Consider the following 56,230-nt stretch of genomic DNA (forward strand, 5'->3'; position numbering starts at 1 on the left):
ATGGTGTTCATGATGACTCGCCTCCTCGTACGAGGGATCGCGTCGTCGCACCAGGCGTCGGGGAGGGGGAATCAGCCCACGAGGGGTCGTCCCGAGCGCCGTCAGTTGACGGCGCGGTCCGTACTTTGAGCGTACGCTCGCCCCCTCCCGAGAGCAATGGACGAGGGCTGTGAACGCAGCCATACTCCCAGCAGGATCCTGCCGATCGCGGGCGGCCTACAGGTCCCCGATGGGCTCCTTCGGGAGCTTGCGCACCCGCGCCCGGCGGCGCCGGCGCTCAGGAATCATGGTGCGCATTTCCTCGAGCTTGCCGAAGCACAGCAGACGGTCCTCCGCCTCGAGGCGTTCGTGCTTGCGAGGGTTCGGGATGACCTGGGTGCCGCGGTGCAGGGTGAGGACGGTGATGTCCCGTTCCCATAGCCCGGACTCGCCGAGGGTCTTCCCGACGAGGTCCGCGCTCGCGTGCACGAGCAGCTCGGCGACGCCGTAGCCCGTCGAGATGCTCAGTCGCTGGCGCACATCGATTTCGGGGAAGGCGACCTGGTTCGCGATGAAGTCAATGATCGCCCCAGCGACGTCGAGCTTGGTCGCGGTCTCGATGCCCTGCAGTCCCGGCGAGGAGTTGACCTCCATGACGAGCGGCCCGTCGTCGCCCTCGAGCATGTCGACGCCCGCGACGCGCAGCCCCATGATCTGGGCGGAACGCACGGCGGCGGCCTCGTAGGCCGGGTCGAGCTCGACCGGTTCGACGGTCCCGCCCCGGTGCACGTTCGAGCGGAATTCGTCGCCGCTCGCGATGCGGCGCATGGCCGCCACGACGCGGTCGCCGACGACCAACGCCCGGATGTCGCGGCCGCGGCTCTCGGCGATGAAGCGCTGAATGAGGACGTTCTGCTGGGTCGAGTGCAGCGTCTCGATGATCGCCTCGGCGACCTTCACCTGCGGGGCGAGAATCACCCCGATGCCCTGCGTTCCCTCGAGCAGCTTGATGACCACGGGCGCGCCGCCGACACTCTCGATCGCGGGGCGCACGTCGGCGCGATTGCGCACAAAAGTCGTCGCGGGCATGCCGATGTTGTGGCGCGACAGAATCTGATTGGCCCGGAGCTTGTCGCGGGCGTTCGCGATGCCGTTCGAGGTATTGGGCGTGTACACGTCCATCTGTTCGAACTGGCGCACGACGGCGGTGCCGAAGTACGTGATCGAGGCGCCGATACGCGGCAGGATCGCGTCGTAGTCGCTGAGCTGTTTCCCGCGATATTGCAAGTCGGGCTGGTCAGCGGAGAGGTCGATACCGAACCGCAGAGTATTCAGCACCTTTACGTTGTGCCCTCGCTGGAGGGCAGCAGAACGGAGCCGCTGAGTGGAGTACGCGTGCGGGGCGCGCGAGAGAATCGCGAGTTTCACGTGATGATCCTGCCAAGATAGAAGCGTGAACGAACACACACATTCAAGCACTATCACGGGGTGGCGCGAGTGGGTAAGCCTGCCAAATGTCGGAGTGCCCTGGCTCAAAGCCAAGATCGACACGGGCGCGCGGTCCTCCGCGCTGCACGCATTCGACGTCGCGGAGTTTGCGCGTGACGGCGCGTCGTGGGTTCGCTTCGGCATTCACCCCTGGCAGCAGTCGGAATTGGATGCGGTGACGGTCGAGCTTCCGATCCATGACCGCCGCACGATTCGCAGCTCGAATGGGCAGTCTGAGCAGCGACTCGTGGTGCTGCTCGACATCGAGCTGTCGGGGCGGACGGTCACCGCCGAGGTCACGCTGACGAACCGCGACGTCATGGACTTTCGTATGTTGATCGGGCGCGAGGCGCTCGCGCAGGGCTTCGTTGTGAACCCCGCGGCCTCCTATCTCGGCGGCAAGCCCAAGAAGGCGACGCGACGGCGCAATCGCGGCAAGCCGACGACTTCGGCGTAGCTTCCGCAGGATCCCACTGGCCGCGACACGTACCCAGCTGAGCGGAGCCTTGTTCACAGCTGGCTGACGGACGAGTCTCTCCACAGATCGCCTCGCAGGGCCCACAGCGCCCCTTCACCGGCGCACGCTGGAGCCATGACTCCTCCGCACACCCCGACACCGTCCCGCCCCGCCGTCATCAAGGCGGAATCCTCCGCCGATTTCCTGGCCTTGTTGCCGGCATTCACCGGCTACTCCGTTACGAACAGCCTCTTGGTGGTCCTCTTCCAAGGAAACCAGTCCTTCGGCTCCCTGCGGTTCGACCTTCCCGAGGACACCGGACCAGACCAGTGCGTCAGCCTGTCGCATGCGGTGGCTCAGGTCGTCGGCGGAATTGCCCAGGTCGATGGTGTGGCGTTCGCGATGCTGACCGACGCCCGCTCGACACCGGGACGCGGGGCCCCGTGGCAGGACCTCGCCCGCCTGCTGCAACGGGGCGCCGCGCGCGCCGGCCTCGTACTGCGCGATTCCTGTTGTATCGCGGCAGACGGTTGGGCGTCCTACCTCTCCCCCGAGCCCGGCGGAGCGATGCGCCCGCTGAGCGAGATCGAGCACAGCATGGCCGGGCTCGAGGCTTCCGTCATCATCGATGAGCCGGTGCCCGATATCGAGCAACTCGGGAGCCTGCCCGAGCGAAATGCGGCGCGTGCCGCCGACGTTCGGCACCGCATTGACGAGCTCACGGCCCGGCCCGCGCGGACGAAGCGGGGTGTCGTGTTTGCGGCTCCCCGGCTCGCTGCGCTGGTTGCCCGCCCGGGTGCCATCCCAACGGCAAACGACATCGCCCGGCTCGCCTGCACTGCGAGTGGGCAGTCGGGTTGGCTGCGACTCGTCTGCGCGGCGGTCGCCGCCGCTCTTCCGCCGTACTTCCCGAGCGGAGAGATGGGGGCCGAGGACGTCGGCCCCGTCAGCGAGATGACCTACATCGCGGACTGCCTCGACCGCGGCGGCGCGTTTGACGACCCGCAGGAGCTCACGCGGGCCTTCGGGCCCCTCGAACACGCGCTCATTCTCTTCGCGGCGGTACCGCCGGATCGGGACCTCTGCCGACGCGCGATTGCGCTCGTCTCCGAGGCCACCGCGCACGCGCCTCGCGACTTGCGACCCGGACTGCACTGCCTCGCCGCGTGGCTGTGGTGGTGGACGGGGCTCACCTCGGTGGCCGCGAAGCATATCGATGATGCGCTCCGCCTCGAGCCTGGACATCAACTCGGAGAGATGCTGCGCCACCTCATCGATAGCGGGCAGTTCCCGCTCTGGACGCTCGATTTCCCCATCGGAGCGCGACCGGAGCCCTAGGGCACCTCATACCCGGCAGCGCGGAAGAGCCCGTACCAGTCGCTCCGCGACAGCTCGAGCGTCGTCCCCCGCACAGCGGCACGAACACGCTCTGGCCGCGTCGACCCGAGCACCACCGCCGGACGCGACGGGTGTCGCGCAATCCAGGACACGGCGACTTCCAGCTCGCCGACGCCGTGTGCCGCTGCGACCCGTGAGATCTCCGTGTTCAGTGCCGCGTGCTCGGGAGCGCCCAAAAAGCTCCCGGCAGCGATCGGCGATTGCAGCGGACCCCAAGCCTGCACCGCGATTCCGGTCGCACGGCAATAGTCGAGCACCCCGTCGTCGCGCATGACCGACTGCTCCTCGCCGGCGATGTTCGCGGCGACGCCCTGTGCAATCGCAGGGGCATGCGCGAGCGAGAGCTGCACCTGGTTCACGACCAGGGGCTGGCGCACGCTTCCCCGCAACCGTTCGATCTGCCGCGCGGTATGGTTCGAGACGCCGAACGCGCGCACCTTCCCCGACGCCTCGAGCTCATCGAACGCGCGGGCAACCTCGTCCGGCTCGCACAGGGCATCGGGGCGGTGCAGGAGCAACGAGTCGATGGTGTCGATGCGCAACGCCCGCAGCGACCCTTCCACCTGACGAACGATATGCGCGTAGGACAGGTCGTAGGAAGACTCGCCGCGCACGATGCCGCACTTCGTCTGAATCTTGAGGGCGGCGCGTGCGCCCGCGTCTGGCTGCAGGGCCGCACCGAAGTGCGCCTCGCAGCCGTGCCAACCGCTGCCGTAAATATCTGCGTGATCGACCCACTGCACGCCGGCGTCCAGCGCGGCGGAGACGAGGGCGCGAAGCGCTGCCGCGTCCAGCTCCTCGGCGCGCATCATGCCCAGCATCAACGCCGGTTGGCGGGCGGCAGACTCGAGCTGGCCGTCGGTCATATCTCGCGGCATCGCGCACCCCTCTTTTTCCACAGCTCAATGCGCTGCGTGTCTCTGGGGCCCGAGCATACAGTTTTCCGCCCCACCGAATTCGATCGATGGAGCGGAAAATGTGTCGGCGCTAGTGACCGGAGATATCCTCGGCAGCGGTCTCGATCGCGGTCTCGTCCGCCGCAGGATTAGCCTCGGCGGCCTTACGCCGCTTCAGGTGCACCCGCACGAGTGGCCAGAACGCGACGAGCACGGCGGTGGCGATCAAGCTCGCCCACACCTGGGTGCGGCCCGACTCGGTGGTCAGCATGATGATGAGCACGCCGATAATCGCGACAACGAGGAAGATGTTGAGCCACGGGTGCAGCCACATCTTGAGGGTCAATTTCGATTGCTCCTCAGCGGTCATCTTCTGCCGCAGGCGCATCTGCGTGATCGCGATGAACGCATACACAAAGAGCGCGACGAGGCCAGCGGAGTTCATGATGAACTCGAACACGCCCGAGCCGGGGGCCGCGAAGTTGACGATGGCCGCCACCACGCCGCCAATGGTCGAGGCGAGCAGCGCGACGTAGGGCACGCCGGTGCGCGACTTCTTCGTGACGATCTTCGGCGCGTAGCCCCGGCCCGCCAGCGCGGCGAACATGCGCGAGGCGGAGTAGAGGCCCGAGTTCAGCACGGACAGCACCGCGCTGAAGATGATCAGCTGCATGACCAGGGCCGCGCCCGGCAGGCCGAACAGGGAGAAAACGTAGGTGAACGGCGCGGTGGCGACGTCGGTCGGCTCCGGGAGCTGGTTCCACGGCACGATCGTGACGATCAAGAGGACCGAGCCCACGAAGAAGAGCAGGATCCGCCAGATGACCGTGCTTGTGGCCTGCTTGATGCCCTTCGCCGGGTTCTCCGACTCGGCGGCTGCCATGACGGCGATCTCCGTGCCGAAGTACGAGAAGATCACGAGCGCCACACCGGTCACCGCAACGCCCAGACCGTTCGGCGCGAAGCCGCCGTGCTCCCAGAGGTTCGGAACCGAGAAGGACGCCTCGGGCCAGAGGCCGAGCGCGAAGAGGAGGCCAGCACCCAAGAAGACCACGATGGCGATCACCTTGATGCTTGCCAACCAGAACTCGACCTCACCAAAGGTGCGCACCGAGATAAGGTTCGTGCCGACGAAGATGCCGAGCAGGATAAGCGACCAGGCCCACGACGGGACGGCGGGGAACCAGGCGAACATGGTCTCGCCGCCGAGTACCGCCTCGTAGGCGAGCACGCCGACCCAGAAGTACCAGTAGAGCCAGCCCACGAGATAGGCGGCCCAGTCGCCGAGCCCGACCCGCGCGTACTCCATGAACGAGCCGATCGACGGGCGGGCCGCAGCCATCTCCCCGAGCATACGCATCGCCAGGAAGACGAGCAGTCCGCCGATCAGGTACGAGATCACGGCGGCGGGGCCGACGGCGCGGATCACGTTTCCGGATCCGACGAAGAGGCTCGCGCCGATGATGCCGCCGAGCGTGATCATGGTGACGTGGCGCGAGCGCAGCTTCTTCGGCTGCTTCAGGCTCAGGCCCGCAGAAGTCTCCGGTGAGACCGGGCGGTCATACGGGGAATCGATCGATGTGGACATTCGGGGATACGCCTCGCTCAAGGTGGGTAACTTCCCCGAGAAATACCGCGAATTTCGAGCATTTCGATGGGAAAAGCTCGTCATTGGGATTTTCACGTGCCCGCTCGCGGGGTGTATTACCGCGGCGGAAGACTGAGCAATCGTAGGCATAGGTCACCCAAAACGCCAACTGTGAGAGTTTTCTATGCGTTCTCGCAGGATCCGCCCAGCCGAAGGACACCGAGCGTGTCAGTCCCGATGCAGGTCATTCCGTGGCACGAGCGGCACCGCGATGAGCGGCGCGATCGCTACCGCGGCAAAGGCCAGTGGGTACCCGACGAGCGCAATGAGGGCGCCGATCCCGGGGCCAACCGCGGACGCCACGATGAACTGGCCCGTGTTCTGGATCCCCAGCGCTCGGCCCACCCATGCGCTTCCCGCCGCCTCGGCGACCGACGTGTAGGCGAGGCCGTTGTCTGCGACGGTGACCGTCGAGGCGATCACCAGAATCGCGGCGCCCACGAGCGTCCAGTCCAGCGCCCCAGTGACTGCGACGGCGATCATCGCGAGAATTGCCCCCATCGCCACCCAGCGCAGCACGCGAACCCGGCTTCCCAAGCGATCGCTGAGCGAGCCGATCGCGATGCGGCCGAGCGCGCCAATGAACTGTGAGGCCCCGATGATGAGCCCGGCGGCGGTCGCGGACCACCCCAGCGTGGCGATCATGTACACCATGCCAAACGTCGCCAGGGTGAATTGCGGGAGGACGAGCAGCATGGACACCGTGTGGATCCGCGCCAGGAACCCACCGCTGAGGTACGGGTTCACATCGGCACGGGTGGCTCCCGCTGGCTGCAGAGCACGGGGCGGGTTTTCGATCCACAGCGCGCAGCCGAGGGCCAGCACCGCGAGCACCGCGCCGGTGACGAGCAGCGGGGCGTGGATGCCAAACCGATCTGCCAGCGGGGGAACGATGAGCGCGGCCGCCGCCACACCGAGCGGCTGTGACATCTGCCGGATGCCCATGGCAAAGCCGCGACGCTCCTTGGGGAACCAGCCCACCACAACACGCCCGCTCGCGGCATTCGTGCTCGCCGAGGCGGCGCCCGCGAGCGCGAGCACGACCCCGAGCCACACGAGGTTTCCGGTCGCGGCCGCCGCGAAGGAGAACACGGCAGTGAGCACCAGCCCGCCGGAGATGACCCACCGCTCCCCGAACCGGTCGGCGACATAGCCCCACATGACCAGGGTCAACACCATCCCGATCGTCGGCGCCGCGGCCAACGCACCCGCCTGAGCGAGCGGCATGTTGCGCTCGAGGTGCAGCATCGGGATCAGGTACACCGGCGTGCTCACCAGCATGGTTCCGGCCGCCTGGGCCGCGACCCCCAGCGCCAACATTCGCCACGCCTTGGTCGGGGTAAGCGTGGGGCTTGCGGTCTGGGCGGACATGAGCAATGGCCTCGATTCGGGAGCACAACTGGTGTAGATTTGCGGAATACCAAAATGGTATACCAATTCCCTCGGCGCGACGACGCGGGAATGGGCAGCGACCGAGTCAACGGAGCCAACCGCAATGAACACCACGAGCGAGCAGAGCGCCACTGACACCCTGCGCACCCTGATCCTGTCGCTCGAACTCATGCCCGGCATGGGTCTCTCCGAGCGTGGGCTCGAGGAGGCGCTGGGCGCTTCTCGCACACCCATTCGCGCGGCGCTCGCTCGCCTCGAGGTCGAGGGCCTGACTCGCCGGTCCGGCCGGTCCTGGCAGGTTGCCCCCATCGATTTGACGGAGATTCGTGCGGCGATGGAGTTCCGCGAGGCGCTCGAAATCGGGGCCGTCGCGCTCGCCACCGAGCGCGCGGACGCCGCGGAGGTCGTGAGTATTCAGCAGCGACTCGAGGCGGGATCCGCGGACGAAGACGAAGCGGCCGGCCTGCAGGGCGGCACCGACTTTCACCTTTCCCTCGCCGCGCTCTCCGGGAACCCTTTCTTCGTCGACGCCATGCGCGATGTGTTTGTTCGCCTGGCCCGCACCCGCTGGCTTGAGGTGCGCACCCAGGAGTCCCGGGCACAGGCGCGCCGCGAGCACCAGGCGATTGCGACGGCGATCCAGTCCGGCGACACCGAGCGTGCGACCGAGCTCGTTATTCTGCACACGCGCGGTACCCGAGATCGCCTACTCGCAACCCTTGAGGGTGAGCGACTTCGGTTGCGCGGTCGCGGTCTCGCGATCGTCGAGTCCCCTTCCTAGCGCGACCAGCGGCGCAGAATCGCCCATTAGGTCAGCTTGCCTGACAATGCGGGTGCGGTACGCAAATACGGAATTTGCAACGAAATCAGTTGTGTTATCCTCTGTTTAGTGACGTTATCCGCAGAACGAGTGAGTCGCCCAATCGGGTGCCCCTGCGGAGCCACTTGTTTCCTGGAGTGATACCCGTGAACGGCCAAGGCCAGACCGCGCCCATCTCTATCGTCGTTTCCGACCGCGAACGCACACCTCTGCGCCCGGCGGTCCGTCGCGCCGTATACGTCGGAGGGTATGAACTCTTCGGCGCCCTCTTCACCATCTTCGTGCTCGGCAGCCTCCTCGGGCACGGCGGCGGCGAATCCACCATTACCGCAATCCTGGTGTCGCTCACCGCAACCGCCTGGAACTACGCCTGGAACTCGATCTTCGAGTGGGCCGAGCGGCGATTCAGCATCAAGGGCCGCGGCCCGCTCATGCGCGTCGTGCAGGCCATCGGCTACGAGGGCGGCCTCCTCATCTTCACCGTCCCACTCGTCGCGTTCCTGCTGCGGGTCGGCCTGCTCGAGGCGCTCATGATTGAGAGTGGGCTGCTCGTCTTCTTCCTCGTCTACACCTACGTCTACTCCTGGGTGTTCGACAAGGTCTTCGGCCTGCCGGAGTCGGCGAAGTAGGTCAGATTCAACACGTAGGCAGCGGGGCAACGATCCCCGAAGGCCCGGGGTCAGCCGCAATTGCGTCTGACCCCGGGCTGTTTTTGTGGACATCCTCGCGCCCGAGCCCGCTGCAGCCATAGAATCCGAACAGCGTGGGCCGCCGCCGCATCCCGGCCCCGTTCCCCAACGACACTGGCGTCACGAGGAGAACCATGACTGCTGCATCCTTTCCCCCGCACCTCGCTGGCCTACGCTTCTCGGCCGCCTCAGCCGCCTTCCAGATCGAAGGCGCCCGCACCGCTGATGGGCGCGGTCGCTCGATCTGGGACGACTATGTCGAACGGCCCGGCGCGATCGCCGACGGGTCAATCGCCGACCCGGGGCCCGACAGCTACCGCCGCAGCGCCCAGGACGTCGCGCACGCCGCGGGCCTCGGGCTCGATCGATACCGGTTCTCCGTCTCGTGGACCCGTGTGCAGCCGGACGGTACCGGCGCCCCCAACACGGCGGGACTCGACTACTACTCGCGGCTTGTCGACGACCTCCTCGCCGCCGGCGTCACCCCCTTCCCGACGCTCTATCACTGGGACCTCCCGGTCGCGCTCGAGGCGAATGGCGGCTGGCTGACACGTGACACCGCCCAGCGCTTTGCCGACTACGCGCAGATCGTCGCGGACCGACTCGGCGACCGAGTACGCCACTGGTACACCATCAACGAGCCGGCGATGACGACCCTCGAGGGGTACGCCATCGGTACCCTCGCGCCCGGCAGGCAGCTCCTCTTCGGCGCGCTCCCGACCGCGCACCACCAGCTGCTGGCGCACGGACTCGCGATGCCGATCCTGCGCGCGGCGGGGGCCGAGGCCGTCGGCCTCACGAACAACCACACCCAGGTGCGTCCCCTCACCGACTCCCCCGCCGACCAGCAGGCGGCCGCGATCTACGACCTGGTCCATAACCACCTCTTCAGCATGCCGCTGCTCGCCGCCACCTACCCCGACATCGAGGCGCTGGGCCTGCCGCCCATGCCCGTCCAGCCGGGAGATCTCGACCTCATCTCCGCCCAGACCGACTTCTACGGCGTCAACTTCTACAACCCAACGACGGTCTCAGCCGCCCCCGAGGGCAGCCCCATCCCCTTCAAACGGGTGCCGACCCCCGGCGCGCCCGTCACCGGGTTTGGCGAAGAGTGGCCCATCGTGCCGGAGGCGCTGACCGAGCTGCTGATCGACATGAAGCGGCAGTACGGCGAGGCGCTGCCGCCGATCATCATCAGCGAGAACGGCGCCGCGTTCCCCGACGACCTCTTGGATGGCGAGGTCGACGACCCCGACCGCATCGCCTACCTCGACGGCCACATCCGCGCCGTGGGCGACGCAATCGCGGCAGGCGTCCCGGTCGAGGAATACACGGCCTGGTCACTGACCGACAACTTCGAATGGTCGGAGGGATTCGGGCAGCGCTTCGGGCTCGTCTACGTCGATTACGACACGGGAGAACGCACCCCGAAGTCTTCGTACCACTGGTACCGCGCGCTGATCTCCGAGGCCCGCGCATGAGCGCGCCTGCCACGAGTGCGGCGGGATCCGGACCCGCCAATACGACAGGCAAGGTGGGCGGCCGCTGGTTTACGCTGTTCACTCTCGCCTGGCTCGTCATCTGGACCGCGCAGCTCACGCCGCTGCAGCTACTCCTTCCCCTGCAGCTCGATGGCCTCGTCGGCGGCACCGACTGGGTGGCGGGCGTGGTCGCCTCCGGCATCGTGCTCGGCGTCGGTGGGTTCGTGGGCGTGATCGCCGGCCCCATCGCCGGGGCGCTCTCCGACCGCGGGGCGCGCAGGATCGGCCGCCGTCGCCCCTGGGCGCTGCTCGGGACCGCGATCACGGCCGTCTGCCTGCTGCTACTCGGGCTCGCGCAAGGCGTCTGGCAGGTGGCGCTCGCGTGGATCGGAGTCTCCGTGGGCATCGCCGTCATGTCGGCCGCGTTCACCGCCCTGATCGCGGATCAGCTGCCCGTCCGCCAGCGCGGCGCGGCATCGTCCGTGGTCGGCTCGGCGCAGGCCGTCGGCATCGTGCTCGGCGTGGGCACGGTCGTGCTGCTCGGCCTCGGGGTACTGGACGGGTACGTCATCCTGGCGGTGGCGGTCGCGATCGTCGGCACGCTCACCGCACTCCTGCTGCCGGATCCGCCCGCGGCGCCGGGACCGAGCGCCACCGGCGCGGATCCTGCGCAGCACGGCGCCGGCGGAATCGCCCTGAGCCCGGCACGCCTGCGCGACGGACTCGCCTCCCTCAAAGATCGCGACTTCCGCTGGATGCTCGGCGGCCGGCTCGTGGTGAACATCGGCAACTCGCTCGGGACCGCGCTGTTCCTGTTCTTCCTGCTCTACGGCCTGCACCAGCCGCACGCCATCGCCGAGGAGAACCTCCTGCTCCTCATCCTCGTCTACACGCTCTTCGTCGTGATCGCCTCGATCGCGACGGGGGTCATCTCGGACCGTACCGGGCGACGTCGGGGGCTCACGGTCGCTGCGGCCCTCGTGCAGGCGACGTGTGGCATCGCGGTCGTGATCCTGCCGACGTTTGAAGTGACCATGATCGCGGCGGCCCTGATGGGGCTCGGGTACGGCGCGTTCTCGAGCGTCGGGCTCGCGTTCGCGACAGACCTGCTGCCCAATCCCGCCGATCACGCGCGCGACCTTGGTATCGTGAACACCACCGCGCAGCTGGGGCAGCTCATCGGCCCGGTGCTGGGTGCCGGCCTCGTCGCTCTCGTCGGCGGATTCTGGCTGGTGTTCGCGCTGAGCGCGGTGCTCTCGGTCGTCGGCGCACTCATGAGTAGCATGGCCCGCGAGCCGGCACCTCAAAGCGCTCCAGAAATGCAGGCGTAGGCTGCGCCGGGAGCCCTGATCGCCAGGGCTCATCCAGTCCCACGGAGGCATTTCATGGCACGTACGGTGGTCATTACCGGATCAGCTTCAGGCATCGGAGCGGCGACGGCAGAGCTCGTTCGCGCACGCGGAGACCGCGTGATCGGCATCGACCTGCGGGGCGCCGACGTTGAGGCAGACCTGTCGACCTCGGCCGGCCGCATCGACGCCGCGGCGAAGGCCAGCGAGCTTGCGGGCGGCACCATCGACGCAGTGATTGCATGTGCGGGCATCTCGGCACCCATCGCCGCCACCATCAAGGTGAACTACTTCGGCGTCACCGAGCTACTCGAGGCGCTGCAGCCTGCCCTCGCAGCTTCGAGCGCTCCCCGTGTCGCCGTCGTCTCGTCGATGGCCTCGCTGCAGGCAAACTCCGCGGAACTCGTCGACGCCGCGCTCTTGGGCGACGAGGCGCGAGCGACCGAGATCGCCGAGGCGCTCGCCGTTCAAGGTCCCGCCGTCGGATACCTGATCTACCCCTCGTCGAAGCGAGCGATCGCGCGCTGGGTGCGCCGCGAGTCGATCACGCCGCGCTGGGCCGGCGCCCATGTCGCGCTGAATGCGGTCGCCCCCGGCACCGTGGTCACCCCGATGACGCAGGATCTGCTGTCGACGCCCGAAGGGCGCGCGATGGTCGATGCGCACGTTCCGATGCCGCTGAACTCGCACCAGCCGCCCGAGTCGATCGCGAACCTGCTGATCTGGCTCACGAGCGCCGAGAACACGCACACCACCGGGCAGGTCATCTACAACGATGGCGGCGCCGATGCGTCACTGCGCGGCGACGACATCTGGGCCGGCAACGATTCGCAGTAGGCCCCGGCGCCAAGACGGCGGCCGCCCGGCAGGATCCCCTGACCGAGCGGCCGCCGTTGACGTTCGCGGACCTAGCGTGGCAGCAGGATCCCGGCGAAGAACGCGGCGAGCTCCGCGGTCGCCGTGAGCGGCAGCACGTGTGCCACGTACTGGTCGGGACGAACCACGACGATGGCTCCCTCGCGAGAGACCCCGCGGAGCGCGAAGATGTCCTCGTCGGGGATGGCGGCATAGACAAGCTCGTAGTCGATCAAGCCGAACGGGCCCGTCCGAGGGAGGAACGTCTCGGGGACGACACCCAAATCGACCTCGGTGTACGGCTGCTGCGCGATGACCTTGACGTCGAACAGCTGATCGATGTCGGCGCCCTCCGGCGTGTATACGCGAAGCGGCGACTCGTCCGAATGAGAGAGCCAGGTGGCCCAGTCGCTGAGCGCGGACGGCGCCCCGAGCGGCGCTTCGCCGGCGAAGGCGTAGATGCGCCAGCGCCCGTCGGCTCGGTGGTGGTGGCCGAGCTGCACGTCGTTCGCGTCGCCGACGCGGATGACCGGCGCCGACTTGAACCGCTTCCCGATGGGGTACCCGGTCGCGAGGTCCTGGTGGGTGCGCTCGCCGATGAGCATTGACGGCTGGTATTCCGTCATGAAGCCCGCTGGGAACTCCGCGGTCTGCACGTAGAAGTCCTCGAGCTCGGTGGGGCTCGCGAAGTCCTCCGGCTTTTTGGCCATGAGGGTCGACCACTCCTTGTCGAAGTCGATCAGGTTCTTCGCGATCACCTGACGCTCGGCCGAGTAGGTCGACAGCAGCGACTCGGGGCTGCGCCCTTCCAACACGTGCCCCAGCTTCCAGGCAATGTTCCACCCGTCCTGCATCGAGACGTTCATGCCTTGACCGGCCTTCGCGCTGTGCGTGTGGCAGGCGTCGCCCGTAATGAAGACGCGGGGCGAGCGGGTGCCCACGAGCTCGAGCGGCACGTCGTCGAAGCGGTCGGTCAGGCGGTGCGCAACCTCGTACACGCTGTGCCACGCGACGTTTCGCACATCGAGCGTGTACGGGCTCAGGATCTGGTTCGCGCGAGCAATGATTTCATCGAGCGAGGTCTGACGCACGGCCCCGTTGTCATTGGGGTCCACCTCTCCGAGGTCGACGTACATGCGGAAGAGCGTGCCGCCCTCGCGCGGGATGAGCAGGATGTTGCCGCCGTCCTCCGACTGAATTGCGCACTTCGTGCGGATGTCCGGGAAGTCGGTGACGGCGAGCGCGTCCATGACGCCCCACGCGTGGAAGGCCTGGTCGCCCGCGAGCTGGCAGCCGATCGATGAGCGCACGGCGCTGCGCGCGCCGTCGCAGCCGATGACGTACTTCGCGCGCACCACGCGTTGCGTGCCGGCGTGCTCGCCGGTGGTGTGCGCCAGCGTGACGGAGACGGGGTACTCCCCCGACTCGGCGACCTCGAGGTCGACGAACTCGTAGCCGTAGTCCGCCCGCATGCGGGTGGGGGCCTGTTCCATGACCTCGGAGAAGTAGTCGAGCACCCGGGCCTGATTCACGATGAGGTGCGGGAACTCGCTGATGCCGTGGGCGTCGTCCTCGGCCCGGGCCGAGCGGACGATCTTCGCGGGATCCTGCGCGTCCGGCCGCCAGAAGCACATCTCGGTGATCCGGTAGGCCTCCTGGATGATCTGCTCAGCAAACCCGAAGGCTTGGAACGTCTCGACGCTGCGCGCCTGAATGCCATCAGCCTGGCCGATCTCGAGTCGACCACCGCGGCGCTCGACGAGGCGAGTCGTGATGCCGGGGAACTGCGCGAGCTGGGCCGCGGCGACCACTCCGGCGGGGCCGGATCCGACGATCAGCACGTCGATCTCTTCGGGCAACTCCTCGGGTCGGTCGATACCGACGCCTGCGGCCGGCTGGATCCTGGGATTTCCGGACACGTATCCCTGGTCGTGGAACTGCACGGGGATCTCCTCACATCGTTGTGGGCAGCAGGGCCGCCAGTCGCATTGTTCACTATTCGAACAGATGGTTCGAATACCGCACACTCAGAATAGGCACTTCTCCCGAATCACGCAAACAAGCGCGCGAATCGGCTCCGACCAGGCTCGCCCGTCGCGCCTACGTCAGCTGCAACGTGGTGAGGCAGGTCGGATCGCCCAACCCCGTCGAGGTCACGACCGTGCCGGTCTTCCCGGCGATCGTCATCGTGACGGCCACGCGCACGTCTCGCGGCAGCCACAGGCCGGTGAACCCGTTGTCGGCAGTCGTGCGCGATTCCTCGACATACACGGTGCCCGTATCTGCGTCGACGACTCGCACCGCCACGGGCTGATTGCGCTGCTCGCCGATGCAGGTCGTGAGGCTGTGGAAGGTGCAGGGATGGGTCTGGGTCAGGTACGGCGCGACCGACAAGTAGAACGGCTGGTCGGCGAATGGGATGCGGCGTTCGCCCGGCTCTTCGGGCTGCACGATGAGCTCGGTGGGTGTGACCGAGACAATGAGGTTCGCGGGCCGATCACTCAGCCGAAGCGCGTCGAGCGACTCGACCAGCGCCCGAGGCTCACTTCCGTCGAATCCGGCCTCTGCAAGCGCATCGCCCAGAACGACCCCGGTGACATCGTCGGCGGCCGTCTCTGGCTGCGCGACCGCGCACCCGGTCAGCAGTGCGCCTGCAGTAAGCAGGGACAGGGCAATGGGGAGCACACGTCTGGTCATGCCCTCATTCTGGCAACAGATCCTGGACAATCCACCGTGCGCCTAGAACGGCCAGATGAGCGGCACGTAGAACACCGCGATCGCAAAGAAGATGAGCGCGAGCGGCAGCCCGAGCTTCCAGTAGTCGCCGAAGCGATACCCGCCCGGTTCCATCACCATCAGGTTTGCGGGAGTCGCGATGGGGGTCAGGAACGACGCCGCCCCGGCAACCGTGAGTGCCATCAGGAACGGCTGCACCGAGGCCCCCATGGCTTCTGCGAGCGCGATCGCAACGGGCAAGACGATCAGCACGGTCGCGGTGTTGCTGATCAACTGGCCCAGCACGATCGTCAGGGCACAGATTGCGGCGAGCGCTACATACGGGCTCGCCTCGCCGATACCCGACATCAGCCATCCGGCAATAAGGTCGGCGGCCCCCGTGGATTGAAACGCTGTTGAGAGCGGAATCATGCCGGCGATCAGTACAACCGTCGTCCAAGAGATTGAGCGATATGCCTGGGTCACCGACACCGCGCCACTCACGACAAGCGCGGAAGCGGCGAGCATGGCGGCGGCGGCGGCCGGCATCATCCCGGTGGCGAGCAAGACCACCATCAGCAGCAGGATCCCCACTGCCCGCTTCGCCCCGCGACCCAGGGGTACTGAGCGCCGCAGGCGCTGGGGCGCATCGACGACCAACACATCAGCCCCGGCGGTATGCCGCTGCAGATCATCCCAATCCCCTTGAAGGAGAAGGGCGTCGCCAGCTTGGAGCCGAACCTCGGCACCCTCCAGCCGCTCGGGGCCCCGGCGCGCGCCCAGGACGACGAGATCGCCGCTCGGCGTCGTCATCCCGGGAAAGACGTGCATCCCGATCAGCGGCGAGCGCGGAGCGACGACGACCTCGCTAAAGCCGTGGCTCGCACCGACCGGGACGTCGCTGCCTGGCTCGACCGCGTACTGGGTGCGGAGGGTCGCCGCGAGGCGGTGCAAATCAGTCGGCAGCGCCTTCGATGCCCGCTCGGGCAGCAGCCGCCGGCCGAAGAGCGCGATAAAGGTGACCGAGCAGACGACGAGCGGGATACCCACGAGGGCAAACTCAAAGTACCCGAACGCGCGGCCGCCCGCCTCCTTCGCAGCCTCGGAGACAATAATGTTCACCGGAGTCCCCGTGAGCGCCAGTAGTGATCCGGCATGCGCCGCAAAAGCGAGCGGAAGCAGGAGCTGCGACGAGGCGATCTTTGCCCGCGCGGCGACGACCACGACGAGCGGAAGCAGCGCCGCGACCGCCCCATTCACGCTGATGAGCGCGGTAAGGCCGGCGACGAGGACGCTGATCACGATGAGGAGGGTAAGCCGCTTCGTCCCCGCCCGCGCGATGACCTGCTGGCCCGCCCACGCGGTCACGCCGGTGGCATCAAGCGACTCGCTCACGATGAAGAGGGAGGCGATAAACAGGACCGTCGGGTCGCCAAAGCCCGCGAGGGCTTCGGGGAGGGTCAAGACCCCCGTAAAGAAGAGCGCGAGCGCGACGCCGACGGCGACGATCCCCAGCGGGATCCTGTTGGAAACGAAGGCCACGATCGCGAGCACGAGGATGGTGAGCGTGATCGCGATCGGGTCCATAGAGGCGACTGTACGGGACGACAGGTCCTCGGTGCACCCGCGACGCGTCGACACTCACACGGATTTTCTCGCTAGCGCTTTGCAGAGGGCCATCGATCCGCCAGAATGAGCAAAACGGGCCGGACGCATTCACCCCTGGAAGGCGTCGATCGTGGGAAGGGTGGGCATAATGACCCAATCAGCAGCAGTGAGCACGACGTCGGCACTCACGGAAAAGGCCTCATGGCTTCCCCTCATCGTCGTCGTCCTCACCCAGGTGCAGGCTTCGTTCGCCGTGAACGCGCTCACCGTGTCGATGGCGGGAATTACGACCGACCTGGACACGCCCGCGACCTCGGTCGGAACCGCCATCACCGCGGGCACGTTCGCCATGGCGGCGTTCATCTTGCTGGGGGCAAAGATCGGCGCGCGCTTCGGCACCCGCGGCGTCTTCCAGATCGCCGTCGCGATTCACGCCCTCGCGATGCTGGGGGTGGCGCTGAGCCTGAGCCCCGCGATGCTGTTCATCGCGCAGGCGTCCTCGGGCGCCGTCATTGCGCTCATCGCTCCCGCCCTCACGGTGTTCATCGCCACCAACTATCAGGGAGACAGCCAGGCCCGCGCGATCGGGCTGCTCGCGGCCGCGATTCCGCTCGCTGGCGTGCTCGCGCTCGTGCTCGCCGGCTGGTTCGCCGAGACGATCGGATGGCGCTGGTCCTTCGTCCTCATGGTCGCCCTCGGCGCCGTCAACCTCCTGCTCAGCTTCCGCCTGAAGAAGGTGCCCGCTCAGCCCGACCTCAAGATTGATTGGACCGGCGCACTGCTCGCCGCTGTCGCGATTATCTTCTTGAGCTTTGGCTTCTCCGGCCTGAACTCATGGGGCCTCTGGCAGGCCACCGACCAGGCGCCGTTCGACCTCCTCGGAGTCTCGCCCGCGCCGATCCTGATCATCTTCGGCATCGTTCTCGGGCAGGTCTTCTTCCTGTGGATCGGCAAGCGGCAGCGCGAGAAGCAGTCGCGGGTGTTTGATCTCCGGGTGCTCGCCTCGAGTTCTGAGCTCGCCGTCACCGCATGCATGGCCATCATGCTGTTCGTGGGCACCGCGGCGAACTTCCTGATCCCGCTGTACATGCAGGTCGTGCAGGGCCTCACCGGCGTTCAGACCTCGTTCTCGATCATTCCGTACACGATCTCGATCTTCCTCGCGTCGACGTTCGTCGCGACGCTGTACAAGAAGTTCCCCCCGCGGGTGCTCGCCTCGGTCGGCTTCATCGTCGTCGCGACCGCGCTCACCCTCATCGCGTTCACCGTTCGCGGCGATTGGGGCCAGGGCTTCATCGTGCTGGGCCTGATCCTGCTCGGCCTGGGCCAGGGATCGATCGTTGCCCTCGTCTTCAACACGCTGCTCTCGTCCGCTCCGAAGGAACTCGCCGGCGACGTGGGTGCGTGGCGCGGTCTCGTGCACAACCTCAGCGGCTCGATCGGCATCGCAGTCGCCAGCGCATTCGCCGTCGGAATTCTTGCCTCGACGCTCGCGACCTCGGCGTTCGAACACCCGGAGATCTCGTCGGACCTGATCAGCGAGGTCAACATCAACGATGCGGACTTCCTCACCAACTCGCAGCTCGAGGCCGTGCTGGGGAGCACCAGCGCGAACGAGGCCGAGATTGCCGCGGCGATCGACATCAACGAGGACGCGCGCCTGCGCGCACTGCAGCTCTCGCTGCTGGGACTCGCCGCCCTCGCGCTCTTGGCGATCGTCCCCGCGACACGGATGCCGGGGCGTATCGCCGGAGAGCTGCCCGAACAGCTCGAGCCCGACGACCCCGACGCGATCGATGAGACGCAGGCGCTCAACCCCCTGGCCCACGAACAGGGGCGCTCATGACTGAGCTCGCTCCCCCTCACGCCAAGGATTTTGCAAGCCCAATCGATTTGGGAAGCGAGCATGTCGGAGGCTCGTCATATGCTGAGGCAATGGCTACTCTCACCTACAGCGGACCGGTCGATTACGCCGTGTTCGCAGTCCCCCGCAATGCACAGCTCGGCGCAGCGCTGCGCACGCTCCTGGCACGTATCGAGCTCGGTGCGATCGAGCTGCTCGATCTCGAGGTCATCGAGCGCGACGCCGACGGTTCGCCCGTTCGGCGCCCGGTAGCCGCGCTCGAGGCAGGCGGAGACTTCGACGTCAGCGTCTTCGACGGGGCTGAGTCGGCGGTGCTGGATGATGAGGATCTCGCGTTGATCGCCGCAGAGCTCGGTGCGGACGATCGCGCGATCGTCGTCGTCTACGAAGACCGCAGCCTGGCCGAGGTCGCCGCGCAGGTCACCTCGGCGGGCGGGCAGCTCCTCTGGGCCGGCGGCATCGACGTGGCAGACCTCGCGAAGGTTGTCGAGCCAAGCAGTCAGGTCGGCGTATGAGCCTCCTGCGCACCGCTGCGCGGGCGTCGATCGCGACTCGGGTCATCGGCAATACGCACCGCCGTCAACAGAAGCGCTGGGCCGCTGAGGACGCAGCTGCGGCGCAGCCGAGCGCAGCGCCGGTCGCCCCGGCGGTCGTTCCGGCAGCACCGGCTGCACCGGTAGCGACGCCTGCCGCGGCCGGTCCAGCCGACCCGGCCGTCATGATCGCGCAATTGCAGCAGCTCGCACAGCTGCGCGATGCGGGTGTGCTGACAGACGCCGAGTTCGAAACGCAAAAGCAGCGCATCCTCACCGGCGCATAGCCGCCAACGCACCTTCGCCGGGGCTCCCCGGAGATTCCTCGAAAGGAAAACCATGTCATTCTGGTCCGTCATCTGGGACACCATCTGGTGGTTTATCACGGCATTCGTGTTCATCGCCTATTTGATGGCGTTGTTCTCGATCATCACCGACCTCTTCCGCGACCGGAAGCTGGGCGGCGTTGCAAAGGCACTCTGGTTCGTCTTCCTGTTGTTCGTCCCCTTCGTCACGGCGATCGTCTACCTCATCGTCCGCGGCCGCGGCATGGGCGAGCGCGCCCAGCGTCAGGCCGAGGAGATGCGTCAGGCGAGCGAGGAGTACATCCGTTCGGTCTCCGGCGGTGCCGCCGGTGAGATCGCGCAGGCAAAGCAGCTGCTCGATTCAGGCGCGATCACCGAGGAAGAGTTCGCCCGGCTCAAGGGTGCAGCCCTGGCAAAGTCGGCGTAATTCGAATCGGAGCAGTCCACAGAGCGGCGGGGCGGGTGATGTGACCTGCCCCGCCGCTTTGCGCTCAGGCGGTCTCGCCGGCTCAAACGACGGTCGCGGAGCCGTCCGAGCGCGGATCGCTCGCCGCCAGAACCTCCCCGCTGGCACGAATCTCAATGAGGTTCGCGTGCCCGACCGAGTCACTCCACTGCGGCACGGACTTCGGCTCTAGCCCGGCCTCGAGAAACCGGGTGATCAGCGCATCATCGACATCGCCCTCAACCGTCACGGTTGCTGGGGTATCGGCGGGTGCCTGGCGACCGACCAGCCAGCGCGGACGTGCGACTGCCTCCGCGGGGCTATCCCCCGCTAGCCCCGCGGCTAACAGCTGTGCGTGGATCTGCGGCTGGCCCTGGCCGCCCATTGTCGATGACACGTATCGCAGGGTGCCGCCGTCGTGAATGAGGACCGGCATGAGCGTGTGGCTCGGCCGCTTTCCCGGCGCATAGGCGTTGGCGGCCTTCGGTGACAACGAGAACGAGGTGCCCCGGTTCTGAAACAGGATCCCGGTCGATGGGTCGAGCACCGCCGCGCCGAACTGGAAGTACACCGACTGGATCAACGAGACCGCGTAGCCGTCGGCACTTGAGACTGCGATGCCTATAGTGTCGCCCATGGGCCGGCCTTTAAACTGCGAGTCGACCCGCTCAGGGACCGGAACCTCCAAGAGTTCCTCGCCGCTTGCCCCACCGAACTGGGGATCGGCCAGGTATTGATCGCGAATCGCGTTGGTGCGTGTGAACGCGAGCGCGAGCGCGAGCGGGTCGATTCCGTGGGCGCCCGCTGTCATGGCCTCGCGCAGCGCCCGCAGCAGAGCGAAGCCCTGCGTATTGGGGCGGCTCGAATGCACCGTCAGCTCACCGAGCTGCACACTGAGCGATGGGCCCGTCCGTGGGGCAAAGCTCTCCAGGTCGCGGGTGGTCAGCGCCGAGCCTCGCTCCTGGAGGGCGCTCAGCCAGCGCGACGCGAGTTCCCCCCGATAGAACTCGTCCGGTCCTGTGTTCGCCAGGAGCTCGAGGGTGTTGGCGAGCGCTGGCTGCTGGAAGAGCTCGCCCTCGGCAATCGGCTGACCGTCGCGGAAGAAGACCTCGGCGCACCCCGGGTCCGCCAGTAACAGGTCTTCGAGCGAGCGAATGCCCTTCGCCACCGAGCTCGGCATGGGCACCCCGTCGCGCGCCAGCCCGATAGCGGGCTGGAGTAGTTCGGACCAGCTCCGGCTGCCGCCAAGCATGAGCATTAGCTCCCACCCGCGCACGGCACCGGGCACGTTAATGGTGTCGGCACCATACATCGGGAGTGCGTCCCCATGCCGGCTCCGCATGCCGTCGAGGTCTCGCCCGAGCGGCGCACCGCCTGTGGCGTTCATCTCTATGACCTCACCGCTCGGGGTCTGTACCAGCGCGACGAGGTCACTTCCGAGCGCAACGTTGTTCGGGTAGACCACGCAGAGTGCCGCGGCGGCCGCCACCGCCGCGTCGATTGCGTTCCCACCGGCGCGGAGCACTGCGGCCCCCACTTCGGTCGCGCTGGCATGCGGAGTAGCCACGGCGCCGCGGTGCGGCAGAGATGCGTTCTGCGTCATGATTCCCCCTGGTGGTGAGATGCGGATGGGTAGGCGCGCGACCGGACGTCGTCGCTCAAGATCGCGACCTGCAGTTGGACGCACATTGCTTCGTCGCCGAGATCGATGCCAAGCACCGTCTCCACGCGTTCGAGCTGTTCATACAGCCAGGGACGCGACACGAACGCGCGCTTCGCCGCCAGCGACTTATTTCGACCGGCGAATAGGAAGTGGCGCAACGCGTCGATCAGCGCCGTCTCGTGGCGGGCGTCGTATGCGCGAAGGGCTGAGAGCGCACGACGAGAGAAGGCCCGAAGCTTGGGGTCTCCAGCGAGCGAGAACAGTAATCCCTCCAGTCCCAGATCATCGATGCGCACCGGGTTCGGACGCGCCGCCAGACGCGAGGCGGCCTCGGCGGTCTCGAGCACCTCGGCGAGCGCCTCGGCTGTCGCCGCGACACCGAGCGCGGGGCCTGAGACAGCAATCGTGATCTCCCCTGCGTCGATCTCCGCAAAGGACGCGAGCAGCGGACGTGTCAGCCGGATAAGCGTCTCTTCCGTGGGCGCGGAGATCACAGAAGCGAGCACCGACTCGTCGATCTGTGCGCCGAGAAACGGCAAGGCCACCAGCTCGCACTTCCGGCGAATGCGGTCGGCGATGCTCGGCAGGGCCTCCCCTTCGTTCGTCACTCCGTCCGTCCTCCGGACTCCCCGGATCGCGATCGAAAGGGTCGACGCGTCTGCGATGGGCACACCAATCGCCGCCGCTTCACGTGCCGCCTCGGCCGTGGCGCCGCCGCCGGCCAGGAGCCCTATCAGTACGCTCCGGTGCGTCTGCTGCTGCAGCACGCCGCGATCGCGCTCGATCAGCCGCCCGAGCGCGATGGTCGACGCGGCCCGCTCGATCAGCATGATCAGGGTGTGCTGGACTGCGCGAAGCGGATCCGGTTCGAGCCCGCGCGGCAGGGTGTCGTCCGCGGCAGACATGATGATGAGGCGACCCCAGTCATCGGAGCGCGCGCCGACCGTGGTGACGAGCCAGCCCGTGCGCTGGTCGTAGTCAGTGCGTCGCTTCGAGCGGTGGCTGCGCGTGTGCTCAGCCCATTCGGCGATGACATCGTTGCGCGGCCGGGGCCCCGCGAACACCTCCAGAAGCTCGTGGTTCAGATTCTCAAGCACGATCGGACGTCCGCAGAGCTGCGAGACCTGCTCGAGGATCGCGACCGTGCTGCTGCCCTGCAAGACCATCGCGCTGAACGTCTCGTGGATCCGCTCGGAAAGCTGGAGCTGCGCGATCTGGCTGTCGACGAGCCGCGCGTGCACATCCTCGGTCACGTCGACGAAAGCAGTGTGCCGGCGCAGGACGATGAGCGGCAGGGCAAATTCGTCCGCAGCCTGCATCATGGCGAGCGGCAGGCTACGTTCGAAGTGCGGTCCCAGCCCGATGACGATCGCGGAGACGTCGATGCGCGCGAGCTCGGCAACGAACCGCCGAAGCCCCGCGTCGTCGTCGGGCAACGCGATCCCCGTGGTGAGGATCATCTCCCGCCCGCGCAGGTGCCCCGCGATCGAGGCGAGCTCACTCACGTGCATCCAGCGCACGGTACGCGTGAGCCCTGCGGCGCCAGCAACGACCACGGGGTCTGCCGCGACCAACGAATCGAATTGCAGCACCTGCGCGACGCTCGGCAGCTGTGGGCGAAGCGAGTGCCCGCCGGTCATGGTGCGCTCACCACTGCTGCACGAGGGTCCACATCAGCCGCGCGCCGAGCTCGATGTCTGCCAGCGGGACGAACTCGTCGACCGTGTGCGCCTCGTCGGTCGCTCCCGGGCCGAGCACGGTGCACGACGTGCTCCCGGTCAACGCCGCAATCATCGACGCGTCGGTATAGGCCTCATGTCCGTCCGCGCCGCCGATCTCGGCGAGTGCCCCCGTGTGCTCCACGTACGCGGCCTGCAATCCCTGAATGATCTTCGAGTCACCATCGGCGCCCACCGGAGGGCGCCTCGCGCCGAGCAGATCGATCGAGTATTGAGCTCCCGGGTGGCGGGCCATCACGGCGTCGGCGACCCGTTCGACCATCGTCACCGCGTCCTCGGGAACGAGCGGCGGGACGATGCGCAGATCGAACTCTGCGGTCGCGCTTCCGGGAACGACATTCGGGGCGACCCCGCCGTGCAGCGTGCCGCAAGTGAACCGAGCTCGTCCGAGAATCTCATCGTCAAATGGTAGCGCGCCAAAGACCGTCTTGATCTGGTCGACGATTTGCGCGAGCACGTGGTTTGCGTCGATTCCGAGGTGTGCACGACCGGCGTGCGCCATGCGACCGGTGACCGTAAGGGTGAGCCAGCGCAGACCCATCTGGCGTTGCCGCAGGCGCATGCCCGTGGGCTCGGGGGCCAGCACCTGATCGGTCGCCCGAATGAACCCGTCCGCGACGAGCTGATGCGCGCCGAGCATGCCGGGCGCCTCCTCGTCGACCGTGGCGACCAGCACCACATCGCCCCTTGGCTGCGTCCCGGTCTGCACCAGTGCGTCGAGTAACCCGATGCCGAGCGCGAGCCCCGCCTTCATGTCGCAGGCACCGCGACCGTACAGATTTCCATTGTCGATCACTCCGCCAAACGGCGGGTAGGTCCAGCCCTCGCCGACGGGGACCGTGTCCATGTGCCCCAGAATCACGAGGCGAGGAGCTTCCCGATCGCTGCCAACCACCGTCGCAATGATGTTGTCGCGACCCGGCTCGACCTCATGCCGCGTCGGGGTGAGGCCCGCACTCGTGAGTCGCTCAACCACCCAGTTCGCGCACTCCGCCTCGAGCGGGCCAGGGTTCTGGCTATCGATGCCAATGAGGCTCTGGGTGTCGCGAATTACCGAATCAACGTTGATCATGTGAGCATTCCTTTGTCTGCGGGAAGTAGGTGTGCGTCGCGGGCGTTAGTTCGGCGGGCCGTCGACGACGAGTGATTGCCCGCTGATTCCGCTGGCCTTTTGCGACACGAGAAAGGCGGTGGCGTCGGCGACCTCAGCGATACTGATGAGCCGCTCGAACGCGGAATCGGCGGCAAACCGGGTGAGGATCTCGTCGGGTGTCGTTGCCTCCCGTTCGGCAACCGAACCGGCGAGGGCCCGCAAAAGCGGAGAGTCGACGTTCCCCGGGCAGACCGCGTTCGCCCGAGCACCGCTCTTCGCGATCTCGGCCGCGAACGACTGCACGAACCCCAGCAGGCCAAACTTGGTCGAGCAGTACACGGACCCGCCGGCCTCCCCCGACAACCCCGCAACCGAGGCGATGAACACATACGCCTGAGGCTGAGCCAGTTCCTGGGCCGCTGCTGCGACGTGAAACGCTCCCTTGAGGTTGACCGACTGCAGCCGGTCGAACGCCGACCAGTCAGTGGTCACGACGGGTCCGGTGTAGTTCACCCCCGCCGCGTACACGACCGCCGCGGCGGCTCCGCCCAGCGAGCCCGGCGCAAACACGCGGCGCACTCCGTCGATGTCGGTGACGTCGCACTGCACGTAGTCGTGACCCTCCCCAGAAAGCGCCGACAGGTCGGGACCGGTCGCGCCGATATCGGAGACCACGACGCGGAATCCGTCGTCCGCGAGCGCGTGCGCAATCCCTTTGCCGATGGCGCCGGTGCCGCCGAAGACCACGGCCACGGGGTCGCTCATGAGTCCTCCTCCATGCGGCGTACCGCGCGGACAATGGACTCGGAAGTGGGCAGCACCGCCTGCTCCAGCGTGATCGAAGCGGGGATCGGCACATTCGCCAGCCCGTGCCGTGCCGCCTGGTCGAGCCCTCGCAGACCGAGTCGCTCGATGGCGCCGGTCACAATCTCACCGCTCAGGCCGAACCCGAGGTAGTCCTCGTCCACCACGAGCAGCTTCCGCGTCTTGCGCAGTGACTCGACGATCGTCGCCCAGTCGATCGGGACCACGCTGCGCAGGTCAATCACCTCGACGCTGGTCCCCGCCTCCGCCAAAACATCAGCCGCCTCGAGCGCCGCTCCGACCGTAGCGCTCAGAGTGACAATCGTGAGGTCGGTTCCTGCGCGCACCACGTTTGCCTGGTCCAACGAGACGAGGTAGCGCTCCTTGGGCACCTCGGTGCCGTGCGTGAAGCTGGCCGCCTTCTTGAGCAGCAGCCCCTTGTGTTCGATGAAGACGACGGGGTCGTCCGAGAGCACGGCGGCCGCCATCATGCCCTTGCTGTCGTGTGGAGACGACGGGGCGACCACCCGCAGCCCGGGAAGGTGCGCAAACGTCCCCCAGAGGCTCTGCGAGTGCTGGGCGGCGGATCCGATCGCTCCACCCGCCGTCTTCACGACGATTGGCATCGACACCGTTCCCCCGGACATGTAGGGAATCTTCGCCATGGCGTTGTAGATCTGCTCGAGGCAGACGCCGATGAAGTCGGCGAACATGATCTCAACGACCGGCCGGTACCCCTCCATCGCGAGCCCGACCGCCATGCCCGTGAAGGCCATCTCGGAGATGGGGGTGTCGAGCACCCGCTCGGCGCCGTACGCCTTTTGCAGGCCGCGCGTGCTGCCAAACACTCCGCCCTGGCGACCGACATCCTCGCCCAGCACGAGCACCCGCTCGTCCGCTTCCATCTCGAGGCGGAGGCTCTCCGCGATCGCCTGGGAAATATTGATGTTCTGTCTGATCGTGCTCATATCGCTACACTCCCGCGGGAAGGTCGAGGCCGGAACTGAATACGTGGCGGCGCGCAGTGGCCGGGTCGGGGAAGGGGTCCAAGAGCACGCTGTCGACCAGAGCGAGGATCTCTGCCGCCACCTCCGCGTCAACCTCGTCGAGCTCGGCGGTCGATGCCGTGCCGTCCGCGAACATGCGCTGCCTGGCGAGCACGAGGGGGTCGCGCTCCTGGTGCCGCTCGGACTTCTCGGCGGCATCGCGATACAAGTCAAGGTCGCCCTCGTAGTGGCCACGGAACCGGTAGCAGGTCGCCTCAAGAATGACCGGGCCCGCCCCGCTTCGCGCATGCCCGACCGCCTCGACGAAGGCGTCGCAAACCGCCGCGCTGTCGAGTCCGTCAACCCGCATGCCCCGCGCCCCGAATGCCGGTGCGCGCTCGGCGATCGTGGCGGTCGCGCTCGACTCCGAGAACGGCACGGAGATCGCCCACTCGTTGTTCTCCACCACGATGACGAGCGGCAGTTTCATGGCGCCCGCCATGTTCATGCTCTCAGCGAATCCGCCGGTGTTCACCGAACCGTCGCCAATCACCGACACCGCGATGTCGTCCGTGCCCCGCAGTCGAGCGGCGTACGCGTGGCCGAGCGCGACCGGGACCGAACCCCCGACAATGCCGGTCGTCGAGAACTTGTGCGCCGGATCGAAGATGTGCATATGACCGCCGAAGCCGCCGCAGATCCCGGTGGCGCGTTCGAATATCTCGGCGAGGAGCGGGCGAAGCGGCACCCGCTTCGCGATGGCGTGGAGGTGGTTGCGGTGCGTGCTCACGAGGGCATCGCTGTCCCGGAGGACGCCCGAGAGCGCCGCACCGATCGCCTCCTGCCCGACCGCCACGTGCACTTCGCCGTGGATGTGGCGCTCGGCAACCCCCCGGATGCAGGCTTCCTCAAACTCACGCATGAGCCTCATCAGGCGATACGTTTCAACGGACGTGTGTGACACTGTGGTCCTCCTCGTGTGCAGTGTTCGTTGCCTGTTCAAGTTCGATGACGGTGCCGCCCGCTGTTCGGAAGTAGGCCGCGGGCCCCTCCTCGAAGTCGACGATTTCGCCCAGCATTTCTCCGCCGTTGTGCGCGACGAGCGCAGCTGCCGCCGCGAGGTCGGCTACGAGGTACGCGGTGTGCGCGATCCCGACGTGCACGGGTAGCGTCGGGTCTGTCCCATCGGGCACCCCGGTCACCTCGATGAGCTCCAGGCGCGATCCGGTCGCCCGGTTGACCAGCTGCACGAGGTCGCACCGCACCCCGGCGAGCCCGACGGTGCGCTGGAACAGGTCGGTCATGCCGCGCGCTTCGAAGGCAATCTCGAATCCGAGTACCCGCTGATAGAACGCCAGGTCCTGGTCAAGGTCGGCGACGACGATCCCGGTGTGGTGCTGTTGCCAGGCGCCGACGAGCCCGCCAGACTTCCCAGCCGTCGAGGCGCTCATACTTTCGCCGCCTGCGCGACGGTGCCGCCGATGGGCAGGGTGATGCTGAAAACCGACCCGGCGCTCGGCTGAGCCGCGAGCTCGGATGGGCCGAGCCCAGCAGTCGCTGTAGTGATGAAGAGCGTCTGCAAGTTTGGCCCGCCGAACACGCAGCTCGTGACGTTGTCTGCGGGAACGAGCACTTCCTGGCTCCAGCTTCCGTCGAGCTCGAGTCGACGGACGCTCCCCCCGGCCCAGTGCGCGACCCACACGCCGCCGACCGCGTCCACGGCGATGCCGTCTGGCGTGCCGTCCGCCTCGTCGAAGGTGGCGAGCACCCGAGGGCTACTGACCTCCATGCCGATCGGCTCGTAGTCCCAGACGGTGAGCGTGCGGGCAGCGCTGTCCACGAAGTACATGTGCGCGAGATCCGGCGAGAACGCGATGCCGTTGGGCATGCCAAGCCCTTCGTGTACTACGGTCGGCGCGGTCTCCCCCGGCCGCAGCCGGTAGAGCGCACCCCCGGGCTGCAGGTCGTGCCGCAGACTGCCGAACCAGAGTTCACCGCCGGGGCCAATCGCGCCATCTGAGAGGCGGGAATCTCCGCCCGCGGGAAAGACCTCGATGCACCGGGTCGTGGCGAAGACGTCGTCGACGAACTCGATGCGGGAGTCGATCAGCAGCACGAAGCCGCCGTCCGTGTGCGGGAAGACCGCGCTCACCGGCTCGCCAAGGGTCCGCAGCACCTTCGTTCCCGTCTCGGCGCTCCGCAGGACTCGGCCGCCCAGGATGTCCACCCAGAACAACGCTTCCCCGTGCCAGAGCGGGCCCTCGCCCAGCTGTGCCCGCTCGGGGTGGCTGACACGAGCCTCCAGCCGGATCATCGGCCGGCCCCGACGACGCCGGCCAGCGCGTCGATCGTCTCGGTGCGTTGCGTCATGCGCCTCTCCCGTCCATCGGTGTCGACTCGGATCAGCGCCTCGAGAAGGCGCTCGATCTTGGCAAGTTCGTGCAGGCGGTCCGTGCTCACCGGCCAGTGCTGGGTGCCGCCGATGACGACGGTGCCCACGAGCTCGGGGCTCGCCTCGGCCACGATGCGTTCGGCGATTGTCTCGCCGGCGAGGGCGGGATCCACGCTGTCGACCGGGTCAAGATCCGTAAACGCCAACGAAACGAAATCGGCGAGCATGCCGGGCGCGAGTGCCCCCGCCCGGATGCCCAGCGCGGCTGCGCCGCCACTGGTCGCCATCTCAAGCACGGTGGTGGCGGTCAGCACTTGGCCCCGGGAGTTCGCCGTCTCCCGCGCTGCGCGCATCTCGGCGAACGGATCCGGGCGGTACCGTGATTGGCTGTCGAGCCCGAGCGCGGTCTGAACGCCGTGGCGTTCCCACTGCGCCACGTTCGCTGCGCCCACGCCGAGCGTTCGGTTCGATACGGGGCAGTGCACAAGTGTGGCGTGGGCCCCGGCGAGGCGCTCGATCTCGGCGTCGTTGAGGTCGACGCCGTGGGCGGCCGAGGTGAACTCCCCCAGCAGGCCGGCTCGATCGAGCCGTTCAATGGGAGATTCGCCGTCCCCCAACCAGGTGCGCTGCGTCGGGCTCTCGTGGAGGTGGGTGTGCACCCGACGACCGTCGCGGCTGAGCGCGATCGCGGTGAGGGCCTCATCGCTGCACCACTGGGGCGCGACGGGGCCCACCCCAAGGGTGATGCGGTCGGCAGGATCCGCGACCAGGGCCGCTGCGCGTTCGACCAGCTCGGGCCACTCGCTCGCCGTGATCCCGCGCTCCGGATCTTCCACCGCGGAAAGCTCCGCGGGCAGCGGTAGCGGCGTGAACTCCGCCTGATCGGTGAGCCCCAGAACGAGCAGCGCCCTCAGCCCGGATTCGCGAATCGCCCCGATGGTCGCGGACAGCTCGGACAGCCGGCCGGGCAGGCCCGCCCAGGTGTGCGAGAGGATCTGGGCGCTCGTGATTCCGGCGCCTACCAGCTCGTGCGCGGCGAGCCGCTGGTCCTCGAGATCCGGAAGGTCGGTGAGCCCGCCGAGCGCATACAGCCACTGTTCGAGCACCAGGTTCGGAAGCTTCGCCTGGTGCACCGCCGGGGCGCTGCGCAGGTGGCTGTGGGCGTCGATCAGGCCCGGGAGCGTGAGGCCCGCTAACCGGGTCACGCTGTCCTCGTCCTGTACCGGGTCCAGCTCGGCAAACGGCAACACCCGGGCGATCGCGCCGTCTCGCACGACGATCGCCATGTCGAACTCGACAGGAGCCCCGGCATGCGTGACGAGTGCCTCACAGCGGAAGACGGTGCTCATGTGGTCTTCGCCCAACCGATAACAAAGCGCTCGGCGAGCGCGACCAGCGAGAAGAGCAGCGCAGCGATAACCGCGGAGGCAATCACGGCCCCCCACATCGTCGGCATCCGCAGTGCCAGCCAGGAGGTGATGATGAGGTGCCCGAGGCCTCCTCCCACGATCCACTCGGCCGTCATGACGCCCAGCACGGCGTTCGGGGCGGCGATGCGCAGCGCGCTAAAGAACGAGGGCATCGAGGCCGGGATGCGCAGGCGGGTGTACCGCGTGAGCCGCGACGCGTTGAGCACCTTCATCAGCTCCATCGACTCTGTCGAGACCGACTTCAGGCCCTGCAGGGAGTTAATGAGTGTCGGAAAGAAGACGATCATGGCCGCGACGACGACGGTGGCCATTGCCCCGCGTCCGAACGCGAGCGTAATGAACGGTGCGAGCGCCACCACCGGGACGGAACGCACGACAATGGCGCCCGGGTAGATGATGTTCGACAGCAGCGGAGACGCGGAGATCGCGACAGCGAGCGCGAAGCCGACCAGGTTACCCACGGCGAAACCGAGCAGTACCGACAGGATCGTCTGTGTGGCTGCCGCGAGGACGATGCCCCACTCCGCCTCCGCCAGGATGAGCAGCGGCGACGGCAGAATGAAGTTCGGGATGTTGAAGATCCATACCGCGAGCTGCCAGAGCACCAGGGTGATGAGGAGCGCACTCGAGGTGATGAGCGCGCCGCGAGTGTCTACGAGGCGCCGTTTCTGCGGACGCGGGATGTTGAGGGTCTGTGTGACGGTCATACCTCGGCCCTCCGTTGCGAACTCGCGTGCCAGGGGGTGGCGTACCTGGCGATCAGTCCGAAAATCAAGATGAGCAACCCGTTGATCGCGGTCGCAAGCAGCAGGATCGCCCAGAGGTCGGCCATCTTGTAGCCGAACATGGCATGCATCATCGCGAGGCCAAGGCCAGACTCGGCGCCAATCCACTCCGCGATGATCGCCGCGATGAATGCCGCGGGCGCCGCGATCTTCAGCGACGCGAGGAAGTCCGGCAAGGCTGCCGGGGCGCGGAGCCGCCAAAGCGTGCTGCCGTAGGAGAGGTTGAGCACCTTGCCAAGTTCCAGCACCCGGGCGTCTTGGGTCCGCAGCGCGCTCGTCACGTTGACGACGATCGGGAAGTATGCGCCGAGCATCGCGATGACGATCTTGCTGCCGATGCCGAGCCCGATCGCGGCGATGAGGGCCGGCGCGAGAGCGATGAGCGGGATGGAGTAGATGATGAGGGCAAGCCGGTAGAGCCCCTCGCCGAAGAGACGAAACCGGTCAATGATGAGGGTGAGCACGACCGCAACGACGATTGCGAGAGCGAGTCCGGCCGCGGTCTCCCCGAGAGTCGTGAGCGTGTTCAGCCCGAAGGCAACGCGCTTTTGCCAGAGGGTGGCCAGGATTTCGCTCGGCGGGATGAGCGCCGAGGCCGGGTCCGTGATGCTCCTACCGACGAGCTCCCAGCCAACCACCACCAGCGCATAGAAGATCACCGGCACGACGAGTCGGCTCCCCCTAGTCATCGACGCCTCGGTAGGCGTCCGTCAGGAGTCGGGTCAGCCCGTCCTCGTAGGCGAGAAACTCGGGCGATCGGGTGAGGTTCTGTGTCCGGGGGCGCGGCAGATCGATCCGTTCGTCGGCGATCACGCGGCCCGGGTTTCTGCCCATCACGAGCACCCGATCCGACATGAAGATCGCCTCGCTCACGTTGTGCGTCACAAGGATCGCGGTGGTGCCGGTCTCGAGCCAGATGCGCTGCATCTCCTCGTTCATCTGCCGCCGGCGCAGCTCGTCGAGTCCGTTGAACGGCTCATCGAGGAACAGGATCCTGGGTGAGAGGACGAGTGCACGCGCGATCGCGACCCGGCGTGCCATACCGCCCGAGATCTGCGTCGGCATGCGGTGTTCGAACCCCTCGAGGCCAACCAGCCGCAGCATCTCCATCGCCCGCTCGGTACGCTCGCGGCGAGCGACCCCCGTAACCTGCAGCGGCAGGGCAGCGTTCTCCAGGCAGGTCCGCCAGGGCAGCAGCACCGGATCCTGGAACACGAATCCGAACGCGCCGTCTTCTCTGGCCGCCCGCGGGGTCTGGCCGAACAGGCTCAGGCTGCCGCGGGTGGGCTCGAGGATGTCGGCGATGATGCGCAGGAGCGTCGACTTGCCGCAGCCCGAGGGGCCGAGCAGGGTGGTAAACCCGCCGACCGGGACCTCGATGTTGACCCCGTCGAGCGCGGTGTAGGTGCCCTCGTTCGTCGTGAAGTCCATCCCGACTCCGCGCACCGAGAGTACCTCGGTTTCGGTCGCGAGGCTCATGAGATCCCCAGGATCCGTCCGAGATTGAGGCCTTCTACGAGCGCGCGATCGTCCGCATCGGGGATCGCCCGCGCGATCTTTGCGCGCTCGAGGTCGAAGTGGTTGCCCGGCCAGTCCGTGCCCATGACGAGCTTTTCGGCGCCGAGGCGCCGGTAGGCCATCTGCACCTCGATCAGCTGGGTACCCGAGGTCTCGAGGTAGATGTGCTCGTTGCGCTCTGCCACGATCATGGCCTCGGTCACGTTCCAAACGGTGCCCATGTGGGCGATCAACAGCGGCACGTTCGGGAACGCCTTCGAGATCTCCTCGATCGAGAACGGCGCGCAGAACGGGTCGTCGAGCGCATTGACGAGCACGGTCAGCCCGTTGTCCGCTGCCGCGGTGAACACCGGATCGAGCAGGCCATGGTCGGCGAAGTGGTAGCCGTGCATCGTCGGGTGCAGCTTGAGCCCCTTGAGCCCGAGACGGGCGACGTCGTTGACCACCTGCACCGCATCGTTCTTACGCGGGTCTACCTGCCCGAATCCGATCACTCGACCCCGCGACTGTTCCACCGTCTCAGCGATGAAGTCGTTGTCGATCATCTGCCCCAGCGAGCACCCGACCGCCTTGTCCACCCCGGCCTCGTCCATGTGCCGGATCATGGTTTCCGGGGTGTAGGACTCGGCCGTCAGGTAGTCCGAGGTCCCGCCAGCCTGCCAGGTGTTGTTGTACGCGTCGATGATCAAGATGGCTCCTTTGCCGATGGGTGGTCGTGCCGCGGGGTCGAGAGTGACTACGGCAGCAGGGTGGTCTTGGTGCCGTACACTTCGTCGAGAATCGAGGTATCGACGATGTCACTCGCCGTGATGCCTGACTTGAGCGTTCCCGCATCGACGAGCGCATCGATGATGGCCTGCATCTTCGTCGGGTCGACCCGGAGAACGCCGTCGGGTGACTCGATCAGCTCGCGCTGAATCTCGGCGGTGCGCTCCTCAGTAGCCAGGTCAAGCCCGCCCGCCGGGTTGACCTCGTTGACCACGTAGGCGGCAATATCTTTCGGATTCGCGTTCATGAATTCAAAGCCCATGGCGCTGGCCCGCATGAAGTTCACGATGGTCTCGCGGTTCTTTTCGAGGTTTTCCTTCGTCGTCACGATGACGTTGCCGTAGCTCGGGACGCCGAGGTCTTCCAGGAACAGCGTGTGCACCTTGATGCCCTGCTCCTCGAGCGCCGCGCCCTGGGAGGTGGCGTAGCCGGCGTAGCCGCTGACCTGGCCGGTCGTCAGCTGCGACGGGTCGGTGCCGGCCGAGACGAACGTCACCGAGTCCTTCGGGATCCCCGCCGCTTCGACGAGGGCTTGGAACTGCGCGAGTGAGGCATCCGATACCGCGATGGTGCGGCCCTCGAAGTCGTCGATCGATTCGATCGGGTCGTCCGCGAGGCTGATGATCGAGAAGGGCGAGGTCTGAAACACGGTGCCAATGATGACGAGCGGCTGCCCGTCTTCGATCGCGACGAGCGCGTTGGTGTTGTCCTCGTCGCCGAGCAGCGCCTTGCCCGTCACGACCTGCTGCCAGGAGAGAATATTGGAACCACCGGCGGTGAACTCCGCTTTGATCCCCTCATCCTCGTAGAAGCCCTCGCGGTCCGCGGCGAAGAAGCCACCGAACTGCGTCAGCTTCAGCCAGTTGAATTGGTAGTTCACCGGAGTGAGCTCGGTGCCGCCTTCACTGGCCGGGGCGCCCCCGCCACCTGCGCATGCGGTCGCGCCCAGAGTCAGCGCGAGCGCCAGTGCGGCAGCTCGGGCACCTCGGGAAAGCCACTTGCTTCGACTCTGAATCTTCATTGGTTCAGCCCTAACTGTGGAAGTGGATACTTCATTCGTGGACATTCGACAACGCAGAAAAAATCGACACGGGAGGGGTCTCACCTGACTGCACTGTCAGCTGTTTCGCCATTGCAGGCGTCACTCACTGGACCCAGCATCGCGGAGCAGGCAGCCGGGCTCAATTCGCAGAGCGTCAGCAGATTGGGGCGGCAGCTTACAGTGTGTAAGCGGACCGTTGGCGGGGCCGCCGCGGGCATTTTTCTCGCGCTAGGAACCCGCGGGGAACACTGGCGGAAAGAGCTCGCGCTCGGTTCCGCCCAGGTAATCGCGCTCGGCGTAGGCTGCGCGCAACTTCTCGAAGATGCGCTGCCCGTCGCGGGCGAGTTCGCCGAGGTCCACGCCGGGCACGACGCCGTCTCGCATGATCACCCTGCCGTGCACCATGCTGAAGTGGGCGTCGCGCGCCGTGCCCGACAGCACGAGGGTGCGCACGGGGTCGTCCGTCACGCCCATGCGGAAGTCGTCGAGCGAGAACGCGACGAGGTCAGCCGTCGAGCCCTCCGCGATGCGGCCGAGGTCGCCGCGGTGCAGCGCCTGGGCGCCGCCCAGGGTTGCGGCCTCGATGTACTCGGCGAGCATGCCGGCGCCGAGGTTACCGTGCTGCGCCTTCGCGGTCTGCACCCCCGTATCGATCGCCCGAATGAGGTCGGGCGGGAACGAGTCCGTTCCGAGTGCGACGTTGATGCCCCGCGCCAGGTACTGCGAGAGCTTTTCGAGGAGGAACGCGTAGCGCGCGTTCGTCAGCGGGCAGTGCACGATCGAGACGCCAGCGGCGGCGAGCGTGGCAAGCTCCCCCGTGTCTCGCCCGAGGATTTCGGGGTGCACGTCGAGGTAGACGCCGTGCGCGAGGATGAGCCGGTCGTTCAGCAGCCCCACGCGCGCCAGGAACTCGAGCGGCGTCGCCTCGTATCGACCGCGAATGATCTCCCGCTCCGAGAGTTCCTGCGTGGCGTGCGCACGCACGAGGGTGCCGCGCCGGGCGCTCTCCTCCGCGGTCGCCCGCAGCACGTCCTCGGCAACGGTCTCGACCCGGCACGGCGCCAGGATCCCGGTGACGAGGGGATCCTGCAGCGCATCGGCGGTGTCGAGGAAGCGCACCGCATCGCGGAACCCGGCCCAGCCGCGAGGCTCGTCCCAGTGCATTGCGGGGACACCCTCCGCAGAAGTCGTGTGTACCGCGCTTCGGTAGGAGGGGCCAAGGAAGGTGCGAAGTCCCAGCTCGCTCGCGGTGCGCGCGACGTCGAGCAGGTCGTCGTGGGTCTCGGCCCATGCGCCGTGCACCTCGGTGGCAATGGGCATCGCAGAGGTGATGCCGTGCAGCACGAGCTGCACAAGCGCATAGCGCCGCAGCGTGCTGCGCTCGGTCGCGCTCAGCACGTCTCGCGCGCCAGCGGCGGCATAGGCGCTGGACCAGTTGAGCCGGGCGTCGTGTTCGGGCGTCCACCACGAGTCGAGGTTCAGGTGATCAATGTCCGTGAGGGCGTCGAGGTCAATGAGCCCGGGCATCAGCAGGCTGTTCCCAAGGTCGATGACCTCGGCGCGCGGGTCGTCGGCCGCGGCCGCCACCATCGCCTCGGCGTCCTCACCGTGCGCGATCGCGACAATCGCGTCGCCCTCGGTCACGACGACCGCGTCACGCAGCTCCACCATCCGCCGGCCGTCGTGGGCGAGCACATATCGCGCGGTGAGAAACGTCGTCATGCACTCAGCTTTTCACGTCGCACCGGCTTCCACCCGGGCCCCGGCACCGCCGCACGCAGCGCGCGGGTGTAGGGGTGCACCGGGTTCGCCAGCAGCTCGGCGGTGTTTCCCGAGTCGACGACCTTGCCCTGCTCCATCACGATCATGCGGTCCGAGATCTGGTTCACCACGGCGAGGTCGTGCGAGATGAAGAGGTAGCTCACCTGTTGCTCTGCCCGGATATCGCTGAGGAGGTTCAGGATCTGCGCCTGGATCGACACGTCGAGCGCGGCGACGGCCTCATCCAACACGATCACCTCGGGGTTCGCCGCGAGCGCACGGGCGATGGCCACGCGCTGTCGCTGACCGCCCGAGAGCTCGCGCGGCAAGCGGCCGTAGAACTTCGTGTCGAGCCCGACGCTCTCGAGGATCTCGTGCGCGCGGTTCTCGATCTGCCGAGCGCTCTGCCCCGATTCGGCGTGCAAGCGAACGTTGGAGGAGATCACGTCACCGATCTTCTGGCGCCCGTTGAGGGAAGAGTAGGGATCCTGGAAGACATACTGCACCTCGCGAGCCCAGCGGCGCCGGTCGGCGAGGCGTCGCACCCCGCCCGCCCTCGGCTTCCCGTGCACGTGCACGGTGCCGCCGGTGATGGACTCAAGGCCGACGAGCATGCGCGCGACGGTCGTCTTCCCCGACCCCGACTCGCCCACGATCGCGAGGCACTCGTTCGGGAACAGCTCGAACGAGACGTCGTCGACTGCGACGACCGGGGCGCGACCCGCGCTGTGAAACTCCTTGCGCAGCCCGTGCGCAGAGATGATGGCGTCGTTCGTCACAGTGCGGCCTCAGCTTTCAGTGCTTGGTGCATGTCGATGGAGTAGTGGAGCACGGGAAGGCGCTCGGCTCGCACGTCAATGCTGGGCCGAGCCCCCAACAGCTCCCGCGTGTAGGGGTGGGTCGGCGCGTCGTATACGTGCGCGCCCTGCTCGACGATCTCGCCCGCGTACATCACCGCGAGCCGGTCACAGCAGGCCTGCGCCAGCTCCAGGTCGTGTGTGATGAACAGCAGCGAGAGGCCGCGCGCCTGGCGCTGCTCCTCAAGAATGGCCATCACATCGGACTGCGCCGTCACGTCGAGCGCGGTGGTTGGCTCGTCCGCCAGGATCAGCTTCGGCTCGGCGAGCAGCACGCTCGCGATGAGCACGCGCTGCAGGAGCCCGCCCGAGAGCTCGTGCGGGTACTGCGTGAGGCGCTGCTCGGGGTTGCGCACCCCCACCTCGTCGAGCAGCGCGACCGCGCGCTTCTCGACTTCGGCGCGGTCCATGCCCCGGTTGCGCACGAGCGCCTCGGTGAGGAAGTCGCCAATGCGGTGAACGGGGTTCACGTGAGCGCGCGGATCCTGGAAGATCATGCCGACGTCGGTGCCGCGGTAGTGGCGCAGCTCGGCACGGTTCATGCCGAGGACCGATTTCCCGTCGAACTTGACGTCGCCGCCGACACGGAAATTCGGGTCGAGCATGCGCATGATCGCGCGGGTGGTGAGCGACTTGCCCGACCCGGACTCGCCGACGAGGCCGAGCGCCTCGCCCGGCTCAAGGCTGATCGAGATGCCGTTCAAGAGCGACAGCGTCTGGTCGCGGGTGACGAGCGTCGCCCGCAGATCATCGACTTGGAGCAGCGGAGCGCTCATCAGTAGGTCCTCACGTTCGAGGCGAGCTTGTCGCCGATTGCGGTAATGCACCACACGATGAGCACGATGCCGGCACCGGCGACGATCGCCTCGGTCGGTTGTCCGCGCAGCAGCGAGTCAAACCCGCTCTTCACCATGAGGCCAAGGTCGGCCGTCGGCGGTTGCACGCCGAGCCCCAGGAACGAGACTGCGGCGAGGTCGATCACCGCGAAGCCGAGGGACGAGACCGCCTGCGCCACGATGATGGGCTGCACGTTCGGCAGGATCTGCTTGAGCGTGATCGAGACGCCCGACTGGCCCTGCAGCCAAGCGGCCTGGACGTACGGCATGTTGCGCTCGCGCAGCGCCGCCCCACGCACGACCCGGGCAACGTAGGGCACGAAGCCGATCGAGAGGCCGATCACGACGGTCATCAGGTTCGGGCCGAAAATCGCGACGGCGATGAGGCCGAAGACGATACCCGGCACCGAGAAGAGGATGTCGAGGAACCAGGAGATGACGGTGTCGATCTTCCCGCCACACCACGCGGCGACCAGGGCGAGCACGGTGCCCGCGACGGTCGCGATCAAGATCACCAGCGTCGGGCCCGCCAGCGTGATGCGCGCACCCCACATGGCCCGAGAGAGGATGTCACGCCCGAGAGCGTCCGCCCCGAGCGGGTGCGCGGCGCTCGGCCCCGACAGCGCGGCCAGGAGGTCAGGTTGGTTGGGCGGGTACGGCGCGATCCAGGGCGCGAGCAGGGCCGCCAGCGCGATCACCAGCAGGATCGCCGAGGCCACCATGCCGGATCCACCGAGCTTGCGGGAGAGGCGCGCGAACCAGGACGGCGCTACGGGAGCCGCCTTCGCGAGCGCGATCTGTGTGGTCGCCGGTACGGTCATTGCTTGCTCCCCAGTGAGATCCGCGGATCGATGAGCGTGTAGAGGAAGTCGACGATGGCGTTCACGACGACGAAGGCGACCACGAGCACCAGGATCACGGCCTGCACGACAGCGAAGTCGCGCTGCATGATCGCACGCACGAGCAGCGAGCCGAGTCCGTCGAGGGCGAACACGTTCTCGATGACGACGGCGCCGGCGATCAAGGTGGCGATCGTCAGGCCCATCACGGTGGTGATCGGGATGAGGGCGTTGCGCAGGACGTGCCGACGGATCGTCACGCCCGAGCTCAGCCCACGGGCGACGCTCGTCTGAACGTGTTCGCGCCCTTTCTCCTCCAGTACCGAGGCCCGCGTGATGCGGGCCAGATAGGCCGAGCTCGCCACGGCGAGCGCGACCGCAGGCAGGAAGAGGTGGAACAGGGTGTCCAGTCCCCCGCTCCCGCTGCCGTTGGTCGGGAACCAGCCGAGGCCGACCGAGAAGACGCTGATCAGCGCGACACCCACTACGAACACCGGGGTCGAGAGGCCCAGCGTCGCAACGACGTTCACGATCTGGTCGGCGAGCCCGCCCTTGAGCGCGGCAATCAGGCCGAGGCCGATGCCGACCACCGCGATCACGATGGTGGCGAGGCCGACCAGCGCGGCCGTCGTGCTGAGGCGCGTCACGATGAGGTCAGAGACGTCCTGACGGTACACGATCGAGTACCCCAGGTCGCCGCGGACGAGGTCGCCGAGCCACCGGAAGTACCGCACGAAGAACGGGTCGTTCAGGTGGTACTGCGCGGTGACTGCAGCGATCTGCTCGGGGCTCCCGCCCCGGGGCCCGAGCACGAATGCGAGCGGGCTTCCCGGGGCGAGATACAGCAGTCCGAACACGATGAACGACGTGACCAGGAGCACAAGCACCAGGCCGCCCGCTCGTCGCAGGAGATAGGACGGGAGGGACATCGTTACTCGACGCCGCCAATGGTCGCGGCCCACGGGTAGGACAGGTACGCCACCGAAGCAGTGGCCCCCGAGACCCGATCGTTCTGGACCAAGATTGTCGGCATGTAGTTCAGCGGGATCCAGGGCAGGTCCTGGGTGACCTGATCCTGAATTCCGACGGTGAGCTGTGCGCGCTCAGCCGGATCAATGGTCTGCCGCGCGGCCTCGATCTGAGCGCCGACGGCTTCGTACCCGTTGAAGTTGCTGTCCCCGCCAGTCGCGAAGACGTTGTAGACGTCGAGGGGGTCAGCCATGTTGCCGTACCAGGTCGTGAAAAACGCATCGATGCCTTCGCGCGCGGTGGGGTCGAAGTACAGGTTGCCGTACTGCTCGGCCGGGATCACCTTGGTCTCGATCGTGAGCCCGATTGCTTCGCCCGCGGCCTGCAGCAGGTTCGCGGTCTGCTCGTGGACGGCGGAACTGCCCTGAATCGCGATAACGATCGGCTGGCTCAGGTCCCCGGCCCCCTCGAGCAGCTTCGTCGCTCCGGCAGGATCCGACTTCGTCGAGAACTGCTTCCATGCGGGCTCAAAGATGTCAGCCTGCGTGTCCCAGTAGTCGGGCCCAGCGAGCGTCGGAGCGGGCAAAGCCGCCCCCTGGAAGACGACGTCGGCGACGGCGGTTCGATCAATCGAGGCGAGCAGCGCGGCCCGCACCTCGGGGTTGGCGAACAGTCCGTCGGTCGCCGCTGCGGCGAGCGTCCAGAAGACGAACGACTTGCCGTAGGTGGTCGTGACCTCGTCCGAGCCCTCGAGCTGCGACAACCCGGCCGGGGGCAGGTAGAAGAACTGACCGTCGACATCGCCCGAACGCAACGCATTGACCGCGGTCGATTCGTCAGCGATTGCCGAGAAGGTGAGCTTTTCGACCTTCGGGATCAGCGTCTCGTCCCAGTAGGCAGCGTTCTTGGTCAGCACGATCGACTTGCCGGCGTTCCACTCCGCAAGCTCGAACGGCCCGGTGCACTGCACCCCGGCGGTGGGGGTCCCGAACGATTCTCCCCCGGCCTCGGCGGCCTGCTGCTGCACGATGGCGCCCGCGGCGCTCGACATGCCCTGGCCGAAGAGTGCGTCGGGCTGGCTCAGGCGCACGGTCACCTGGTTCTCGCCCGTCACCTCCGCCGACTGGAAGTAGGTGAAGTACTCGGAGTAGTACGAGGTCGCGTCGGGGCCGGCTTGACGGCTCAGGGAGTACACGACATCGGCCGGCGTCAGCGGCGTACCGTCCCAGAAGGTCACGCCGTCCTGCAGCGTGTACACGTAGGTCGTGTCGTCGGGCTGTTCGACGCTCGCCGCGAGGCCCGGGCCCGTCGAGAGGTCGGGGTTCAAGCGGAGCAGGCTGTCGCAGAGGTTCGCAATAACCGTGTTTTCGGCGTAGTTGAACGAGTGCTGCGGATCGAGCGACATCGGCTCGTAGGGCAGGTTCCAGTTCAACTCGTCGACCGCGGCCGTACCGGGCTCGGTCGTCGTGGCCAGATTCGAGAGGTCAACGTCGAGCTTGGTCGCGCCGCCGCCACCGGCACCGCCACCTCCGCCCGCGCACGCGGTAAGCAGGAGGGTCGCCGTGGCGGCGGCCCCCAGCAGGGCGAGTGGTCGTCGAGTCATGAAAAACTCCTTTGTTTTCGTTGGGATGAAGTGAGAACGTGCTGGTCTTCGTGCGGGTGAGGCGGACAATATCTGGCCGATGCGGCGCTCGTCGAGCGGCGATCCGCTAGCCGGAGTAGCGGACGCCGTTTCGGTACACGGCGCTCGGCGCGGGCCGGTCCGCGACGAGCTGTGCGATCGATTCCGCCGCGAATTCAAGCCGGGTGGCCGAGTCTGGGCCGCCCCAGCTCGCGAGCTCGGGAACACCGAGGAGCTCGCCGCCAGCGGTCGAGGCGAGCCGGTAGCAGCGTTCGAGGTCCGCGTCGGTGAGGGCGGCGGTGCGGTAGCCGAGCAGGTGCGCGCGATCGACCATGCTGCCGTTGCCGTACGGGCTCCACGAGTCGCGCACCCCGTCAGAGCCGAGCGCGAGGCGCACCCCGTGCTCTTCGAACAGGTCGAGGTCGGGCACGGGATCAGCGCCGAGGGCGCAGGTCGTCAGCCAGACGCCCGCGTCGGCGACCGCGTCGAGTGTTTCGCGCAGGCTCGGCAGGCTGGTGTCGCACGCGGCGAAGGCGTGGCCGATGGTGACCCGATTCTGCATGCCGAGCGACTTCGCGCGGCGGGCGATCTCGCGGATCTGCTCGAGACCGAGCTCACCGCCGTCGTGCAGATGGATGTCGATGTCGCGGCTTGCTTCCTGCGCCAGGCCAAACACGGCGTCCAGGTGCGCATCGACGTCGCCCTCGATCCCGGCTGGATCGATCCCGCCGACGAGGTCGGCGCCCGCGGTCAGTGACTCGCGCATGAGCTCGAGCGTGCCCGGGTTGGTGATGAGGCCGAACTGAGGAAAGGCGACGATCTGCACGGTGAGGTGCGAGGCGAGGCGGTCGGCGGCGGCGCGCACCGCCACCACGTTGGCAATGCCCGTCTGCGTCGAGACGTCGACGTGGGCGCGCATGGCGAGGGTGCCGTTCGCGACGGCGTTTGAGAGCAACGCGAACGAGCGTTCCTCCGTGCCGGTGTCGAAGGTCGATTCGAGGTCGTTCTTGATGAGCTCCTCGAGCGTCTTCGCGGGCTTGCGCGAAGTCCAAGGGGTTCCCCACGTGGTCTTGTCCGGGTGAATGTGGGCGTCCACCAGCGCGGGTGCGGCGAGGAGGGGTCCAGTAGCTTGGGTAGTCACGACGGTGTGGCTCTCTCTCAAATGAATGCCCGAACGTCGGGTCATATGACATATGATAATCACACAACCATCCCAATTTCAAACGAGGTTTTCATGCAGCAGGTGCGCCGCAAGTCTCTCGTCGACGAGGTCGTCGATCAGATCAAGGCTGAGATCAGCTCCGGCAACTGGGCGGTGGGCGGAAAAATCCCCAGCGAACACGAACTCATCGACACGCTCGGTGTCAGCCGCCCCTCCGTCCGCGAGGCAGTGCGCTCGCTCGTCCAGCTCGGCCTGCTCGAGACCCGCCAGGGCGATGGCACTTACGTCATCGCCGACGACGCCACTCAAGTCGCGCTGCGCCGCGCGCTCGGCACCGCCGACAGCTTGGAGGTCATCCAAGTCCGTCGCGCCCTCGACGCGCTGGCTGCCCAGCTCGCGGCCTCACACCGCGGCGACCGTGACATCGCCGCCCTCGAGCGCAACCTCGAGGGTCGACGGCGCGCGATCGCCGATGGCGATGTCGAGCAGTTCATCACGCACGACGTCGCGTTTCACGTCGGCGTCGCAGAGGCTTCCGGCAACGCCTTGCTCGCGGGGCTCTACGCAAGCTTCGACGGCTCGCTGCGCACCTCGGTCGCCGATAACTCGTGCCTGACGCGCAACGCCGACCCCGATCGCGCCGACCTGCACAACGCGCTCTTCCAGGCGGTGCTCGCGCAGGATCCCGAACAAGCCGCCGCCGCCGCGCTCGGACTCCTCGACCAGCAGGCGCAGTCGCTCGGCGATGACCGCTAGGAGTCGCGGGACGCTCATCGCCGCGGGCATCATGGTGCTCGCGATCGGACTGTGCGTCCGCTTCCCCATCACGTCCGTCTCGCCGATCCTCACCGCCCTCGGCGACCACTTCGGCCTCGGCGAGACCGGGCTCGCAATCCTTACCGCCACCCCGGTGCTGTTGTTCGGCCTCGCCTCCCCCATCGCGCCCTTCCTCGTGCGCCGGCTCGGGCTCGAGGGCGCGCTGCTCCTGCTGCTCGTGGCCCTCGCAATCGCGGGGCTGCTGCGGCCACTCAATACCCCGCTGCTCTTCGTCGGCACCGTGATCGTCGGTGCCGCTATCGCGCTCCTCGGCATCCTTGCCCCGCAGCTCATCCGACACTTCCTCGACAAGCGCGCCGGGCTCTGGACGGGGATCTACACCACCTCCTTTGGCATCAGTGCGGCCGTCGGCGCGGCGCTGACCGTACCGCTGTTTCACGCGTTGACCGACCAGGCGTCGCTCACCCTCATCGCTTGGGGCGTTCCCCTCGCAGGGTCCGCGGCGGTCGGCGCGATCCTGCTGCCGCGCCTGCGCAGGGCGTCCCCAGCGGCCACCAGCTCGGCGCGCCCCCAGGCGGGCCCCATCACCCGGGCCCCCGGCCTCTTTGCCGTAACTGGGTTCTTCGGCTGCCAGGCCCTCATCTACTTCTCACTCACCTCGTGGCTGCCCACCGTCTATACCGATCGCGGGCTCGCCCCGGCCGACGCCGGCCTCCTCCTCGCGCTCATGAGCATCGCCGGCTTGCCGGCCTCGCTGCTCGCTCCGACGCTTGCCGCGAAGCCGGCGCTGCGCACCCCACTCATCGTCGGGCTCTCGGTCCTATCCGCCATCGGCCTGATGGGGGTCGCCTTCGGCCCGACCGCGCTCGCCCCGCTCGCGGTGAGTCTGCTGGGCATCGCGCAGAGCGCCGCATTCGGCATCGCGATCGGCCTCATCATCTTCACCGCGCCGAGCGTCGCCCAGACATCCGCGTTCTCGGCCTTTGCGCAGGGGGCGGGCTACACCCTCGCGGCTCTCGGCCCGCTCGCCATGGGGCTGCTTGCCGCCGCCGGCGTCCCCTGGTCACTCATCGTCGGGGGGCTCATCGTCGCCGTGGTCGGTGAGGCCTGCTTCGGAGTCGCGGCATCGCGGGCCTCGCAGCGCGGCGCGGGCACAGCGACCGCGCGCGCGTAGACGGCGCCGAGACGCTACTGCGTCGCCAGTATCGGCTCCATCAGCTTGAATAGGTGGGCGGGCAGGTCCGAATCGGCCGTCGTGCTGTTCAACAGGATCGCGACCGAGACGCCGGTCTCTGGGTTGTTCATCGCGAGAGCCTGGAACCCGAGACCCGTTCCGGTGTGCCCGACGTAGTCCCCGATCTTGCCCATACCCATGCCGTACTCGTCGTACTCGGGGGCGTTCGGGTCGCCCGTCGCGGGGTGGAACGAGGCGAGCCGGTCCTGCTGCGTCTGCGCCGAGAGCAGCGAGCCAGTGCCGAGCTCGTCGGCCCAGCTGGCGAGGTCCGTGACGCTGCCGAACAGCCCGCCGGCAGCGCCGAACATGGAAGGTGACACGACCGGCAGCGGCTCGAGCGCCTCGTCGGTCCACTGGTAGGGGGTGGCCGCAGGGTCGGCGATCTTGCCGTCCGCCGGGTACGCAACGCTGGCAAGTCCGAGCGGCTCGGTGGCGAGCTCCATGACCGCCTCGGCCCAGGACTCCCCGGTCACCTTCTCGATCACCATTCCGAGCAGGATCGTGTTCGTGTTGGAGTACGAGAACTGGGCGCCCGGTGAAAACGCCAGCGGCACCGCGAGCGCCGGGCCGATCAGCTGATCGTCCGTCAGCGGCGCCGTCGGGTCGTCATTGATCAGCACACCGATCTCCGGCAGCGCGGAATAGTTCGCCAGGCCGGAGCGCATCTCGGCGAGGTCTTGCAGCGTGATCTCGTCACCGCCCGGCACGCCCTCCACGAACTTCGAGATGGGGTCGCGCAGCGAGACGCTCCCCTCATCGACCAGCATCAACAGCGCCGTCACGGTGAACGACTTGGTGATGCTGCGGTAGCCGAAGTTCTGGTTGATCGCGACAGGGATCGCGTCCTGGTCAGGGCTGTTGTAGGTGAACGACCACAGCTCATTACCGTCCTGAGTGACGAGGAAGACGGCGCCCGGGATCCCGGTATCGCCGAGCATGCCCGTGACCGCCGACTCGAGCGACGTTCCCCACGCCGTGTTCGCTTCTGCGGCAGTCGGGGCCGGATCGTATGACCCGGGCGCGGAACCGGCACAGCCGGCAAGCGCGAGCGTGGCAGCAATGGCGGCGGCGACCGCACCCGTATGTCGACTCATGCGAAAAGTAGAACACGCCGCCCCGCCCGAAGACGGAACTGCGGCCATATTGTTGCCGGAGCGGCTAGACCACGTCGCTGTCCGCCGCCGAGAAGTTGGCCGTGCGCGGCGACGGGATCGGCATGTCGTGCGCGTCTGCGGCCGCGATCAGGCGGGTCTCGGTGGCCCGCGTATTGCGCTCGGCCGAGTCGTGGATGATCCACTGATCGACCATCACGAACTCACTGCGGTCACCCGCTGTCGCGACCCCCGTGACCGTGAAGTCGCCATAGGGGTGCTGGGTGAAGTCGACCGAGACAAAGTCGCCGTGGCCGATGCTCAGCGCGTCGACTGCGCTCCCCCGCGGCGCGTCCGGCGCTTCGAGCAGCACCCGCTTCACCTCGCGCTCGGGCGCCCGCACCGCGAGCTCGTTCTTCATCGTCTGCTTCTTCGCGATGTGCACGCCGCCGAGCACCATCTCGTCGACGTCATTCACCCAGACCGGGCCCGCGATGAGTGTCACGCCGTAGCGATCGGTCTCGATGCCGACCGCAATCCGCTGTTCAGGCGTGGCCTCGGCGAGCTGCGCGGACATACCAGCGACGTCGCGCTTGGCGGGAAAGACAAAGATCGGCTCCATACCCAAAGCGTAGCTGGCTTACTCGGGTCGCACCTCGTAGACCAACCGCGCGAACTGCCCGACCTGGCGGACGGAGGCGAGGTGGAGCCGGTCGGACTCGAGCCGGCGCGGCAACAGCGGCGCCCCGGCGGCGAGCGCGACCGGCGCAATCGACAGTGCGATCTCGTCAAGCGCGCCGATGTCGAGGAATTGGCCCGCGAGCTCGCCGCCGCCGACCACCCAGATGTCGCCGTCACCCGCGGCGGCGCGAATCGCGGGCAGAGCCTCGGCAACCGGGCCGGACACTACGCGCACGTCGGCCCCGTCGGGGATGGGCAGCTCACGGCTCGAGAACACGAATGTGGGCTTCTCTCCGTACAGTTCGGCCCAGCGCTCGGGGAACTCCATGAGTTTCTCGTGCTCGAGCACCCACTCATACGTCGTCGATCCCTCGACGAGCACCGCCGCCCGCGAGGGGTATAGCCCCTCCGCGGGCTCGTCACCGCCCTCGACCGAGAAGAGCCAGTCGAGCGAGTGTGCTTCGTCGGCGATCCAGCCGTTCAGCGTCGTCGCACTGTCAAAGATGATTCGTCCCATGACTGGGACTCTAGACCCGACCGCCGACATTCGGGCCGCCGATCTCGCCCGCTCCCGCGGCGTCCCCGCGCATCCACCTCGTCAGCCGATTGGCGAACCATTCGGGGCGCTGGAGGGGAATCCCGTGCCCGCACTCCGGTACGACCTCGAGGACCGCGCCGGGCAACGCGGCGGCGCTCGCCTGGGCCGAGTCGCGCATGAGTCGCCGCTCGCGCCCGCCCACGAGCACGAGCGCCGGTCCGGGAAACTTCGCCCAGCCGCTCGGGAGCGTGAAGCGGATGTTCTCGCCGACCGCCGAGCGCAGCGTCTCAGGTGAGATGTGGGCGGACAGCTCGACGTATTCGTCGAGGAGTTCATCCGGGACGAAGAGCTCCCGCGCCTGCAGCCGCGCGAACCAGGGCTGTCGCGCGAGGGGCGTCGCAAGCGACAGCATCGCCAGCGTCGCTCCCGGCAGCGCCATCGGCCGGGTTTGCGCGCTCACCACGATGATGCTGCGCACGAGGTCCGGCCGTGCCGCGGCCAGCAAGATCGCGAGCTGAGCTCCGAGCGAGAATCCTGCGACGTGCAGGCCTCCGGGGGCGCGCGCCTCGATGAGCTCGATGAGCCCGTGCAGGGTGTCCGCGTGCCCCAGGTAGGACCCGGCCGATTCGAGGTCGTGGCCGGGCAGTTCGGGCACGATCACCCGAAATGACGGGTCCAACCGCGCGAGAGTTGGTCGCCACATCCAGCCACCGACGCCCCCGCCATGGATCAGCAGGACGGCGGGGCCGCCCGGCGGGCCAGTCTCAGTGAAACGCATGCCTCACGGTATCGGGTGCTCGCCAGCGGCCGCGTCCGGTTCAAAGCGGTACCCCATGCCTGGGTCGGTGATGAGGAACCGCGGCCGGGCAGGATCCGGCTCGATCTTCTTGCGCAGCTGGGCGATGTAGAGCCGCAGGTACCCCGTGTCGGTAATGTGCTCCGACCCCCAGATATCGGTGAGGAGCCGCTGCCGCGTGACGAGCTTGCCGGCGTTGCGCACGAGGATGTCGAGCACCTCCCACTCAGTCCGTGTCAGCCGGATGCGTTCGGAACCCGCCGCTGTCTCGCGCGTGATGCTCTTCGCGGCCAGGTCGATTGTGATGTCGGCGATGCGGGTCAGCGGCGCCGGCTCTTGGTTCGGCACGCGCCGGGTCAGCGCACGGATGCGCGCGAGCAGCTCGTCGATCGCAAAGGGCTTGGTGACGTAGTCGTCCGCGCCAGCGTCGAGCGCCTCGACCTTGTCTGCTGCCCCGGTGCGCCCTGAGACGACCAGGATCGGCGCCCGCGTCCAGCCGCGCAGGGCGTAGATCACGTCGATCCCGTCGAGCTCTGGCATGCCCAGGTCGATCATGAACAGGTCGGGGCGCTCGGCGATCGCCGTGTTGATCGCGGCGGCACCGTTTACCGCGGTGAGTACCTCGTACCCCTGTGCGGCCAGGGTGACCCTGAGCGCGCGCAGGATCTGGGGGTCGTCGTCGGCGATGAGGATCTTCATCAGGCGTCCTGTGGGTTCGATGGTGCGGCGGAGTCGGTCGGGGCGTCTGGGGTGAGCGGTTCAGGATCGGGCGGGGAGGCTGGGTGCGCGATCGCCGCGGGCAGGGCGACCACCATGGTGAGCCCGCCGCCCGGGGTGTCTTCCGCTTCGAGCGTGCCCCCCATCCCCTCGGTGAACCCCTTGGCCAGGGCGAGGCCCAGCCCCAGGCCGGTCAGGTTGTCCGTGTCCCCCAGGCGCTGAAAGGGAAGGAACACTTCGTCTCGGCGCTCGGGCGCGATACCGGGCCCGTGATCGATCACCCGAATCTCGGCGGTCGACCCGAAGCTGCTTGACGCGATCCGCACTCGGGTGCCGGCTGGGGCGAAGCGGCCCGCGTTCGCGAGCAGGTTCACGATGACCCGCTGCAGCAGGCCGGGATCGGCCACGAGCGGTGGTAGCTCGGGGTCAAGATCGAGCTCGACGTCCTGCGGCCCGAGCCCCAGCTCGTCGAGGGCCGGCAGGATCATGTCCTCGGCGTCGACCTCTCCCAGCGAGACGCCGAGGACTCCGGCCTGCACACGGCTCACGTCGAGCAGGTTCGTGACGAGTGAGCCGAGGGTCGATAGGCTCTCCGCCGCGGTCGTCAGCAGTTCGTCTCGGTCGCGGTCGGAGTACGAGATGCCCGGCGAGCGCAGGCCCCCGACCGCCGCGGTCGCGGCGGCGAGCGGGCGGCGCAGGTCGTGACTCACCGCAGACAACAGCGCGCTGCGCACCCGGTCGACCTCGGCGAGCGGGCCGACCTCACTCGCGGTCTCCGCGAGGTCGGCATATTCGAGGGCCGAGTCGGCCTGGGTGGCGATGACTTCGACGAGGCGCCGCTCCGTGGCGTGGAGCTTCGCGCCGTAGAGTTCGAGCGTTGCGCGGGTGCCGGCGGAAATCGAGGTGCGCTCGTCGCCATCCACGGGCTCCCCGTCGCTCGCCAGCACGGTGTCTCCGGACAGGAGCCGCACCGCGCTGAGCGAGAACGCCTCGCGGGTGCGGCTGACGAGCGCCTGGAGCGCGTTCTCTCCCCGCAGAACATTCCCCGAAATCGAGGCGAGGAGGTCCGATTCCGCCCCGGCGCGCCGGGCCGCGCGCATGCGCCGGGCCGACTGGTCCACGACGTAGCTCACGAGGGCGGCAATGAGCACGTAGAGCACGAGCGCGAGCATCTGACTGGGTTTACTCACCGTCACCTTGTGCAGCGGCTCGATGAAGAAGAAGTTCAGCGTCAAGCCGGAGGCGAACGCGGCGAAGAGGGCGGGCCAGATCCCGCCGACGAGCGCGACGAGGACCACGAGCAGCTGGTAGAGCAGCACGTCGCTGGTAATCGACTCCGCGGTGCGCACAGAGGACAGCAACGCGGTGAGCGCCGGACCACCAACGAGGGCGAGGAGAAAGCCGAGCACGCGTCGCCGAGTGGTGAGCCCGCCCGCTGGCCGCGGGAGGGAGAAGCGATGCCCGGCAGCGGCGGCGTGCGTCACGATGTGGACGTCGAGGTCGCCCGACTCGCGAATGACGGTCGCACCGATGCCGGGACCCGACAGCGCGGAACGCAGCCGGCTGCGCCGGCTCACCCCGATCACCAGCTGAGTGGCGTTGACCCCTTTCGAGAAGGCGACCAGTGCCTCGGGGATGTCCTCCCCCACCACCTGGTGGAAGGTGCCGCCGAGTTTCTCGACGAGCGCGCGCTGCGTGGCGAGCGCCTCGGGCCGCGACAGGCGCAGGCCGTCCTGACCGGCGACGTGCACCGCGAGCAGCTCACCGCCCGCCGTGCGCGCCGCGATCCGGGCCCCGCGGCGGAGCAGGGTGTCGCCCTCTGGTCCGCCGGTGAGCGCAACCACGACGCGCTCTCGGGTCTCCCACGCGGCATCGATGTCGTGCTCGGCGCGGTAGTTGCGCAGCGCGCTTTCCACCTCGTCGGCCAGCCAGAGGAGGGCGAGTTCGCGCAGGGCAGTGAGGTTGCCGAGGCGAAAGTAGTTCGACAGAGCCGCGTCGATGCGTTCGGCCGGGTATACCCGGCCGCTCGAGAGGCGGTCGCGCAGCGCGTCGGGTGCGAGGTCGATGACCTCGATCTGATCGGCCGAGCGCAGAATCGCGTCGGGAATGGTCTCCCGCTGCGGCACACCGGTGATCTGCTCCACCACATCGTTCAGCGACTCAATGTGCTGAATATTGACGGTCGAGCAGACGTCGATCCCGGCGTCGAGCAGCGCCGCGACGTCCTGCCAACGCTTCTCGTGGAGCGATCCCGGGGCGTTCGTGTGCGCGAGCTCGTCGACGAGCGCGAGCGCGGGCTTTCGCGCAAGCACCGCCGCGAGGTCCATCTCGGTGAGTTCGACCCCGCGGTGCTGCACACTCATTCTCGGGATAATCTCGAGACCCTCGCACATGGCCGCCGTGGCGGCGCGACCGTGGGTTTCCACGATCGCGACCGCCACGTCAACGCCATCCTCGAGGAGGCGTCGCCCCTCTTCGAGCATGGCGTAGGTCTTGCCCACGCCGGGTGCTGCACCGAGCAGCACCCGCAGCCGTCCTTTGGACGCCATCTACCCTCCCAGCTGAGCGAGGGCGAGGTTGAGCATAAGGACGTTCACCGTGGGTTCGCCCAGGTACCCCAGATCCCTCTTCTGAACTGTACTCTCCACCAGCTCGCGGACCGTTTCGACGGGCAGGTGCCGCGCCGCCGCCACCCGCTCGACCTGCAGCAAGGCGTACGCCGGGCTGATGTGCGGATCGAGACCCGACGCCGACGCGGTGAGTGCATCGACCGGAACCTCCGAGGCGGGCGTGCCGTTGTGCTCCGCCACCCCCGCGCGACGCTCGGTGATAGCCGCGATGAGGTCGGGGTGCTCTGGGCCCCAGTTGCTGCCGCTGGACGCCCCGGCGTCGTAGCCGTCGCCTGCGGCGGACGGGCGCGGTTGGAACCATTCGGGCAGCGGGGCACCGTCCGAGTCTGAGAACGACTGCCCGATCAGCTGCGAGCCGACCGTTTCGCCATCTCGGGCGACCAGCGAGCCGTTCGCCTGGGCGGGCAGCGCGAGTTGCCCGATCGCGGTGATCACCAACGGGTATGCCACGCCCAGGAGGAGGGTGAAGAGGAGGAGGACGCGCACGGCAACCCACGTGGTGCGGGCGCCAGTCCGAGTGGAACTCATGATGTTCGCTTCTTTCTAGGGGTACGGCTAGAAGCCGGGGAGGAGGCTGACCGCAAGGTCAATGAGCTTGATGCCAATGAACGGAGCGATGACGCCGCCGAGCCCGTAGACCAGGAGGTTTCGGCCGAGCACGCGCGACGAGCTCAGCGGCCGATACTTCACGCCGCGCAGCGCGAGCGGGATCAGGATGACGATGATGATCGCGTTGAAGATGATCGCCGAGAGTACCGCCGAGGCCGGCGAGTGCAGCCCCATGATGTTGAGCACGGCGAGGCCCGGGAAGACCCCCACAAACATCGCGGGGATGATCGCGAAGTACTTCGCGAGGTCGTTCGCGATCGAGAAGGTGGTCAGAGCGCCCCGGGTGATGAGGAGCTGCTTGCCGATCGCCACGATGTCGATGAGCTTGGTCGGGTCCGAGTCGAGATCGACCATGTTGCCCGCCTCCTTCGCGGCGGACGTGCCCGTGTTCATCGCGACGCCCACGTCGGCCTGCGCGAGCGCGGGCGCATCGTTGGTGCCGTCGCCGGTCATCGCCACGAGGCTGCCACCGGCCTGCTCACGCCTAATGAGTGCCATTTTGTCTTCCGGCGTCGCCTCAGCGAGGAAGTCGTCGACGCCGGCTTCCGCCGCGATCGCGCGCGCCGTCAGGGGGTTGTCGCCCGTGATCATGACGGTCCGGATCCCCATGCTGCGCAGCTCGGAGAAGCGTTCGCGCAGGCCGTCCTTCACGACGTCCTTCAGGTGCACGACACCGAGGATGGAGCTCTCACCCGACGGCTGCTTGACCGCGACCACCAACGGGGTGCCGCCGTCCTGCGAGACCCGCTTGACGTGCCTGTCGAGCTCGGCGAGTACCGCCTCGGCGGGCGCTTGATCCTGCCGCACCCACGCGGCAACCGCCGAGCCGGCACCCTTCCGAATCTGCACGCCGTTTCTGAGGTCGAGCCCCGACATGCGGGTCTGGGCCGTGAACGGCACGATCTCGCCGGGGGCGTTCGTGTCGAACTGGACGCCCTTTCTGCGGGCGAGCTCCACGATGGATTTGCCCTCGGGCGTCGGGTCGGCCAGCGACGAGAGTGCCGCAAGCGTCATGAGCTCCTTCTCGTCCACGCCGTCAAGCGCGATGAACTCGGACGCCTGGCGGTTGCCGTAGGTGATCGTGCCGGTCTTGTCGAGCAGGAGCGTCGTGACGTCGCCCGCGGCCTCGACCGCGCGGCCCGACATCGCGAGCACATTGTGCTGGACGAGCCGGTCCATGCCGGCGATGCCGATGGCCGAGAGCAGCGCACCGATCGTGGTGGGGATCAGGCAGACCACGAGCGCGATCAGCACGGGGAGGGTGACATTCACGCCGACGGCCGAGGCGATCGGGTTGAGTGTCAGCGTCACGAGCACGAAGATGATCGACAGGCCCGCGAGCAGCACGTTCAGCGCGATCTCGTTCGGCGTCTTCTGTCGGGCCGCGCCCTCGACGAGGCGGATCATCCGGTCGACGAACGTCTCCCCCGGCTTGGCCGTGATCTGGACAACAATGCGGTCCGAAAGCACCCGGGTGCCGCCCGTGACCGCGCTGCGGTCGCCGCCCGACTCACGAACGACCGGGGCGGACTCGCCGGTGATCGCCGACTCGTCGATCGAGGCGATGCCCCAGACGATGTCACCGTCGCCCGGCACCAGCTGCCCGGCCGTCACCACGACCGTGTCGTGCAGCCCGAGATCTGACGAGGGAAGCTCTTCGAGCTCGGCAGATGCGGCCGAGGGATCCTGCGCCGCGTCGTACCCCACGACCCGGTGCGCGACCGTGCTGGTGCGGGTCGCCCGCAGGCTCTCCGCCTGCGCCTTGCCCCGTCCCTCGGCGACCGATTCCGCGAGGTTCGCGAAGAGCACCGTGAGCCACAGCCAGAGAGCGATGCCCCACGCGAAGGACGCGGGAATCTCCGCACCACCAGAGGGGGCGGGCCCGCCCAGGAAGGGTTCGGCGATCGCAAGCGCGGTCACCAGTACCGCGCCGATCTCGACGAGGAACATGACGGGGTTTCGCCACATGACCCTGGGGTCGAGCTTCGCGAACGTGCCGGGAAGCGCTTCGACCACGGCCTTCCAGGTGAAGACGCTGCGCTGTCGAGGTTTCGACGAGGCGCTTGTGGCGGGCTCGTCCGTGGTGTTCGGGAGTTCAGTGAGAGTGGACATGGTTTAGCGCAGCCCTTCTGCGAGGGGTCCGAGGGTCAAGATCGGGAAGTAAGTGAGGGCCGTCACGATGACGGTCACCCCAAGGAGCATGCCGATGAACATCGGCTTGTGGGTGGGCAGCGTCCCGCTCGTGGCAGGCACCTTGCCCTGCGCCGCGAGGGAACCCGCAAGGGCGAGCGCGAACAGGATCGGCAGGAACCGGCCGAGCAGCATCGCGACCCCGAGCGCCGTGTTAAACCACGGCGTGTTCCCGGTGAGCCCCGCGAACGCCGACCCGTTGTTGTTTGCGGCGGAAGTGAACGCGTAGATCACTTCGGACAACCCGTGATTGCCGGGGTTCCAGATCGAGGTCGCCTCGACATCCCCGCGCACCGCAGGAATGGCGAAGCTGAGCGCCGTGCCGCCGAGAATGAGGGCGGGCACGATCAAGATGAACAGGCTCGCGAGGGTGATCTCACGCGGCCCGATCTTCTTGCCCAGGTATTCCGGGGTGCGCCCGACCAGCAGACCGCCGATGAAGACGGTGATCACGGCCAGGATGAGCATGCCGTACAGCCCCGAGCCGACGCCGCCGGGGGCGACCTCGCCGAGCATCATGTTCAACATCGGCAGCATGCCGCCGAGCGCCGTGTACGAGTCGTGCATCGAGTTGACCGCGCCGGTGGAGGTGAGCGTGCTGGTCGTGCCGAACAGCGTCGAGGCGAAGATGCCGAAGCGCTGCTCCTTGCCCTCCATCGCTCCCCCGGCCAGCTGCGGGGCGGTACCGAGACCGGCCCGCTCGAGGCTCGACAGGATCGCAAACGAGGCGACGTACAGCGTGGCCATGACGGCGAGGATCGCGCGTCCCTGGCGCGGGTCACCCACGAGCTTGCCGAAGGTACGCGGCAGCGAAAACGGGATCATCAGCATGAGCACGTTCTCGAATAGATTCGTCCACGCCGTCGGGTTCTCGAACGGGTGGGCGGAGTTTGCGTTGAAGAACCCGCCACCGTTGGTGCCGAGCAGCTTGATCACCTCTTGCGAGGCGACCGGCCCGCCCGGGATGCTCTGCGCGGCGCCCGACAGCGTCGTCACCTCGGTGAACCCCGCGAAGTTCTGGATGACGCCGCCGGCGATCAGGATGACCGCACCGACGACGGAGATCGGCAGCAGCAGACGCACGGTACCGCGCGTCAAGTCGACCCAGAAGTTGCCGATCGTGAGCGAGCGGGTGCGGGCGAAGCCGCGCACGACGGCGATCGCCACCGCGATGCCCACCGCGGCCGAGACGAAGTTCTGCACGGCGAGGCCGGCGATCTGTACCGAGTACCCCAGGGTGAGCTCGGGCGAATAGTTCTGCCAGTTCGTGTTGGTGACGAACGAGACCGCGGTGTTGAACGCGAGGCCCTCGGGCACGGGCGGCAGGCCCAGCGAGTAAGGCAAGATCCCTTGGATGCGCTGCAACAGGTAGACCGCGAGGATGCTGACGAGCGAGAACGAGAGGACGCTGCGCAGGTACGCCCGCCAGCTCTGCTCGCTCGCCGAGTCGACACCGACGAGGCGGTAGAAGCCACGCTCGACGCGCAGGTCGCGGGTCGAGGAATAGATGCGCGCCATGTAGTTGCCGAGCGGGCGGTACAGGAGCGCGAGGATCAGGGCCAGCGTGGCGACCTGCAGCACGGCAAAAAGTACGTCCATGTCAGAATCGCTCCGGCTTCACGAGAGCAAACACGAGATAGGCGATGGCGGCGAGCGCGAGCGCTGCGGCGATCAGGGAGAAGATGATCACAGCTTCTCGACCCCCTTCGCGATCAGGCCGAGCAGCACGAACACGGCAATTACGCCGAGCACGTACACGATGTCCAGCAATGTGGATTCCTTTCAGAGGGCGATGCGGGCGGCCCCCTCGGCCGCCGCCCGGCCCGTTCTCGGGGCCGCTCCCTGAATCTTGGCCCCGCCGGGGTAGTCAGATCCCTCGTCCTAACGGTTTCCAAACGGCTATCTCTGGATTCCTCACGCGCCGCACACGGGCCTCGTAGGATGTGAGCATCTGTGCGGAAGGGGAAGCCACCATGGCCACGAAAACACCGGCGATGTCGCCGTCAGACATGCCCTTTGAGGAGGTTCTCATCCCCCTCACCCCAACCCGCCGCGCGGAGGCCGAGCAGCTGCTCGCGCTGTGCCGCGAGGTCAGCGGAGAAGAGCCCGTCGTGTGGGCCAGGCGCATCATCGGCTTCGGCGAATATCACTACCGCTACGCGAGCGGGCACTCCGGCAACGCCCCGCTGCTCGGGTTCAACAGCAACAATACGAAGCACACGATCTACCTGACCGAGAACTTCTCGCAGGACTACCCCGAGTTGATGGCGAGGCTCGGCCCCCACACCGCCAGCAAGGCGTGCCTGTACCTCAAGCGCCTCGAGGGTGTCGACCTCTCGGTGCTGCGCCAGCTGCTCGAGCTCTCGCAGGCTGAGGCCCGCGCGCAGCACGTGCCGGAGTGATGCTGGTGGCGCGGCCGAGGCCCGCTACGCTCAAGCCATGACTGTGTTGTCCGAATCGTTGTCGTCCCCCTCGCCCTTCGCCCGCGTCGCGATCGTCTCGGGGGCGGGCTCCCCCGACGGCATCGGCTTTGCCACCGCCGCCCGACTGGTGCGCGCCGGCTACCGGGTCGTCGTGGGGGCAACGAGCGACCGGATCGACGACCGCGCCTTCGAACTCGAAGCCATCGCGGCGGCGCATGGCGCCCAGCCCGGCGCGACCCACGCGGTCCCCGTCATCGCCGACCTCACGGAGGAGGCCGGGGCTGCACGCCTCGTGCAGGCGGCAGTCGACGCGTTCGGCAGGCTCGACGTCCTGGTGAACAACGCCGGCATGACCTC

Annotated in this window: 54 protein-coding genes (2 of these 54 only partly in view); 15 read left to right on the top strand and 39 right to left on the bottom strand. The window is 67.6% G+C overall.

The features are described 5' to 3' along the window. Positions 1-11, bottom strand: partial view of a hypothetical protein gene (locus KOE53_RS03785; protein WP_188057428.1) — the beginning only. 463 nt of this gene lie to the left of the window's left edge; the window shows 11 of its 474 coding nt (coding positions 1-11); it begins with the start codon at positions 9-11; its stop codon lies beyond the left edge, outside the window. Positions 12-216: 205 nt separating this feature from the next. Beyond that, positions 217-1,407: a RimK family alpha-L-glutamate ligase gene (locus KOE53_RS03790; RefSeq protein WP_188044238.1), complete on the bottom strand. Its 1,191-nt coding sequence runs from the start codon at positions 1,405-1,407 to the stop codon at positions 217-219. A 25-nt stretch (positions 1,408-1,432) separates the two neighbouring features. On the opposite strand from KOE53_RS03790, the gene KOE53_RS03795 reads away from it, so the two are divergent. Continuing rightward, complete coding sequence (locus tag KOE53_RS03795) at positions 1,433-1,924, top strand: ATP-dependent zinc protease family protein (protein ID WP_188044239.1); 492 nt, start codon at positions 1,433-1,435, stop codon at positions 1,922-1,924. Between the two features lie 135 nt (positions 1,925-2,059). Beyond that, entirely contained in the window at positions 2,060-3,262 is a 1,203-nt protein-coding gene (locus KOE53_RS03800) for a DUF4192 family protein (RefSeq protein ID WP_188057429.1), read from the top strand. Here the strand turns inward: KOE53_RS03800 and KOE53_RS03805 are convergent. From KOE53_RS03805 to KOE53_RS03815, 3 genes are all read right to left on the bottom strand, one after another. Then, on the bottom strand, positions 3,259-4,200 hold the full coding sequence (locus KOE53_RS03805) for an aldo/keto reductase (RefSeq protein ID WP_251364116.1): 942 nt from the start codon (positions 4,198-4,200) through the stop codon (positions 3,259-3,261). The two genes, KOE53_RS03800 and KOE53_RS03805, sit on opposite strands and share 4 nt — an antisense overlap. A gap of 109 nt (positions 4,201-4,309) precedes the next feature. Beyond that, positions 4,310-5,806, bottom strand: coding sequence for an amino acid permease (locus KOE53_RS03810; RefSeq protein ID WP_188057430.1), 1,497 nt, complete (start codon positions 5,804-5,806; stop codon positions 4,310-4,312). Between the two features lie 228 nt (positions 5,807-6,034). Then, complete coding sequence (locus tag KOE53_RS03815) at positions 6,035-7,237, bottom strand: MFS transporter (RefSeq protein ID WP_188057431.1); 1,203 nt, start codon at positions 7,235-7,237, stop codon at positions 6,035-6,037. Positions 7,238-7,361: 124 nt separating this feature from the next. On the opposite strand from KOE53_RS03815, the gene KOE53_RS03820 reads away from it, so the two are divergent. From KOE53_RS03820 to KOE53_RS03840, 5 genes are all read left to right on the top strand, one after another. Further along, on the top strand, positions 7,362-8,039 hold the full coding sequence (locus tag KOE53_RS03820) for a GntR family transcriptional regulator (RefSeq protein WP_188057432.1): 678 nt from the start codon (positions 7,362-7,364) through the stop codon (positions 8,037-8,039). Positions 8,040-8,224: 185 nt separating this feature from the next. Continuing rightward, positions 8,225-8,707, top strand: a complete 483-nt coding sequence (locus tag KOE53_RS03825; RefSeq protein WP_353055576.1) for a PACE efflux transporter — start codon at positions 8,225-8,227, stop codon at positions 8,705-8,707. Between the two features lie 194 nt (positions 8,708-8,901). After that, positions 8,902-10,248 (top strand): GH1 family beta-glucosidase, encoded by a 1,347-nt coding sequence (locus tag KOE53_RS03830; RefSeq protein WP_188057433.1) that lies wholly within the window; start codon positions 8,902-8,904, stop codon positions 10,246-10,248. Further along, positions 10,245-11,579, top strand: a complete 1,335-nt coding sequence (locus KOE53_RS03835) for an MFS transporter (protein WP_188057434.1) — start codon at positions 10,245-10,247, stop codon at positions 11,577-11,579. The genes KOE53_RS03830 and KOE53_RS03835 overlap by 4 nt, the downstream gene beginning before the upstream one ends. 54 nt (positions 11,580-11,633) lie before the next feature. Further along, positions 11,634-12,434, top strand: a complete 801-nt coding sequence (locus KOE53_RS03840) for an SDR family oxidoreductase (RefSeq protein ID WP_188057435.1) — start codon at positions 11,634-11,636, stop codon at positions 12,432-12,434. A gap of 71 nt (positions 12,435-12,505) precedes the next feature. Here KOE53_RS03840 and KOE53_RS03845 read toward each other — a convergent pair whose 3' ends face one another. From KOE53_RS03845 to KOE53_RS03855, 3 genes are all read right to left on the bottom strand, one after another. After that, on the bottom strand, positions 12,506-14,395 hold the full coding sequence (locus KOE53_RS03845; protein ID WP_188057436.1) for an FAD-binding monooxygenase: 1,890 nt from the start codon (positions 14,393-14,395) through the stop codon (positions 12,506-12,508). Between the two features lie 157 nt (positions 14,396-14,552). Beyond that, a complete protein-coding gene (locus KOE53_RS03850) occupies positions 14,553-15,149 on the bottom strand; it encodes a CueP family metal-binding protein (RefSeq protein ID WP_188057437.1) in 597 nt (198 codons plus the stop codon). 42 nt (positions 15,150-15,191) lie between these two features. Beyond that, positions 15,192-16,754 carry an SLC13 family permease gene (locus KOE53_RS03855; RefSeq protein ID WP_188057438.1) on the bottom strand — a complete coding sequence of 521 codons (1,563 nt, stop codon included), beginning with the start codon at positions 16,752-16,754 and terminating at the stop codon, positions 15,192-15,194. Positions 16,755-16,923: 169 nt separating this feature from the next. Between KOE53_RS03855 and KOE53_RS03860 the strand changes: the two genes are divergently transcribed. The 4 genes from KOE53_RS03860 to KOE53_RS03875 all read left to right on the top strand — a co-directional run bounded on the left by KOE53_RS03860 (position 16,924) and on the right by KOE53_RS03875 (position 19,904). Continuing rightward, entirely contained in the window at positions 16,924-18,621 is a 1,698-nt protein-coding gene (locus tag KOE53_RS03860; RefSeq protein ID WP_188057439.1) for an MFS transporter, read from the top strand. An 89-nt stretch (positions 18,622-18,710) separates the two neighbouring features. After that, positions 18,711-19,154, top strand: coding sequence for a DUF6325 family protein (locus tag KOE53_RS03865; RefSeq protein ID WP_188057440.1), 444 nt, complete (start codon positions 18,711-18,713; stop codon positions 19,152-19,154). Further along, complete coding sequence (locus KOE53_RS03870) at positions 19,151-19,459, top strand: SHOCT domain-containing protein (RefSeq protein WP_188057441.1); 309 nt, start codon at positions 19,151-19,153, stop codon at positions 19,457-19,459. The genes KOE53_RS03865 and KOE53_RS03870 overlap by 4 nt, the downstream gene beginning before the upstream one ends. Before the next feature lie 52 nt (positions 19,460-19,511). Continuing rightward, positions 19,512-19,904 (top strand): SHOCT domain-containing protein, encoded by a 393-nt coding sequence (locus tag KOE53_RS03875; protein WP_188044253.1) that lies wholly within the window; start codon positions 19,512-19,514, stop codon positions 19,902-19,904. A gap of 82 nt (positions 19,905-19,986) precedes the next feature. Here the strand turns inward: KOE53_RS03875 and KOE53_RS03880 are convergent, their stop codons facing one another. The 21 genes from KOE53_RS03880 to KOE53_RS03980 form a co-directional block, all read right to left on the bottom strand. After that, positions 19,987-21,525 carry a gamma-glutamyltransferase family protein gene (locus tag KOE53_RS03880; protein ID WP_188057442.1) on the bottom strand — a complete coding sequence of 513 codons (1,539 nt, stop codon included), beginning with the start codon at positions 21,523-21,525 and terminating at the stop codon, positions 19,987-19,989. Further along, positions 21,522-23,225 carry a PucR family transcriptional regulator gene (locus KOE53_RS03885; RefSeq protein ID WP_188057443.1) on the bottom strand — a complete coding sequence of 568 codons (1,704 nt, stop codon included), beginning with the start codon at positions 23,223-23,225 and terminating at the stop codon, positions 21,522-21,524. Before KOE53_RS03885 ends, KOE53_RS03880 begins: the two co-directional genes overlap by 4 nt. 7 nt (positions 23,226-23,232) lie before the next feature. Beyond that, positions 23,233-24,396, bottom strand: a complete 1,164-nt coding sequence (locus KOE53_RS03890; protein ID WP_188057444.1) for a M20 family metallopeptidase — start codon at positions 24,394-24,396, stop codon at positions 23,233-23,235. Between the two features lie 45 nt (positions 24,397-24,441). Beyond that, complete coding sequence (locus KOE53_RS03895; RefSeq protein WP_188057445.1) at positions 24,442-25,182, bottom strand: SDR family NAD(P)-dependent oxidoreductase; 741 nt, start codon at positions 25,180-25,182, stop codon at positions 24,442-24,444. Continuing rightward, a complete protein-coding gene (locus KOE53_RS03900; RefSeq protein WP_188057446.1) occupies positions 25,179-26,189 on the bottom strand; it encodes an alpha-ketoacid dehydrogenase subunit beta in 1,011 nt (336 codons plus the stop codon). Before KOE53_RS03900 ends, KOE53_RS03895 begins: the two co-directional genes overlap by 4 nt. Before the next feature lie 4 nt (positions 26,190-26,193). Further along, the gene (locus KOE53_RS03905) at positions 26,194-27,171 is read right to left on the bottom strand and encodes a thiamine pyrophosphate-dependent dehydrogenase E1 component subunit alpha (RefSeq protein WP_188057447.1); all 978 of its coding nucleotides are present in this window, start codon (positions 27,169-27,171) and stop codon (positions 26,194-26,196) included. Continuing rightward, positions 27,152-27,658, bottom strand: coding sequence for a VOC family protein (locus KOE53_RS03910; RefSeq protein WP_188057448.1), 507 nt, complete (start codon positions 27,656-27,658; stop codon positions 27,152-27,154). The genes KOE53_RS03905 and KOE53_RS03910 overlap by 20 nt, the downstream gene beginning before the upstream one ends. Beyond that, positions 27,655-28,521 (bottom strand): SMP-30/gluconolactonase/LRE family protein, encoded by an 867-nt coding sequence (locus KOE53_RS03915; protein ID WP_188057449.1) that lies wholly within the window; start codon positions 28,519-28,521, stop codon positions 27,655-27,657. The genes KOE53_RS03910 and KOE53_RS03915 overlap by 4 nt, the downstream gene beginning before the upstream one ends. After that, positions 28,518-29,948: an amidohydrolase family protein gene (locus tag KOE53_RS03920; RefSeq protein WP_188057450.1), complete on the bottom strand. Its 1,431-nt coding sequence runs from the start codon at positions 29,946-29,948 to the stop codon at positions 28,518-28,520. Before KOE53_RS03920 ends, KOE53_RS03915 begins: the two co-directional genes overlap by 4 nt. Beyond that, the gene (locus tag KOE53_RS03925) at positions 29,945-30,736 is read right to left on the bottom strand and encodes an ABC transporter permease (protein WP_188057451.1); all 792 of its coding nucleotides are present in this window, start codon (positions 30,734-30,736) and stop codon (positions 29,945-29,947) included. Before KOE53_RS03925 ends, KOE53_RS03920 begins: the two co-directional genes overlap by 4 nt. Next, positions 30,733-31,503 carry an ABC transporter permease gene (locus KOE53_RS03930; protein WP_188057452.1) on the bottom strand — a complete coding sequence of 257 codons (771 nt, stop codon included), beginning with the start codon at positions 31,501-31,503 and terminating at the stop codon, positions 30,733-30,735. Before KOE53_RS03930 ends, KOE53_RS03925 begins: the two co-directional genes overlap by 4 nt. Further along, positions 31,496-32,293: an ABC transporter ATP-binding protein gene (locus KOE53_RS03935; RefSeq protein WP_188057453.1), complete on the bottom strand. Its 798-nt coding sequence runs from the start codon at positions 32,291-32,293 to the stop codon at positions 31,496-31,498. Before KOE53_RS03935 ends, KOE53_RS03930 begins: the two co-directional genes overlap by 8 nt. Further along, positions 32,290-33,021: an amidohydrolase family protein gene (locus KOE53_RS03940; protein ID WP_188057454.1), complete on the bottom strand. Its 732-nt coding sequence runs from the start codon at positions 33,019-33,021 to the stop codon at positions 32,290-32,292. The genes KOE53_RS03935 and KOE53_RS03940 overlap by 4 nt, the downstream gene beginning before the upstream one ends. A gap of 47 nt (positions 33,022-33,068) precedes the next feature. Then, a complete protein-coding gene (locus tag KOE53_RS03945) occupies positions 33,069-34,121 on the bottom strand; it encodes an ABC transporter substrate-binding protein (RefSeq protein ID WP_188057455.1) in 1,053 nt (350 codons plus the stop codon). Between the two features lie 249 nt (positions 34,122-34,370). Then, positions 34,371-35,864: a chlorohydrolase family protein gene (locus KOE53_RS03950; RefSeq protein WP_188057456.1), complete on the bottom strand. Its 1,494-nt coding sequence runs from the start codon at positions 35,862-35,864 to the stop codon at positions 34,371-34,373. Then, entirely contained in the window at positions 35,861-36,682 is an 822-nt protein-coding gene (locus KOE53_RS03955; RefSeq protein WP_188044255.1) for an ABC transporter ATP-binding protein, read from the bottom strand. Before KOE53_RS03955 ends, KOE53_RS03950 begins: the two co-directional genes overlap by 4 nt. Continuing rightward, complete coding sequence (locus KOE53_RS03960; protein ID WP_188057457.1) at positions 36,679-37,536, bottom strand: ABC transporter ATP-binding protein; 858 nt, start codon at positions 37,534-37,536, stop codon at positions 36,679-36,681. Before KOE53_RS03960 ends, KOE53_RS03955 begins: the two co-directional genes overlap by 4 nt. Beyond that, on the bottom strand, positions 37,536-38,417 hold the full coding sequence (locus KOE53_RS03965) for an ABC transporter permease (RefSeq protein ID WP_188044257.1): 882 nt from the start codon (positions 38,415-38,417) through the stop codon (positions 37,536-37,538). Before KOE53_RS03965 ends, KOE53_RS03960 begins: the two co-directional genes overlap by 1 nt. Beyond that, positions 38,414-39,364, bottom strand: coding sequence for an ABC transporter permease (locus KOE53_RS03970; RefSeq protein ID WP_188044258.1), 951 nt, complete (start codon positions 39,362-39,364; stop codon positions 38,414-38,416). The genes KOE53_RS03965 and KOE53_RS03970 overlap by 4 nt, the downstream gene beginning before the upstream one ends. Before the next feature lie 2 nt (positions 39,365-39,366). Continuing rightward, on the bottom strand, positions 39,367-41,007 hold the full coding sequence (locus KOE53_RS03975) for an ABC transporter substrate-binding protein (RefSeq protein WP_188057458.1): 1,641 nt from the start codon (positions 41,005-41,007) through the stop codon (positions 39,367-39,369). Positions 41,008-41,113: 106 nt separating this feature from the next. Then, positions 41,114-42,166, bottom strand: a complete 1,053-nt coding sequence (locus tag KOE53_RS03980) for an amidohydrolase family protein (RefSeq protein WP_353055577.1) — start codon at positions 42,164-42,166, stop codon at positions 41,114-41,116. Between the two features lie 93 nt (positions 42,167-42,259). Here KOE53_RS03980 and KOE53_RS03985 point away from each other — a divergent pair, with 93 nt between their 5' ends. Together KOE53_RS03985 and KOE53_RS03990 are read left to right on the top strand one after the other, a co-directional pair. Further along, on the top strand, positions 42,260-42,943 hold the full coding sequence (locus KOE53_RS03985) for a FadR/GntR family transcriptional regulator (protein WP_188057460.1): 684 nt from the start codon (positions 42,260-42,262) through the stop codon (positions 42,941-42,943). Then, positions 42,933-44,138 carry an MFS transporter gene (locus KOE53_RS03990; RefSeq protein WP_188057461.1) on the top strand — a complete coding sequence of 402 codons (1,206 nt, stop codon included), beginning with the start codon at positions 42,933-42,935 and terminating at the stop codon, positions 44,136-44,138. Before KOE53_RS03985 ends, KOE53_RS03990 begins: the two co-directional genes overlap by 11 nt. A 14-nt stretch (positions 44,139-44,152) precedes the next feature. Here KOE53_RS03990 and KOE53_RS03995 read toward each other — a convergent pair whose 3' ends face one another. The 10 genes from KOE53_RS03995 to KOE53_RS04040 all read right to left on the bottom strand — a co-directional run bounded on the left by KOE53_RS03995 (position 44,153) and on the right by KOE53_RS04040 (position 55,140). Then, positions 44,153-45,292 carry a serine hydrolase domain-containing protein gene (locus KOE53_RS03995; protein ID WP_188057462.1) on the bottom strand — a complete coding sequence of 380 codons (1,140 nt, stop codon included), beginning with the start codon at positions 45,290-45,292 and terminating at the stop codon, positions 44,153-44,155. Positions 45,293-45,356: 64 nt separating this feature from the next. Beyond that, on the bottom strand, positions 45,357-45,911 hold the full coding sequence (locus KOE53_RS04000) for a hypothetical protein (RefSeq protein WP_188057463.1): 555 nt from the start codon (positions 45,909-45,911) through the stop codon (positions 45,357-45,359). A gap of 18 nt (positions 45,912-45,929) precedes the next feature. Further along, positions 45,930-46,487 carry a dihydrofolate reductase family protein gene (locus tag KOE53_RS04005; protein ID WP_188044265.1) on the bottom strand — a complete coding sequence of 186 codons (558 nt, stop codon included), beginning with the start codon at positions 46,485-46,487 and terminating at the stop codon, positions 45,930-45,932. A gap of 10 nt (positions 46,488-46,497) precedes the next feature. After that, a complete protein-coding gene (locus tag KOE53_RS04010; protein WP_188057464.1) occupies positions 46,498-47,286 on the bottom strand; it encodes an alpha/beta fold hydrolase in 789 nt (262 codons plus the stop codon). A gap of 3 nt (positions 47,287-47,289) precedes the next feature. After that, positions 47,290-48,003, bottom strand: a complete 714-nt coding sequence (locus KOE53_RS04015) for a response regulator (protein WP_188044267.1) — start codon at positions 48,001-48,003, stop codon at positions 47,290-47,292. Beyond that, a complete protein-coding gene (locus tag KOE53_RS04020) occupies positions 48,003-50,570 on the bottom strand; it encodes a sensor histidine kinase (protein WP_188057465.1) in 2,568 nt (855 codons plus the stop codon). The genes KOE53_RS04015 and KOE53_RS04020 overlap by 1 nt, the downstream gene beginning before the upstream one ends. Further along, positions 50,571-51,179 carry a potassium-transporting ATPase subunit KdpC gene (kdpC, locus tag KOE53_RS04025; RefSeq protein ID WP_188044269.1) on the bottom strand — a complete coding sequence of 203 codons (609 nt, stop codon included), beginning with the start codon at positions 51,177-51,179 and terminating at the stop codon, positions 50,571-50,573. Between the two features lie 27 nt (positions 51,180-51,206). After that, positions 51,207-53,372, bottom strand: coding sequence for a potassium-transporting ATPase subunit KdpB (gene kdpB / locus KOE53_RS04030; RefSeq protein WP_188057466.1), 2,166 nt, complete (start codon positions 53,370-53,372; stop codon positions 51,207-51,209). A gap of 3 nt (positions 53,373-53,375) precedes the next feature. Next, positions 53,376-55,049 (bottom strand): potassium-transporting ATPase subunit KdpA, encoded by a 1,674-nt coding sequence (kdpA, locus tag KOE53_RS04035; RefSeq protein ID WP_188057467.1) that lies wholly within the window; start codon positions 55,047-55,049, stop codon positions 53,376-53,378. Position 55,050: 1 nt separating this feature from the next. Beyond that, positions 55,051-55,140: a potassium-transporting ATPase subunit F gene (locus tag KOE53_RS04040; protein ID WP_188044272.1), complete on the bottom strand. Its 90-nt coding sequence runs from the start codon at positions 55,138-55,140 to the stop codon at positions 55,051-55,053. 283 nt (positions 55,141-55,423) lie between these two features. Here KOE53_RS04040 and KOE53_RS04045 point away from each other — a divergent pair, with 283 nt between their 5' ends. Both KOE53_RS04045 and KOE53_RS04050 read left to right on the top strand, forming a co-directional pair. Then, entirely contained in the window at positions 55,424-55,852 is a 429-nt protein-coding gene (locus KOE53_RS04045; protein ID WP_188057468.1) for a DUF1801 domain-containing protein, read from the top strand. 37 nt (positions 55,853-55,889) lie between these two features. Next, on the top strand, positions 55,890-56,230 hold the 5' portion of the coding sequence (locus KOE53_RS04050; protein WP_188057469.1) for an SDR family NAD(P)-dependent oxidoreductase. It continues 490 nt past the right edge of the window; the window shows 341 of its 831 coding nt (coding positions 1-341); the start codon lies at positions 55,890-55,892; the stop codon falls past the right edge of the window.

This window comes from Leucobacter sp. CX87, from assembly GCF_018682295.1.
Lineage (GTDB): Bacteria > Actinomycetota > Actinomycetes > Actinomycetales > Microbacteriaceae > Cx-87.

Excerpts from the sequence above, each read along its gene's own strand:
- KOE53_RS03835 (WP_188057434.1), top strand. The coding sequence starts at position 10,245 with ATGAGCGCGCCTGCCACGAGTGCGGCGGGATCCGGACCCGCCAATACG.
- KOE53_RS04020 (WP_188057465.1), bottom strand. The coding sequence starts at position 50,570 with ATGGCGTCCAAAGGACGGCTGCGGGTGCTGCTCGGTGCAGCACCCGGC.
- KOE53_RS03935 (WP_188057453.1), bottom strand. The coding sequence starts at position 32,293 with ATGAGCCTCGCGACCGAAACCGAGGTACTCTCGGTGCGCGGAGTCGGG.
- KOE53_RS03890 (WP_188057444.1), bottom strand. The coding sequence starts at position 24,396 with ATGATCAACGTTGATTCGGTAATTCGCGACACCCAGAGCCTCATTGGC.
- KOE53_RS03805 (WP_251364116.1), bottom strand. The coding sequence starts at position 4,200 with ATGCCGCGAGATATGACCGACGGCCAGCTCGAGTCTGCCGCCCGCCAA.
- KOE53_RS03990 (WP_188057461.1), top strand. The coding sequence starts at position 42,933 with ATGACCGCTAGGAGTCGCGGGACGCTCATCGCCGCGGGCATCATGGTG.
- KOE53_RS03810 (WP_188057430.1), bottom strand. The coding sequence starts at position 5,806 with ATGTCCACATCGATCGATTCCCCGTATGACCGCCCGGTCTCACCGGAG.
- KOE53_RS03820 (WP_188057432.1), top strand. The coding sequence starts at position 7,362 with ATGAACACCACGAGCGAGCAGAGCGCCACTGACACCCTGCGCACCCTG.
- KOE53_RS03930 (WP_188057452.1), bottom strand. The coding sequence starts at position 31,503 with ATGACTAGGGGGAGCCGACTCGTCGTGCCGGTGATCTTCTATGCGCTG.
- kdpC (WP_188044269.1), bottom strand. The coding sequence starts at position 51,179 with ATGAGTTCCACTCGGACTGGCGCCCGCACCACGTGGGTTGCCGTGCGC.
- KOE53_RS03855 (WP_188057438.1), bottom strand. The coding sequence starts at position 16,754 with ATGGACCCGATCGCGATCACGCTCACCATCCTCGTGCTCGCGATCGTG.
- KOE53_RS04000 (WP_188057463.1), bottom strand. The coding sequence starts at position 45,911 with ATGGAGCCGATCTTTGTCTTTCCCGCCAAGCGCGACGTCGCTGGTATG.
- KOE53_RS03895 (WP_188057445.1), bottom strand. The coding sequence starts at position 25,182 with ATGAGCGACCCCGTGGCCGTGGTCTTCGGCGGCACCGGCGCCATCGGC.
- KOE53_RS03920 (WP_188057450.1), bottom strand. The coding sequence starts at position 29,948 with ATGAGCACCGTCTTCCGCTGTGAGGCACTCGTCACGCATGCCGGGGCT.
- kdpA (WP_188057467.1), bottom strand. The coding sequence starts at position 55,049 with ATGGACGTACTTTTTGCCGTGCTGCAGGTCGCCACGCTGGCCCTGATC.
- KOE53_RS03840 (WP_188057435.1), top strand. The coding sequence starts at position 11,634 with ATGGCACGTACGGTGGTCATTACCGGATCAGCTTCAGGCATCGGAGCG.
- KOE53_RS03830 (WP_188057433.1), top strand. The coding sequence starts at position 8,902 with ATGACTGCTGCATCCTTTCCCCCGCACCTCGCTGGCCTACGCTTCTCG.
- KOE53_RS03900 (WP_188057446.1), bottom strand. The coding sequence starts at position 26,189 with ATGAGCACGATCAGACAGAACATCAATATTTCCCAGGCGATCGCGGAG.
- KOE53_RS04005 (WP_188044265.1), bottom strand. The coding sequence starts at position 46,487 with ATGGGACGAATCATCTTTGACAGTGCGACGACGCTGAACGGCTGGATC.
- KOE53_RS03985 (WP_188057460.1), top strand. The coding sequence starts at position 42,260 with ATGCAGCAGGTGCGCCGCAAGTCTCTCGTCGACGAGGTCGTCGATCAG.
- KOE53_RS03815 (WP_188057431.1), bottom strand. The coding sequence starts at position 7,237 with ATGTCCGCCCAGACCGCAAGCCCCACGCTTACCCCGACCAAGGCGTGG.
- KOE53_RS03880 (WP_188057442.1), bottom strand. The coding sequence starts at position 21,525 with ATGACGCAGAACGCATCTCTGCCGCACCGCGGCGCCGTGGCTACTCCG.
- KOE53_RS03875 (WP_188044253.1), top strand. The coding sequence starts at position 19,512 with ATGTCATTCTGGTCCGTCATCTGGGACACCATCTGGTGGTTTATCACG.
- KOE53_RS03960 (WP_188057457.1), bottom strand. The coding sequence starts at position 37,536 with ATGAGCGCTCCGCTGCTCCAAGTCGATGATCTGCGGGCGACGCTCGTC.
- KOE53_RS03970 (WP_188044258.1), bottom strand. The coding sequence starts at position 39,364 with ATGTCCCTCCCGTCCTATCTCCTGCGACGAGCGGGCGGCCTGGTGCTT.
- KOE53_RS04045 (WP_188057468.1), top strand. The coding sequence starts at position 55,424 with ATGGCCACGAAAACACCGGCGATGTCGCCGTCAGACATGCCCTTTGAG.
- KOE53_RS03995 (WP_188057462.1), bottom strand. The coding sequence starts at position 45,292 with ATGAGTCGACATACGGGTGCGGTCGCCGCCGCCATTGCTGCCACGCTC.
- KOE53_RS03945 (WP_188057455.1), bottom strand. The coding sequence starts at position 34,121 with ATGAAGATTCAGAGTCGAAGCAAGTGGCTTTCCCGAGGTGCCCGAGCT.
- KOE53_RS03885 (WP_188057443.1), bottom strand. The coding sequence starts at position 23,225 with ATGACCGGCGGGCACTCGCTTCGCCCACAGCTGCCGAGCGTCGCGCAG.
- KOE53_RS03800 (WP_188057429.1), top strand. The coding sequence starts at position 2,060 with ATGACTCCTCCGCACACCCCGACACCGTCCCGCCCCGCCGTCATCAAG.
- KOE53_RS04010 (WP_188057464.1), bottom strand. The coding sequence starts at position 47,286 with ATGCGTTTCACTGAGACTGGCCCGCCGGGCGGCCCCGCCGTCCTGCTG.
- KOE53_RS03865 (WP_188057440.1), top strand. The coding sequence starts at position 18,711 with ATGGCTACTCTCACCTACAGCGGACCGGTCGATTACGCCGTGTTCGCA.
- KOE53_RS03910 (WP_188057448.1), bottom strand. The coding sequence starts at position 27,658 with ATGAGCGCCTCGACGGCTGGGAAGTCTGGCGGGCTCGTCGGCGCCTGG.
- KOE53_RS03965 (WP_188044257.1), bottom strand. The coding sequence starts at position 38,417 with ATGACCGTACCGGCGACCACACAGATCGCGCTCGCGAAGGCGGCTCCC.
- kdpB (WP_188057466.1), bottom strand. The coding sequence starts at position 53,372 with ATGTCCACTCTCACTGAACTCCCGAACACCACGGACGAGCCCGCCACA.
- KOE53_RS04015 (WP_188044267.1), bottom strand. The coding sequence starts at position 48,003 with ATGAAGATCCTCATCGCCGACGACGACCCCCAGATCCTGCGCGCGCTC.
- KOE53_RS03870 (WP_188057441.1), top strand. The coding sequence starts at position 19,151 with ATGAGCCTCCTGCGCACCGCTGCGCGGGCGTCGATCGCGACTCGGGTC.
- KOE53_RS03975 (WP_188057458.1), bottom strand. The coding sequence starts at position 41,007 with ATGACTCGACGACCACTCGCCCTGCTGGGGGCCGCCGCCACGGCGACC.
- KOE53_RS03850 (WP_188057437.1), bottom strand. The coding sequence starts at position 15,149 with ATGACCAGACGTGTGCTCCCCATTGCCCTGTCCCTGCTTACTGCAGGC.
- KOE53_RS03860 (WP_188057439.1), top strand. The coding sequence starts at position 16,924 with ATGACCCAATCAGCAGCAGTGAGCACGACGTCGGCACTCACGGAAAAG.
- KOE53_RS03915 (WP_188057449.1), bottom strand. The coding sequence starts at position 28,521 with ATGATCCGGCTGGAGGCTCGTGTCAGCCACCCCGAGCGGGCACAGCTG.
- KOE53_RS03950 (WP_188057456.1), bottom strand. The coding sequence starts at position 35,864 with ATGACGACGTTTCTCACCGCGCGATATGTGCTCGCCCACGACGGCCGG.
- KOE53_RS03925 (WP_188057451.1), bottom strand. The coding sequence starts at position 30,736 with ATGACCGTCACACAGACCCTCAACATCCCGCGTCCGCAGAAACGGCGC.